Here is a 57,671-nt window from a genome sequence, read left to right as displayed (position 1 = left end):
CGGTGCCGCCAGCGGCCCGAACGTCTGCCGGAGATCGGCCACCGACCCCTCGCCGAGAATCCAGGCCAGCGGCGCGTAGTGGACCCGCACCCCGTGCGGCGGGCGCAGCAGCGGGCGCCGGGCCGCGTCCGCCGGCCACTCGACGCCGCCCGTCGCCGTACGGGCGGGGACCGTCCAGTAGTCACCGGAGCGGTAGGTCCCTCCCGGCTCGAAGTACACGAACACGCCGTCCTCCAGGGGCAGCCAGGCCCCCTCCTCGATCCGCAGCGCACCGTCGCGCACCTTCGCGGGCCCCTTGGTCCGGCGGGTCGAGGGGCGGTGGTCCCAGCGCCGCAGATACGGGTTCAGCTCGGGGCGCCGCCCCACGAAGGGCTCGGGCTCACCGGAGAGCCGTACCCGGCGCCCCGGCAGATCGAGCTCCTCCACCCGCAGCAGCGGCAGGGGTTCACGGCGGCTGGTGTACGCGGTGTCGACGAACTCCACCTGGTCGCCCACGTTCAGGTCGAGCTTGTCGTCGTTTCCGAGGGAGGCCAGCTCCACCCAGGTGCCGTCCAGTTCCTCGACCGGGAAGGTCACCGAGCCGTTCTCCCTGGACCACTTGAACGTGGCGTCCTTCGCCGCACCGCCCTGGTGGACCTCCACCCGGTACAGCTGGTTCTCCGGCCCCCGGTAGCGGGCGTCCGGCCTGACCAGGCACGGGTCCTCGTCCGCCCGGTCCGGCCGTTCACTGCGGGCCGCCAGCCGGGCGGTCGGGTCCTGCGCCGCAGCCCAGGCGTCGAACGCCGCCCGCACCTCGTCCTTCGTCGCCCCGTCCGCGAGCTCCAGCTCCGTACCGGGCAGCGGCACGACCTGCCACACCACCTTCACCCGGGCCGCCGTGTCGGGCATCGCCGTACCCAGCGCCACCTCGCGCAGCAGCGGGTCCTCGGCGGCGGTGACCGCACGCTCCCACACCTTCAGGCAGGCCAGGTACGGGAACTGGGTGGGCAGCCGGTCGCCGGGCCGCTCCGGGTCCCGGTAGCCGTCCGGCTGGTCCCAGTAGGTCCAGGTCGCGGGGGCGGCGGCCGGAGCCTCGTCGTCCGGCGCGGCGGCTCCGGCCTCGGCCGGGACGCCCGGCTCCGGCCTGGTCGCGTCCAGCAGGATGCCGTCCACGTAATAGCGGCCGCCGCCCAGGGAGAGGTCGTCCAGCTCCCGGCTGCCGCCCAGGAACGTCACCTCGAAGCCGGTCGCGCCGCGCGGGCCGCCGTGCTGCCCGATCAGATCGGCGGCGGTGGTACGGGCCCGGTGGAGCTGGATCGCGGCCTGCTCGTTGGCGTCCGCGTCCAGTTGGACGCGGCCCTGCTGGGCGAGCACCGCCGAGTAGTGCCGGTCCGGGCGGAAGGTGTCGCGGGAGAGATCTGCGTGCATGGGAAGGGGTCCCCCTCGGAGGTTCGGCGGTCTGAAGAAGTCAGGTGGGGCGAACGGGCCGGGTGGCCGTCGCGGTGGTCGGACCGGGCGGCCGGGCCGGCCGGTGCGCCCGGCCGCCCGGCGCCGGGTCAGGTGACGGGAAAGATCCCGGCGTCCGTACCGGCCGGGGTGTACTCGGCGAGCCGCGCCCGCAGGCTGTCCTCGCGCTGCGGTTCGTACAGGTCGTGGAAGACGCCCATCTCCGAGCCGTCGTCGGCACCCCGGCGGATCTGCCACGGACCGCCGTCCGCGAGCCGCCCGTACGCGGGGGTGCCGTACCGCTCGCCGCTCAGCAGCGGACGCACCTCCTCCGCACGGTCGGCACCCACCAGGTCGGGCTGGCAGCGGTGCCGGCGCGGGGTGCGGGAGCCGGGCGGCACGTACGAGAACCGCAGACAGCCGATGCCCCGCCGCACCACCCGTAGCCGCCCGGTGAAGACGCTGTTCTCGGCGATCTCCACGGCGTGCGTGTGCACCTCGCCGATGACCGTCGTGCGGTGGGCGTGCAGTACGGCGTGGGCGTGACGGCAGTCCGGGGCGGACAGGGCCGCCCGGTCGTGACCGGTGGCGTCCAGGACGCTGTCGCGGAGGTGGATGGCCGGCGGGTCGTGGCTGACCTCGTCGCCGATCACCTCGATCGTGCCGATGATGCTGTGGTCCACCGAGACGCACGCGGTGGTCCGGTCCAGGACGAGGCTCGGCTCCTCCGGGGAGTGCGGGTCGCACTCCGGCTCCAGCGACCAGCCGGGCACCAGGGTGCAGTGCCGCAGCACGACCGCGCCGACGGGACCGCTGACATGGAGCCCGCGCCCGGTGACCAGCAGCCCGTCCAGCACGATGCGCGGCGCGTCCCCGTGGCCATGGGAGCCGGTGGGACCGTCGTCCTCCCGGGCCCGGATGTTGAGGGCGTCGGGCCGGTTGCTGTACCAGTCGAGCAGCCGGATCACCGGGCGGCAGCCCTCGGCGGCCCGCAGCTCCAGCCGGTCGCCGCGGTCGAGATCGAAGTCCAGCTGCTCCTGATAGGCGCCGCTGTGCGTGATCTCGATGATGCCCTCGGCCCCGCGGTGGCCCGCCGACCGGTCCGCGCGCCACTGCTCGTACGCGTCCATGATCCGCTGGAACGCCTGGCCCGGACCCACCCGGTAGATCCTGGCGGTGGGCGGGGTGACCCGCTCGCGCGGGTACTCGCCACCGCCGATGTCGTCACCCGCGGCGTAGTGGTAGGTGACCCAGACCCCCTGCCGGGGTGCCGAGCGGGACCCGAAGGCGATCCGCCCCAGCACCGGGTCGACGGCCACCGAGCCGAGCCTGGGCCGGTAGCGCCAGTCCGACAGGTCCGCCACGACGATGTCCGACATCGGCACCGGCTCGTCCTGCCCGTCCCGCCAGACGGTGAAGCTCTTGCCGGGCCCGTAGTGGTCCGCGAGCCGGTCGGAGAGCTGACGCCGCCTGATGAACGCGGGCACGTTGTCGATCGTCGCGAGATGCGTGGCCGAGGGCTCCGGCACCGGACGCGTCACCAGCGGGCTGTCGTTGCCCAGGATCGAGAACGTGTACAGGCTGCGGGCCCGGTCGACGCAGTACGCCGGTGCCCGGGTCACGTGGTACGGCTTGAGCCGCCACACGTACAGCCCGATCCCGGCGGGGGAGTGACCGCCGCTCCGGCGCGCCGAACCCGCCCTGCGTACGTCGGCCGACCTGGCCATCTCGTCGAACGGGCCGCCCGCCAGGTCCAGTTGGCCACCCCGGCGGACATCGGCCAGCCGGCCCCGGGACAGCCTGCGTACATCGGCGGACGGCGCCCCCGTCCCGTACAGCTTCACCGGCTGCTGCTGGGAGACCAGCCGGGAGAGCTCCACCGCCCTGGACGGCCACCCGGCCACCTCCTGCGCCAGCTCCTCCAGCAGTGCGAGGGTGCCCTTGCGGCGGCGGTTGGCGACCGTCGAGGCGACATCGCGGCGCGGCGCGAGCGCCTCGGCGAGCCGGGTACGGGCCTCGCCGTCGCCCGGTCCGCCCCGCGCGCCGCCGAGCCCGGCGGCCTGGACCCGCTCGTAGCCGGGCAGCGGCCGGTAGCCCACCAGGTCGCCGAGGTACGGCAGCACCCAGGGCGCGGCCGTCTCCACGAAGAGGTCCTCATAGCTCTGCTCGACCCCGTCGCGCACCCGGTCCGCCTGCTCGGCGATCACCGCGAGCAGTGCGCGCAGCGGCTCACCGCCCTCGGCGTCCCGCAGCCGGTGCCACTGCGGGAGCAGCTCCGCGAGTCCGTCCGGTTCCCTGCTCATGCGGCGCTCCCTTCCTGGGTGTTCATGCGGTGACCTCCGTCAGGATCAGCGTGTCCGGGACGTCCGGTGACAGCAGGACCAGCTGCGCGGGCCGGATGCCGCGGAAGACGAACACCGCGCGGCCCTTCGCGAGCGGCCGGGTGTCGGTGATGTCCGGGTTGAGGCGGAGCAGTTCATCGAGGCCGATGCCGTACCGGGCGGCGACGGAGGTGAGCGTCTCGCCCTCCGGCGCGGTGACCCGGTGCACGTCCTCGTCGTAGGCCGCGAGCCGCGCCGCGACCGTGCGCCGCGGCTCGGCCAGGGACTCGGTGAGCGCGGGCAGGTCCTCGGGGGTGAAGGACGCGGGCACCCCGCCGAAGACGTCCACGTCCACATGGCCGACGCCGGGCACCGAGTGGGCCGTGGCCAGCACGTCCGACAGATGCGCGGGGCTGCCCAGCTCGCGCCGGGCGGGGCCGAACCGGGCCAGCAGGGCCTGGCGCAGCCGGGGTTCGACCAGCTGCCAGCTGTGGTCGCGGGCCACCTTCACCTTCGCCGCGAGGAGCAGCAGGACCGGTTCGCGCACCTGTACCCGCACCGGCAGCCGGGAGTCGCCGTACCGGGCGAGCGAGGAGCGCAGCGCGGTGAGCACGTCGGAGTCCTCGGCGACCGGGATGTCCGCCACCCCGGCGACCGTCACGTGCAGCAGCCGCCGCCTGCCGTCGAAGACCTCGCGCGCCGCCGCCCGGCCGATCCCGGCCCGGGAGCGGGCGAAGTCCTCGTAGTCGGCGACCGACACCAGCCGGTCCAGCGCCGACACGGCGAGCGGGACCGTGGACCGGGTCAGGGCGGGGCCGTCCGCGTCCGCGCCGCCCGTCGCGGGCTGCGGATTGGTGACCCCGGTGACGCCCAGCGGCCGGGTGACCGCCTGGGTGATCCGGTCCGCCCGGACGTTGGCGGCCCGGCCGGTCCCGAAGCGGTAGCGGGCCCGGACGTTCTCGTGGCCGGTGGGCAGCCGGGCCCCGTGCACCCCGTCGCCGAAGGTCACCGTCGTCCGGCCGCCCGACACCCCGCCGACGTAGACGCGCTCGCGCGGTCCCCGCCCGGCGAGGCTGTCCACCTCGTGCCACAGCAGCCCGTCCACCCGCACTTCGAGGGCCGGGACGGCCCCCAGCGGATTGTCGGCGGGCAGCCAGGTCAGCGGCGACTGCCACAGCGCGAACGTCTGGTTGGCCCGGTCCGCGTCCCCGCTGCCGATCGGCTCCTCCCGGCTCTCGCCATGGGTGGCCGCCACCACATTGCCCCGGACGCGCACGGTGGCGCGCCGGTAGCGGTGGACCAGATCCGTCGTCAGCGTCAGCCGGGTGTGCACATGGTCGCCGGGCACCAGCGGGTCCAGCACCTGCTCGGCCTCCGCGACCGTCACCAGTTCGGTGCCGGGCACGGCGGGTACGTCCGTGCGCTCCCCGGACACGATCAGCTGCCGCCCCGGACGCAGTCCGTCGTACAGCTCGGCCAGCTCCAGCTCGTTGCCGTGCACGTCCTCGCCGAGCGGTTCCTCGGCGAGCCGCAGTGGCTGACCGCCCGCGTGCACGGCCGTGTCGCGGATCGTGGACAGCAGCACATCGTGCTCGTCGAGCCAGGGATCGGCCAGCGTCAGCTCCGTACCGCGGCCCGTGATGCCGAAGTCGGTGTACACGGCGGTGCGTACGGCGGTGACCCGGGTGGTCACGGACCGGAGGTCCGGGTCGCCCGGGATGCCGTCCGGCCCCTCGGCCCCCTTGCGGGGGCGCTCGATCGCGATCCAGCTGCCGACCGTGACCGAGTCCTGGACCGAGTCGAGGGAGATCACCCGCCGGTTCGCGGGCTCCGGCACCGAAGCGATGCCGATCACCACGTTGGCCGGTTCGCTGCCCACCGTGTAGCGGACGGTCAGTTCATAGCCGTCGTGCCGGACCTGCTCATGGTCACCGGGCGCCAGACGCCACTCCCTGGGCTCGCCGTTGTGCACGACGACATGGACCCGGCCGTCCTCACCGGGACGGGACACGAACAGCGTCCGCTCGGGCAGCCCCTCGTGCAGCCGGGCGGTGACGCCCGGCTCCTGCGAGTCGGCGGGCCGCCGCTGGAGCCAGCTCAGATCGTGGTCCTGAGCGGCCCGTGCCGTCACCGTGACCCGGCCGGGGCCGAGCTCGAACGTCGTCTCGGCCTGGAGGTTCTCCGACTGCTGGACCGACGAACCGGTCTCCGTGTACTGGAACTCCGCCCGCACCGGGACCCGGCCCGCCGTGTCGAACACGACCCGCATCGTCGTCAGGGCCGAGCCGGTCAGCGGCCAGTCGGCCTGCCTGATCACCCGCCCCCGCGCGTCCTGCACCGGCCGCAGCGGCGCCATCGCCCCGAACGGGGACGTCGTCACCCGCAGCGCCTGCACCTCGTGGAGCAGCGCGGGCGCGGTCGGCGCGGACTGCCGCCACGCCGGATACATCCCGTCGGCGATCCGCGGGTCGAGCGCCGCCAGCAGCCGCGCCCCCAGGTCCGGGCCGGGCGCGGCCAGCCGGTCCGCGCCGGAGCCCGGGGACCCGGCCCGCCCGGCAGCGCGGGAACCGGCGTGCGAACCGGCGTGCGAACCGGGGCGTACGACTCCGTCGCGCAGCGCCGGAAGCACCGCACCGAGCGCCCGCAGCGCCGCCGGAGCGGCCGGGAGCGCGCGGCGGAGCGCCTCGGGCGCGGGCCGCGACGGTTCCAGGTCGGCCGCCTGCGCGATCACTTCGCCGACCATCGCCTCCAACTGCTCGAACCAGGCGGCGACGTCCTCGTGCGCACGGGCCACGGCCTGCGCCTCGGCCAGCCGCTCGTGCGGCCCGGCCAGCCGCGCCGCGAGACGTGCGGGTGAGGCGATGGTGTCCAGGTCCGCCCGCAGCGGGGCCAGTACCTGGGCGTCGAACTCCTCGATGTACCGGCTGACCGGGCGCGGATTGGGGTTGTCGGGCGTGGGCTCGCCGTCCTCGACCGCCCGCTCGTCCTCCGTGATCCACTCCCGGAGCAGGTCCACCAGTTCGGCGAGGGTCGGCGGGGCGGACTGCTGGAGCCCGATCCCCGTCACGTCCTCCTCGCGGTCGACCCGGAGCCGGGCGACGGTCCGGATCAGCCGCTTCCCCGGCTCCTGCCCGTCCGGGCCGCCCTGCTGTCCCTTGAAGACGAACAGCAGCCGGTCACCGGCCGTCAGCCCCGTCGTCGTACCCGCGACCTGGATCTCGGAACGCCCGGTCAGATCCTCCTCGGTCAGCAGCGAGGGCCTGCGCCGGCGCACCGCCAGCTCGTTCCACGACGCGCGGGCCGTGAGATCGGCGGAGGTCTCGAAGACCTGCGACTCGTCCTCGGACGTGAGCGGAACGCTGTTGCTGCGCGCCCCGCGCGGGATCACCACCTCCACGTCCGCGTCCCGCGGATCACGGTCCAGGGTGTACGCGAGATGGGTGTCGGCGGCGATCCCCGGCCGCGGCCGGTGCCCCACCAGCCGGCCGAGCAGCGCCAGCGAGCGGTACTCGTTCGCGGTGCGCAGATACGCCTCGTCCACGATCCGCTCGGAGTGGAAGGTGAGCAGATCACCGACGACGGCCCAGGAGTCCAGGAGCCCGACCGCCGGATCGTCCGGGGTCCGGACCGTCAGCCCCCGCAGCGCCGGATAGGCGGGGGAGGCCAGGCGGTCCTTCATGGCCGCCAGGAACGAGCCGTACTCCCCGACCCGGTAGTCCAGGGCCGTGCGCCCCGGCGGGTTGTACAGGGGCGCGGGCGCCCGGCGCTCGTCATGTCCGCCGCAGCCGCAGCCGCAGTCGTGCGCGCCGCTCATCGGGTACCTCCGGCGAGCTCGATGGTCAGCCGGCCGTTCTCGGGCCGGTCGGGGTCGTTGTCGCACCGTGCGACCTCCAGCGGGCCGAGCCGCAGCACGCCCGCCTCCAGGGCCGGATCGTCGTCCCGGCCGTACTCCGCGTCGCCGCCGCCGGAGATGGTGTCGCCGCCCCCGCGGAGGAGGCCGCCACCGCGCCCGGCGCCGTCGTCGCGGTCGGTCCCGTCGTCGAAGAGCCGCCGCAGCCGGGTCACCGTCACGCTCTCCACGCCCTGCACGGCGGCCGTCGCGGCCACCAGGGCGCTCAGCCGCACCGGCTCACCGAACACCAGCGCGTCGGGGTGGAAGAACCCGGGCCGCCCGCCCGGCAACCGCCCGCTGCCCAGCAGCCGGTACAGCTCCGCCAGGATCTGCCCGTGCTGATGACCGGGCGCCGCACACACCGACAGAGCGATGTCCAGCGGTACGTTCCTGGCCGGGCCGACCACCAGGTCATGGCCGATACGCCGGTAGCTCTCCAGCTCGTACGCCACCGCGTCGAGCAGCTCGGGCGCCGGCTCCCCGGCCCCCAGCGCGTCGACGGCGACATGCGCCTCCTGCACACTGCCCGTCCAGCGGATCTCCGCCGCCGCGCGCTGCACCCCCGGCAGCGCGGACGCCAGCGCCGCGTAGTCCTCGGCGGTCACCGCCCGCTGCCGGGTGCGCTTCAGGTCGAGCGGAGCCAACTGACGTACCTGCTCCAGCGGTTCGGGCTCCGTACCTCCCACGGCGGGCAGCGGATTGCGCACCCCCGCCACCGGCATCGCCTCCCCGGAGTCCTCGGCCTCCGGACCGCGGTGCAGCACCAGATGGTTCACGGCCTCCGCACCGACATTGCCCGCCGTACCGCCGCCGAGCCGGTAGTGCAGTTCGAGCCGGGTGCCGGGGCCCGGCCGGGCACCATGACGGCCGTCGCCGAAGCGCAGCGCGATCCGCCCGTCGTCCTCCAGCTCACCGACCAGATGCCGGTCCCGGTGCCCGCTGGACAGCAGATCCCGGCGCGCCGTCCACACCGTTTCACCGTCCACCGCCGTCACCGAGGGCAGCGCGGCCCGCGGATCCTGGACCAGGGCCGCCGCGGGACCCCGCAGCACGGGCGCGTCCGGACGCAGCCCGGCCGCATGGCCGGGCCCCCAACTCCTGGCGATCTCCCAGGCGATGCCCGCGTCCAGCACCGAACCCGCCCGTGCCCGCGCCGTCAGCACATCGAGCCTGCGCAGCTTCGGTGCCAGCAGCCGAGGACTGCGGTGCAGCAGCTCCCGCAGCGCCCGTACCGGATGGAGGTGCAGCTCCAGATGTTCCAGCACCCGCAGCCCGAAGAGCACGGTCAGCTCATCGATCTCCGCCTCCGCCAGCCCGTCGTGGTCACGGGCGCTGCGCCACAGCTCCACCAGCCGCTCCCGCACCCGTCCGGGCACGGCGGCCAGCCGGTCGGCCTGCCCGGCCGACACATGCTCCGGCAGCGGGAACGGTGCCGCCTGGACGACGGGGGAGCGCTGGAGCACCGGCCGGAACCGGGGCCGGACACCGGGATAGACGGTCTGCGCCAGCAGCGTCGCCAGCGCCTCCGCCTGCTCGTACGCCGTGCCCGGTACGACCTTCTCGCGCCGCCGCCCGGCCAGCTCCAGACCGATCCCGGCGCGCGTCACCTCCGCCTCACCGGCCAGCGCGGACAGCTCACGCACCTGGTCGGCGGTCAACAGCCGTCCGTGCCGGGTCTGTTCCAGGCGTGCCACGACGAGCCGAGCCGTCGCGTTGCCCGCGTCGGTGTCCCCGCAGTCGAAGCCCGAGGGTTCGCAGGAACCGAGCACGGCGGGCTCCGGCGGCACGGTCACCGTCTCCGGCGGCGCCCCCGCGAACGTCAGTGACCTGCCGTGGTCGACCAGGACCACATTGCCCCGCGCCACGCTCACATCCGCCACCGGCTCACAGCCCGGCCCGCCCCGGGTCGACAGACACACCGGGAACGCCAGCGCGTCCTCGCGCGCCCAGGTGACCTCCAGCACGGGCTGCCCGGAGAGCCGGTCCACGCCCGGCGTGAGCGAGGTCAGCCGTACGGCCTGCCGGTGCGCCGGGTCCGCGTCACCGGGCGTACCCGAACGCGCCCCGCGCACCTCCTCGAAGACCAGCAGATCGCCCGGCGCCAGGGCCAGCGCCCGCACCGTGCACTTCTTGTCGGCCCACTCGTCGCGCAGCGTCGCCGACACCGCGCCCTTCGGCAGGGCGCACACCTCGTCGCCCCACGTCCAGAACCGGACGGTGTTGTGCGCGGGCCGCAGCTCGGCCGGCTCCCCGGCCACCACCGGCTCGAAGACCTCCACCGAACCGCGCTCCGCCAGCACCGCCAGATCGCGGTCCTCGATGACGGTGCCCATCTCGGGCCGGTCGCGCGGCCCCAGCGTACGGACATCGACGGCGGCGAACCGGAACGTCCCCGGCCGCAGCGTCATCCGCTTCGTCACCTCGACGGTGACCAGCGTCCGGGCATTGCACCCGTCGTGCATCGGATAGTCGATCAGCCGTACGTGACGCCGCACCGACACCCGCCTGCGGGCGGTGTCCAGATACGCCTCGGTGGCCACCGCGTCCTGCTGATAGCTGATCCGGTCCGCCGCGTGCGCCAGCAGCTCGACGAGCGTGACACCGAGATCGGCCGGGTTGCGCTCCACCCACCCGGGCGTGGTCAGCGCCAGCCGGTCCAGGACGAGCCGGCGCACCGACTCGTAGTCGCGCGCCGTGTAGTCGATGACGGGCGCTTCGGTCCGGGGAGCGGGGTCGGCGCCCGCCGCCCCGTCCACGCGGTCGAAGGGCGTCGGGCAGTCCGGCCGGAAGGTGAACTCCGCCCCGAAGTACCGCTGGTCGAACCCGGGGAACGGCTCCGTACCCGGCCGCCCGTACGGATCGGTGTCCACCACCGACAGCCGGTAGCGCGAGGTGTCCCCGGTCCGGTCGACCGTCACGAGCAGCCGGTCGTCCAGCTCCGGGTCCTCCTCGCGCTCCACGGCCACCTCGACCGCCTCGATCCCGGTGATCCGGCGGCCGCCGTCGATCCGGATGTTCTCCGGGCACAGCCCGTGCGGCGCCTTGCCGAGAAACGTCACCGTCAGCGTCAGCCCGTCGTCACCGGCCTCCACCGCGTCCACGCCGCCGAGCCGCGCCGCACGCACCTTGCCGCGCCTGCCGTCGGTGCGGCAGACCAACTCCCTGCTCGGGTTGCTCATGCGGGCCCGCTCCCTTCGAACACCTCGTCGCGCCGGCTCCCGGTGGAGCGCACCACATAGCGCAGATACACCCGGACCACGTTCTCCTCGCTCACCACGTCCAGGGACTCCACCTCGATCAGCTCGCCCAGCCAGCGCTGCAACGAGGCCTGCACCGACAGCTCCAGGGCCGAAGCCAGCTCGGGACTGTTCGGTGTGAAGACCAGGTCCAGCAGCCCGCAGCCGAAGTCCGGCCGCATCACCCGCTCGCCCGGACTGGTGAACAGCAACTGCTCGACCAGATCGCGCACATGGTCGTCGTACGGGGCATGCGCACTGCGCCCACGCCGGTCGACGCGGAACGGGAACGCGATGTCGTCGCGTACGGTCCTCGCCCTCATGCGCAGCTCACCCCCCGCGGTGCGGCCGCGACGGACGGCGGCCCCTGCGGCACGAGTGCCGCGCCGAAGCACTGCGCCGCACTCGTGTGCAGCAGCACGGGCATGCCGTCGACGAGGACACCGCCCGGCTGCGGGCTCCACCGGACGGTGGTGCACGGATGCGGCACCCCGTCGACGGTGTGCGGGCATCCGTGCACGGCGAAGACATCGGCGGCCGTGTGGACGGGCAGCCCGTCCAGCCGCACGGCGGCGGGCTGCCCGGCGGTGGCGGATGCCCGGCCGCCGTGCGGGCAGCTGAGCGTGGCGGCGGCGCTGACGATGGTCCCTGAGCGTGTGGACAAGAGTCCTCTCCCCGTCATTCCTTCTCGTTGCGATCGGCTACGGCTACGGCTGCGGCTACGGCGGTAGGTACGCGGCTACGGTGGTAGCTACGCGGCTACGGCTTCTTGGGCACGACCAGCCGGCCGTCGTTGATGTTGACCTCGCCACCGGTCAGTACGACCGAGGCACCCTGCCCGTTGGCGATCGTCACGCCCTTCTCGTCGAGCTGGATGTACGCCCCGCTCGCCGCCTGGAGCCGGATGCCCTGGCCCCCGTCCGGCACATCGCCCATCACGAACTTGTGCTGGTCGGAGGTCTGGATCACCACGTTCTGGTGAGCGGCGGAACCGGTCAGCGCGTCGGGCGGCAACTCCTGGCTGTCCCCGTACCAGCACCCGGTCCAGATGGGGAAGCTGACCTCGCCCTGCTCGAACTCCACCCACACCCCGGCCCCGACGGCGGGCACCACGTACTGCCCCGACTGCGGCCCGGTGAACGGCAGACAGGGCATGGCCCACGTGGACGTCTCGTTGCCCAGGACGTCCGGCACCTTGACCGTGACCCGCCCGATCCTCAGCGGATCGTCATTGCTCACCACCCGCCCCCGGAACTTGCCGAGAAACCGGTTGTTCGGTCCTGCAGCCATGCGAAGCTCTCCTGGTCCATTTCCGCTGTAGCGGGCTCTGCTGCCTCTGCTGCCCTAGGGCCGTACGGTGTCGCTGCGGGCGATCAGGCCCTCGCGCGACAGCGTGAAGTTCTGCTGGTACGAACCGGGCCTGATGTTGTGCGTGACGGATTTGACGAAGTAGTCGCCGTCGTACGTCACCCCGGCGCCACGCACCCCGACCAGCTCGCGCGGACGCAGGATGTACCCGTGCCGGTTCACGTCCAGGGACCCGGAACCGGAGATGGCGTCCGCCGACAGCGCGGCCCGCGCCAGCAGTTCGGCCTGCGCCTGCCCCGACTCCCGCTTCGCCGTACCCGACAGCGTGCGGCGCTTCAACGCGGGCGTGGCGCGGAGGCCCAGCGGCGGGCGCAGCGGCCCGATGTCGGGCTGCGGCAGCAGCCGGCTGTCCCGGGTGGCCGGGTCCTGCACCCGGGCCTGCGGCTCCTCGCGGGCCGTCCCGTCGTACGCGAACGTCAGCTGGTCCACCGTCGAGTTGACGTCCATGTTCACGTTGAGCGCGTGCTGCCGCTGCCCGAGCCGGGCCTCCGGGCCCCACACGGCGACCGAGCGGCCGGGGCGCGGCCCCGGTTCCAGGTAGAAGGTGTACCCGTTGGCCCGCGCGAGCTCGTTCACGTAACTCAGATCGGTGCCCGACTGGTAGTCGACCCGGAGCCGCTCGTGCGGGGGCTGCTCGATCTTCTCCTGGAAGACATGGGGCTCGATGCCGTAGTCGGCGTACCGGGACAGGATGCGCGCGACGCGCCCCGAGGGCCGCAGATTGGGATAGCGGTCGGTGCGCTCCTCCAGGTCCATCAGGAGGGTCAGATCCTCACCGGTCAGGGTGAGGGTGGAGTGCCCCGGCTGATTGCTGGCGCCGACCTCCTGCCGCACGATCAGCCCGTCGAGCAGCACCCAGGCGGTGCCCTTCACGCTCACACTGAGAATCACCCGGGTCTTCGGATCGAAGAACCCCTCGGGCAGCAGCTGTCGGGACAGCGCACCTTGCTTGGTCAGGTCGAACGCCAGCTGGAACCCGCTGCGTTCACCGGCCGTCGCGGTGATCTGCGCCGACAGCAACGCCTCGGTGACCTCCGGCGGAACGGGCCGGGTCAGCCGCGGCCCCGCCTCCAGCGTGATGTGGATGGGCCCGCCCCCCACGGGCTGATCAGACATACCGCGCCCCCGCCCCCGCTCCCGGGAAGCCCCCCGCGTGCGGGACCGCGATGACCCGCCCCGCCTCCTCGGTCAGCTCGTACGGATCCAGTACGGGATTGGCGTCGGCGATCTGCCACCACTGCCCTGGGTCCCCGAGGTAGTGCTGCGCCAGCAGATCGGGCCGCTCCCCGCCGCTGACGGTGTGCGGCGCGGTCTCGTCGTCCACGGCGTCGCTCAGCGGAGGCAGCAACCGGCGCTTGGTGTACCGCACTTCGGTCCCGTCGGCCATCCGGTGCACCCCGATCTCGGCGTCGTGGTACCGGCTGGAGCGCGGATAGGGGTGGGCACCGGGAATGGCGTCCAGCGCGTTCTCGTACGGCTCGATGTCGGCCATGGCCTCGACTCAGCCCCTCCCCATGACGGTGTTGCCCCCGGCCAGCCCCAACGAGGCGAGCCCCCCACTGCGCGCGGCCCTGGCGAGCCGCTCCTTCTGCGCGAGATGCGCCATGTACAGATCGGCCCCGCGGTGCCCGGCCGGCAGATCGCTGACGCTGAGCACCTTCATACCGATGCTGAGGCTCGCCCGGATCGGATTGAGGTTCACGTCGAACGCGGACTCGTTGATGGCCAGTTCGGTGATCCGCACGGGCATCACGCGCTTGCTGCCCCAGGTGAAGAGGGTCAGCGGCATCTCGATCGGGCTGATCTCGATGGTCCCCTTCTTGGACAGCCGGCTCGCCTCCCGGAGCTGCGCGGTGGTGGGATGCACGAGCATTTCGAGGGTGGCCAGCTCCGGATGGATGCCATCGGGGGCGGCCACCTCGAACTGATCGGTGGCATCGATCTCGGCGGTGAACTTCCAGGTCTCCTGAGCGGGCCCCTTGAGCCGAAGGGCCTCATTCCGGTCCCCGGACCCACTCCCGCCGCCGCCGGAGTCCCCACTACCGCCGGCCGACTGGGGCGCGAGGGAGCGTTCGAGGGTGTCGGGGTTGAACTGCAGGACGATGATGCGCTGGGGGGTGCCGCGCTCGGGGTCGACGACGACTATGCCGGAGCGGATGGGTTTGGGGATGTCTGCGTAGCGGGTCACTGTTCGCTTCCCGTCCTATTGCCGGATCCAGTGTGCGCGGCCCGATCACGGATAATTTTGAGCACCTCTCCTGACTCGAATCGAACCAATTCATCTAGATCGTGGTCGTGTACGTACTGAACGAGCGGTTCGATCTGCTCCCATTCGATGGTGGATGCGACCACCAGGGCGACTCGTCGGACTATCGGGGTCGGGTCATTCACGGCCCAGCGCAGGAGGGAGAAAAGTTTGTGGTCAAATTGTTCTTGGCATTGAATGCTGAGCAGCCTGACCGCATCCATGAGGGCATCTCCGTCACGGGTACTGCTGAAAAGATCGACCATGGAGGTAGGGGTGTGGAATTCGATGATGTTGCTCAGGGTTTCTGCCGTGTGCAGGCGCGAGGGCCCCGTGATCGCAATATAATCCACCTGGAGCAGATGGTCTTCGATCCAGTGGATTGCTGATTCTTGATCATTGGAGAGCCAAATGATTTCGAAAGGCACGCCGTCGGGTTCGCCTTTTGTCCGCTCGACTACTCTGTGTACAGTCCAATCCAGCCCGGCGGCAATCCGCTCCATTTCCTCTCTATTAAAGGGCGTCTTGGGTACGAGATGAACACGCTCGTTCAATTTCCTGATCCTTCTTGTTTCGAGATCACTCTGGAATCCACAGACCTTCACGGTTTTGTTCCCAGCCGGGGCCTGGGGCGACGGGGGAGGAAATACCCCCATCGGGTGAGATATTGGGAACGGAATTCTTCAGGACCCAGTTCGGGAACTCGTCGATGAGCTGCTGCTTCCCCAAGTAGATGTTCTCCGACTTGTACTGTGCGAAGCTGTGAATCAGAAGACTGGTCATGCGTGTCCGCATTTTTGGAACCGCGGCATTTATTTTCCTGCCGTGGCTCGTCAGTCCCGGATCTCTTTTCTTTGAGTGATCCTTTGCGATCTGGTCGGGATCGTACATGTAATCAGCGGATTTAGGGGCATCCTTGGGTGCCATGTAGTTCATGTCATTTACTACGTTGTCCCAGGTGACGCCCGGAATCGTGGAGGCCTTCCAGGCCATTACGCCTGTGAGTGATGCAGTTGTGTGTCTGCCTCCTTCCACTACCCCCATGAGCCGTGCGGCGCCTGTGATAGTTTTGAGCGCTTCGGGATTCTGCTGGAAGAATTTGTCCGAAGGGATTTTCCTCTGCAGGATCTCGAAATAAGCCCTCTGGATCTGCTCTCTTGCTACTGCGTGTTTTTGAGTGATACTGAGAGTCGTACCCTGCATGCTCTCGACTATGAGGTTCTCGACCTTTTGAAGTTTTTGGGGGATGGCTTCTCGAGGATTACTTCCGAGTTTTGCCGGTTTCTGATGGTAATGCCCGCTACCTAGGCCGGTCTGTACCTGGACGTTGGCCGGGTTGGGCTTACCGCTGGCCCCCCTGTGTAGTTCCCCGACAATTGCTTCCATGCGGGAACGGGCGGCCATGTCGATGGTTTCGTAGCCGATGGGGCGGGCGCCTGTCCGCATTGCGGCTGATTCGACAATCGGGGCGCCTGCCGGACGCGGCGGGACGGAGGCGGCGGCCTTACGCTCCATATTTTCTATCTCTTTTTTCGACTTTCCTTCGGCATCCCCTTGCTTATGCGCGGCCTGGCGTGCCGCGTTCCGGGAATTCTGTACCTTTTCCTGATCCTTGTTGACGGCTGCCGCCAGTTGACCGATTCGATGGTCAGCGGCGACTTTGTTGGCCTGATCTCCGATGGCTCTGGCGAAATCTGGTTCGTTCCCTTCAATAATGCTTTGGGCCTCCTCAAGATTGTTGCGTGCGTCCCCTCTAGGGTTGAGGGTGGCAGTTACTTTTTCCTGTTTTCCTGTTTTCTGTTGATCGAGAGAAGTGAGTCGGTACCAGGAGCGCAACGCCCCAAGAAGCGCCCTAAGGGGGATCCCCCCGATGCCACGTCGAGTAACCGCCGTCAGCTTGGGGCGAAGGCGAGTGATGATCTTCTGGAGCCGGTCCTCCTTGGACTCCTTCGAATCCTCGTCCTTCTTGCGCTGATCCTTCTTTTCCTGCTTCTCCTTGGCCGGGTCCTTGTCCTTCGGCTTTCCGTCCTTGTCCCGGTCCTTGTGCTTGTCGTCCCTCGGCTTCTTCGGGTTCTTGGTGTCGTCCTTGTCCTTGGGCCTCTTGCCGTCCCCGTCCTTGTCCTTCGGCTTGGTGGTCTTGCCCGGGGTGTCCTTGTCGCCGGGCTTGTCCTTGGGCTTGGTGGGGTCCTGGTCCTTCGGTTTGGCCGGGGTGTCCTTGTCGTCCTTCGGCTTGGTGGAGTCCTTGCTGTCGTCCTTGGGCTTGCCCGGAGTGCCGTCCTTCGGCTTCGTGTCCGGCTCGGTCTTCGGCTTTGCCGGGGGCTCGGCTTTCGGCTTGGGCTTCGGGGACGGGGTGGGGCGGGTGTCCGGCTTGTTGTCGTCCTTGTCCTTCGGCTGACCGTTCTTGTCCTTGGACGTGGACGTCGGCGTCGTCGTGGGCTTCTTGCCGTCTCCGGGGCCCGTCTTCGGCTTGCCGTTCGGGCCCGGCGCCGTGGACTTCGGGGGCGTGGTGGTCTTCGGGTCCTGGCCCTTCTTGTCGTCGCCCTTGCCCTTGTCGCCGTTGCTTCCCTTGTCGTCCGAGCCGGCCGCACCCGGGCCCTTGTCGTTGCCCTTGTCGCCGCCCTTGCCGAGCCTCGCCGCGACGCCCTTGAGGCGGGTGCCGACCTTGGAGACGTACTTGCCGATGCCCGTCATCAGCGCCTGGTACAGGACTTCCAGCAGGGCGACGACGCCCGCCGCGACCGCCTTGGCGAAGAGGATTCCGGCGCCCCCGGCGCGTACGGACTTCAGCCAGTCCAGCACCATGCCCAGCGCGCTCAGGATCGCGCTCAGTGCGCCCCAGGCCGTGCGGATGGCGTCGATGACGGCCATCACCCAGCCCGCGCCCGGGATCAGCTTGGCGACGATCTTCGTCATGACGAGTTCGCCGATGATCAGGGGGAGTTGGGGGACTACGGCGTCCCAGGCCTCCTTGACGATCTCTTCCATCTTGATGCCGCCCTTGAGCAGCTTGTCCAAGATGGCCTTCGGGACCCCGATGATTTCCTGGATCTTGTCGTTGAACCACTGCTTGACCGCGGCCTTGACCTCGCGGAAGAGGTGGTTCTTCGCCCCGTCCACCGCGGAGTTCTTCGCGCCGCCCAGCCAGCCGCCGGGGTCGGAGAGGAAGTCGACCGCGATGAGCATCCAGTCGCCGAGCGCGCTGAGCAGCTTCGAGGCGAAGTCCAGGACGGCCTTCACCGCGTCCACGACCGCCTTGACCACGGCATCGAGCATCTTCTTCAGGAAGTCCAGGATGCTGCTCAGCAGCTTGCCGATGGCGTCCAGCAGATCCGTGATGATCTGCTTCAGCATCGTCGCGAGCTTGTTGACCAGGGCGATCGCAGCCTCGATCAGGCCCGTGATGAACTTCCTGATGCTGTTGGCCAGTTCGATGATGGCCCGCACCATGGCCTTCGCGAACTCGATCAGATCGTTGATCAGGTTCTTGATCGCCTCGACGATGAACTTGCGTGCCTCGTTGATCCAGCGCTCGACGGTCTCCTTGAAGTTCTTGATGAAGCCGACGACCGCGTCCCGCGCCGCCTTGATGACGCGGACGATCGCGTTCTTGATGTCGATGACTTTTTGCTTGATCCAGTCGAACGCCTTGCTGACCCAGTTGCCCGACTGTTCGACGCTGTTGTCGCGCTCCTTCTCCGCGTCCTTCTCGGCCTTGGTGTTCTCGTCCCGGATCTTCTTGTCGCCGTCCTCCTTCTCCTTGGTGACGTCCTCGTCGGTCTTCTTCTCCTTGTCCTCGACGTCCGTGCGGACCTTCTCGTGCCGCTCGGTCTTCTTCGTGCCCAGGTTCTTGAGCTCGGCGTCCTGCTCCTTGCGCCAGTCGGCACGTTCGGCGTCGACATCGGCAAGAGCCTTCTCGCGTTCGCCCGCCTGACCGGCGGTGTTGGTCGCGACCTCGGCGTCGACCTTCGCCTTGTGCTTCTGCTGGGAGTCGCGGAAGTCCTTGTCCTTGGTCTGGCGGCCCTCGGACATTCCCTTCTGGCCGTCGCTGAAAGCGGCCTGGAACTCCGGCCCCTTCTCGTGCTCCGCCACCTCGGAGGCCGCCTCGGGCGGTACGGCTCCGGTTCCCGCGCCGCCGTCCGGCGCGGCTCCCTTGCCGCCCTGGCCGCCCGGGACCTTCGCGGTCATCTGCTCTTTGGGAGCATTGGGGTAGACCTGGTTCTCGCCCATCGGGCGACCGGCGTCGTCCTTGCCCGTCGTGACTGTTTCCTGGCCCTTGGTGTCGACGGCTGTGCCCTGCTCGCCCGCCGTCTGCTCGGCGGCGCCCTGCATCTCCACGCCCGGCGCGTTGCCCGCCTGGGCCTTCTTCAGCGCCTCGTCCTTTGTCGGCAGACCGGCGAACTTGGCGGCCAGTTCCTGCGGGTCCACCACGGGCTTGTCGGCGCCGAAGGCGCTCGCGATCCCGTTCACGATCTTGCCGCCGATGAAGCCGAGGGCCATCTTGAACGTGTCCCAGCCGCCCGGCTCCTCGGCCTTCTCCGCCTCGATCTGGCCCTCGGGTTCCTTCTCGCCCTCGACCTCGGCCTTCTCGTCCTTCGGCGCCTCGGACTTCGCCGCCGGATCCTGGGAGTACTGGGCCGCCTCGGCCGCCTTCGGCTTGCCCTGGAGCGTCTGGGGCGCCCCGGCCGGACGCTGCATCGAGGGCGGCGCGGCAGCGAGGCTCTTGTGCTCGTCGCCGACCGTGCGGTCCACGGAACCGCTGACCCCGCTCATCGCCTGGAGCGCCTTGTGCGGCTTGAGCTTCGAGGCGGTGGACAGACCGGCCTCCGGGGCCACCCCGGAGAGGTTCGGCGCGGCTCCCGAGTCCTTCTTGCCCTTGCCCTTGCCCGGGGCGGACGCCTTGGCGCCCCCGCCCCCGCCCCCGCCACCCCCGCCTCCGCCTCCGCCGCCGGGCGAACCCTTCGCGGCCGGTGCCGACTTGGACGCCGTGTTCTTGGGAGCGGCGGTCTTGGCCGAGGTCGGGGCGTCGGCGGGCTTCGTGGGCTCCGGGGCGGCGGGGGTCTTCGGTGCCGGGCTCTCCGTACGGGATACGGGCTCGGGCTGAGACGGGCCGCTGTCCTGTGACGTGCTCGGCGCGCCGCCCGACGTATCCGTGTGGGATCCGCCGGAGACATGGGTGTCCCGTGCGGGGGAGGGGGACTGCGCGTCCGCCGCCGGTTCGCTCCGGGCCGCCGGAGCGGCGTCGGTTTTCTTCTGCTCCTCCTTCGCGGCCGGCTCCGGTGCCGCCGCGGCGCCCGCCACCGCCTGGGGCGAGGCCTTCTCCTGGGCGCCGCTCTGCTTCTCGCCCCCGGCCGGAGTGCCCTTCTCCTCCTTGGCCGCCGCCTCCTTGGCATCGCTCCCGGACTCCGTCCCGCCCGGCGCTTCCTGCACGGTCGTCTGCGCGGCGACCGGCCCGGCCTTCGGGTCGTCACCGCTCTTCGGGTCCTTCGACGTCGTCCCCGGCAGCGGCCCGGCGGCCTGCTCCAGCGCGAGTCCCCCGAGCTGCCCGTCGGCCGGCCCGGCCCCGTCCGCCTCGGCCGAGGGCTCCGTACCGTCGGACGGACCGGTGCCGTCCTCCTCCGGTACGGCCTCCGCCGCCGCGTCCTCGGCGTCCTCCGCCTCCCGCTCGGCCCGCACCTGCTCGGCCTTGGTCACCGGGGGCGCGGGGAAGGACGGAGCGGCCGAGCCGGCGGACGAGGACGGGTCCAGCTTGTCCGCGGTCGGTACGGCGGACACATCGAGGTCCTGCGCCGGAAGGAAGTCCTCCGGCTGGAGCTTGACGTCCCACGCGCTGTCCTGGCCGCCGCCGACCTCGACCTCCGACCCGCCGCCGGAGCCGAACGGGTCCTCGTCGGACTTCTCCTCCGGACCGTCGAGATCCTGGTTGCGTACGCCGTCGAGTGTGCTGAACGCACCCGGCAGCTGGGTGTCCTTGCCGGTCACGGACGCCGGGCCCGTGGGCTTGTCCGAGCCCTGCTTGTCCTCCGGCTTCAGCTGCTGGCCCGCCACGAGCGACTCGGTCGCGCCCGGCCGGTTCTTGGCGGCGGACTCCTCCTTGCTCGCCGCCGGGGCGCCCTGCTGTTCCCGGCCCTCCTGGCCCGCCTGGCCTTCCTGCCCCGCCCGGCCGCCCGCGGCCTTCTCGGAGGACCGCGTGCCACCGCCCGCCGACGAAGCGGAGGAGGACGAGGACGGGGCTTCCTGCTGCGGCGCCGGGGCCGGGGCCGGGGCCGCTGCCTCCGCCTGCCCGCCCGCCGGTGCCTCCGGGGCCGTACCGACGCCGGTGTTCCCGGGAGCCGTGATGCCCGTACCGGCCCCCGTACCGGCCCCCGATCCAGGTTCCTGGTCCTGCCCGCCGTGCTGGGGCCTGCCCGTGTTCTCCGGCGTACTGCCGGGGGCGCCCTGCTCCTGCTCCTGCTCCTTCTCCGGACCGGGCGCCGCCGCGGGCTCCTCGGCCTCCGCCCGCTCCTCCTCGTCCTCCCGCCGCGCGATCTCGCGCTCGTACCACAGCTCCTGGGCCGGATCGCTCTCGACGGCGGGGGCTTCGAGGGAGTCGCGCTCCAGATCGTCGTAGGCCTCGACCTCGTCGACCAGGTCGAGCACCCGCTCGTGCTCCGAGCTCAGCAGCCTGGTCTCCAGCCGCTCCAGGACGGTGTCCTGCAACTCCTCGGGAAGCCTGGCGAGTTGCGTACGGGTGCGCTTGGAGCGGTCCTCCGGGTCACCGCGCAGCGAGCGTACGACGGAGTTCGCCAGCCGCTCCACGAGCGTCGCCGGGTCGATCTGCTCCAGCCGGTTCCGGTCCGCGTCCACGGTCGCGTACCGCAGCCAGCCGGGCGTCGCCTGCCCCTTCCCGACCTGGGCCGCGCTCTCCCCGAACCCGGTCGCCGCCTGCCCATCGGCGCGAACCGACTCCTGCGCCGCCGACTCCGCCTCCCGCTCCATCGCCTGCTGCGGCAGGCTCACCGCACCCGGGGCACGCCCGGCGCGCAGGGTGCCGAGACCGTGCGGGTTCTGCACCGTGTGCAGCAACTCGTGGGCCAGCAGGCGCTGTCCGTCGACCGTGCCCGGACGGTAGGTCCCCTCACGGAAGAAGATGTCCTGGCCGACCGCGACCGCGTCCGCGCCGAGCATCTCGGTGAGCGCGCCCGCGTCCGGATCGGTGTGCAGCCGCACCCGGCCGAAGTCGTGGCCGAGCTGCTCCTCCAGCTCCCGCCGCACGCTCAGGTCGAGCGGCTGGCCCGCACCGCTGACGATGTTCTTCGGCTCCGGAGCGTGCGACGCCGCACGCTCCTTGCGCTTGCGCCGCTTGGGGGACTGGTCCGTACGCGACTCCTGCGAGTGGGACGTACTCATCGCGACGCCTCACCCCCGCCCGAGAGCCCTGTGTGCACCGCGCGGGCCAGCTCCTGCCCCAGCCGCCGGGCGGAGACCGTCGCGGGCAGCGGGGGCAGCCCCGCCAGGGACTCCAGCGCCTGCCCGCCGTCGGCGGCCAGCGGTACTCCCCGTTCCCGTACGAGCCTGCCCAACTCCGCCTGGAACGCCTCCGACACCCGCTCCGGGTCCACCCGGCCGAACCCGTCGAGGACCAGCTCGCCGATGTCGACCCGTACCGTTCCCTGACGCGGCTCCTGCTGCGGTTCCTGACGCGGTGGCGGATGCGGCTCGTCGCGTCGCTGCTCGTTCAGACCCATCCGTGCACCTCCGAGGGCGTCAGGGAACGGTCGAGCTTGAGGTACTCGGTACGGGCGGCCTCCAGCATGTGGCGCATCTGGAGCCGGTCGCCCTCCTCCGCCGCCAGGAACGCACCCGACAGCGCGATGTTGCGGATGGAGCCGCCCGCCACGGTCAGCCGGGCCAGCAGTTCCGGCTCGACGCCCTTCATCGGCGCCCGCGCGGGCAGCACCCGGCGCCAGATCTCGGCCCGCTCGCTCTCACCCGGGAACGGGAAGTCGACGACGAAGCGGATGCGGCGCATGAACGCCGTGTCCAGCGCCTGCTTCATGTTCGTCGTGAGGATCGCGAGCCCCCGGTACGCCTCCATCCGCATCAGCAGATAGCTGACTTCGAGGTTCGCGTAGCGGTCGTGGCTGTCCTTGACCTCGCTGCGCTTGCCGAACAGCGCGTCCGCCTCGTCGAACAGCAGCAGCGCCCCGCCCTGCTCGGCGGCGTCGAACACCTTGCGGAGGTTCTTCTCGGTCTCGCCGATGTATTTGCTGACCACCTGCGACAGATCGATGATGAACAGGTCCAGGCCCAGCTCCCGCGCCATCACCTCGGCGGCCAGCGTCTTGCCCGTACCGGAGCCGCCCGCGAACAGTGCGGTGACCCCGAGACCCCGGCGGAGGGTCTCGGCGAAGCCCCACTCCTGGTACACGGTGGGCCGCTGCCGCACATGCGCGACGATCTCCCGCAGCACCTTCAACTGCCGGTCCGCCAGCACCAGATCGCCCCAGCCCGCGTGCGGCTCGATCCGCCGGCCCAGCTCGTCCATGCCCATCCGGGCCTCGGCGAGCCCCGCCTGCCAGGCCAGTCCGGTCGCGTCGAGCGTGTCCTCGCCGGGCAGATCCCGGGCCACCGCCGCGCCCGCCGAGCGGACCAGGTGGGGCGGCAGCGAGAACTGGGCCACGAGGTCGCGCAGATCGCCGGGCGACACCTCCGGTACGCCGGCGAACGCGTCCGTCCACACCCCGAACTGCTCGTCCGCGTCCAGCGGCGGAACGGTGACCCGCTCCCCGCGCGGGCGCTCCGTCCGCCGGGGGTCGGGACTGGAAACCACCAGCGGTACGGCGGCGCACTCCACGAACGCGTCGGTGGCGGCGGCCTGTTCACGGTCCAGGTCGCCGACCTCCACCAGCAGCGCTGCGGGCAGCAGGATCGCCTCGCGCTGCCACAGCCGGGCCAGCAGGTCCCGCGCGCCCGGAGCGGACGGAACATCGGCGGCCGACATCTCGTACAGCCCGAGCCCCGAGCGGCGGGCCGCCATCGCCGCGATGTCCGCCCGCGTCCGCGGATCGCCGCCGACCAGCTCGACCCGGAGCGGCGCCCCGCGCCCCGCCCCCGCCCAGCCCGCCGCGACCCGGCTCGCCGCCAGGTCGTACGAGGCGGGCAGCAGGTCCGGCACGGTGGTCCGGCGCAGCAGCCCGTGCAACCGGGCGTCCAGGTAGGGCGAACCGGCCAGGAAGTGCAGGATCCGCTCGTCCAGCCGGAGCCGGGACGTGGTCAGCCGCGACTCGTCGTCCAGCTCGACGATCCGCCAGCGGCGCAGCGGGGCGACGGGGGTGAGGGCGCTCCAGTGCGGATCGCCCAGCGCGGCGAGGGCGAGCGAGAACGTGGGGAACGCGCGCTCCGGGTCCCCGCAGGCCGCGGCGCAGCGGGCGGCCGTGGTGGGCTCCAGCTCGGCCGCCGCGGTCAGCAGGACGATCTCGCGCTCGAACGGGCTGAGGCCGAAGCAGGCGACGAGGGCGTCGAGGGCGGCGGGGCCGGTGCCGCCGGGGGGCGTGGCCACGAGGCCGGCGGTGCTGGAGGCCGTGCCCGGGACCGCGCCGGTGTCCGGGACCGCGCCGGTGTCCGGGTCCGGGTCCGGGGTGGAGGTCGCGTCCGGGCGGCGGGTGGTGCGGGTGCGGGCGCGCCCGGCGTGCGCGTCCATCCGGGCGAGGACGGCGTGAACGGCCGCCGAGAGCGCACGCCCCTGCGCCACCGCGTCCCGGCCGCTGTCCCCGCTCCCGCCGGAGCCCGCGCCCGCGCCCGCGCTCGCATCCGCGCCCGCGCTCGCATCCGCGCCCGAGGCCCTGCCCGTGTCAGCGCCGGTGTCCGTGGTGCCGCCTGTGCCTCGGCCTGTGCCTCGGCCTGTGCCCGCGCTCGTGCCTGCGGCTGCGGCCTCGGTCCGGCCGTTGCTGTCGTCCGTCCCCATGTCCTCACCCCCCATGTCCTCACCCCCCGTGTTCCGCACGCGGCTCAGCTCTTGTCGTCCGGCGTCGGTGCGTCGCTCCCGGCGGCCTTACGGGGACGGGGCGCGGCCGCCCGCCGGGCGGGGGCCTTCGTGGCCTTGGCGGGGGTCTTCGCCGGCGCCTCGGCCGGCGTTCCGGCGGGCGACCTGGCGGCGGTCCGCGCGGCTGCGGGCGCGCTCTGCGCGGGCGGGGAGGCCGTCCCCGCGTCCGTACCGGCCGCCGTGTCCCCCGCGTCCGGGGTCTCCGCCGCGGGCGGCACCGGCGCCCCGGGGGCACCGAACGGCAGCACCCGTACCGTGCGTTCCTCCACAGGCTTCGCCGGGACCGGCTTCTCCCGGCCCTCGATCACGACCAGCGACGCCTGGTAGGCCACCGACAGGGTGTACGGGGTCTGGTGCAGCATTCCCCAGAGCTTGGACGTCTCGTCGACATCCATGACCGTCGGTGTGAAGCGCACCTTCTGTATCGAGGCGGCCAGATCGCTGCCCGACAGATACGGGCGCTCCGCGGCGAGCTCGATCAACTCCTTGGGCAGCACCGGGATCTCGTGCAGGGTGCGGATCACGCAGCCCAGCAGCCGCTGGCCGACGAGTTCCGCCTCCTCCCCGTACGCGCTGATGACGTAGTGCAGATCCAGCGGTGCCGCCGCGCGGTTGCGCAGGGTGCCGTCCGAGGCGCGTGTCGGCAGGTCGTTGTTGCGCATCGCGGCGTTCGGGGTCACCTGGTAGAGGAAGACCGTGATGGTCGGTTCGCCCGGCGGCTCCGACGGCGGCTTGCGGGTCTCCACCTTGACCGCGATGTCCATCTCCGGCCCCAGGTTGCTCTCGATCAGCAGGGCGAGCGCCTGGGTGACCGTGGCGACGGCGAGTGCGTTGCTCATGTCGTCAATCCCTCTTCCCGCCGCGCGAGAGGTAGTCGTCCAGAGTCAGTACGGGGGCCGGCCGCCCGGCCGGCTGCGCGGGGCGCCCGCCCGGTGAGCCGTTCGTCCCGGCCGTCGGCGCCGCGCTGACCTCCAGCCGGCCGATCTGCACATGGACGACGCGGTCGGCCGGGCGCGGCGCGCGCCGTCCCACCGAGCCGAGCGCACCGCGCGCGGCGGCGGTGTCGGAGCCGCGTGGCGCGGTGGGCACGGCCGTACGGGCGAAGCCGGCGGACGGCCGGGCCGGTGCGGCTGCCACCGCCGGAGCGGTGGGCGGGGCGTCCGGCGCGGAGGGGCCGCCCCGCCGAGCCGCCCGCGTGCCCTCCGCCGTACCGGGCCGCAGCGCGGGCGCCGGAGCCGCCGAGGGGCGTAGCAGGGGGGTGGGTGCCGGTGCCGGGTACGGGGCCGGCGGGCCGTCCCCGGCGGGCTGTGGGGCCTGTTCGGTGCGCACCACGGTGTGCCGTTCGGTGTGGGTCTCCCGCCCCGGCCGCGTCATCAGGGGCAGGGCGGGGCGGGAGGGCTGGAGGGCGGAGGGGAGCAGCGCGGCCGGTTCGTCCGGCTCGGGCGGCCCCTGCCGCAGGGCCTCGGCACGCTCGAACGGGCCGGGCAGCCGTGGACGTACGCGCACCCGCGCACCGGAGCCGCCGGAGCTGTCAGGGCCGCTGGAGCCGCCGGAGCCGCCGGAGCCGCCGGAGCTGTCGGCCGCCGGCGCGTACCGGGCGAGGAGCCGGTCGAAGTAGTCAGGCATCGGTGCACAGCTCCAGGTAGTAGCGGCGCCGAAGGGGACTGAGCGCCAGGATTTCCGGCTCGCTCCACCCGTAGGCGGTGGCGAGCAGATGGACGTCCAGGAGCAAATCCCTTGCCCAGTTGTCCAGTTCGGTCCACAAGTAGAAGGAGATGTCCAGCTCGGCGACGGTCGACGCGCCGCATTCCGGGCACACCACGTTCAGCGTCACCTCGGCCGTCGGGTCCGCCTCCGCGGCCTTTTCCGCGATGAGCTGTTCCACCCGTTCGGGGAGCAGCTCGGCCAGTTGCTCCGCGGAGACGGGCTCCCCGTCGCGCAGGGCCCGCAGCGTGCAGCCCGTCAACAGCCGGCGCCGTGCGTCGGACGGCGAACCGTGCGAACCGTGCGAACCGTGCGGGCCGTGCGGGCCGGGGGTGCCGGTCGTCCCGGCACCCCCGGCCGCCGCGAGGTCGGCGACGGTCGGCAGCCGGAACTCGACCACCCACCCGTCCTCCGCCACCCTCAGCGGCCGGTCCGGGACCGTCCCGCGCGCGCCCAGAGCACCCGCGTCGAGGTCGAACTCCATCGCCTCGTCGCAGGACCCGCACTCGATGCGTACCTGCATCAGCTCGCCGAACAGCGAGCGGCGCAGCGCGAACAGGTCCGCCTCCCGCTCACCGACCGGCACCGACAGCAACGCGTCCGTACCGGTCCCCGGGCGGGCCGCCCGGTGCAGCAGCAGCGACCTGTCCGCCGCACCCAGGGCGAGCCCGCTCTCCCACGCGGCCAGCAGCTCGGCGGGTCCCACCGGACCCGTACCGGGGGTCATGTCCGGACCCCGGCCGGGCTACGACGAGGAGCCATCGTCTTTCCTCCGTGCACGCGCGAGGCTCAGGCAGGGTGGGTGAACGACGGCTCGGCCGGTTCCGGAACCTCGTAGTCCCGCTCCCAGCCCTCGCACTCCAGCTTCACGCTCTGGATGGCGACCGCGTTGGCGTTCGCGTCGAGCTCGCCCATGACCTGGTACTCGCTCACCCACGCCCGGTAGAGCTTGTGCGAGACCGCGACCTGCCCGGCCTCGTTGAGGACCTGGATGATGATGTCCTTGCGGAAGTCGCGCAGCGACACCTCGGAGCCGAGCCCGGCGCCGACCTGCCAGACCTTGTTGGCCCAGCGGTCGAACTCCGGGTCGTGGGTCACACCGCGTTCCAGCGTGACCCCCTCGAACTCGGAGCGGCCCGGCGACTTCCTCGGCGAACTGGGGTCGCCGCCGTGCCGGTGCTTGACCACTTCCGTGGTCCGCTTCAACGGACTGATCTTGCTGATGCCCGCGACCGTTCGACCGTCCCACAGAACCAGGAACTTGAAATTCTTGTAGGGGTCAAAGCGATGGGCGTTTACCTGGAACTCAGCCATCGGTTTCCTTCGTGTTCCTTTACCTCGGGTCCTTGGATTACGAGAGGTCGAACTGACCGGCCATCTGCTGGATCTTGACGATCACGAACTCGGCGGGCCTGACCGGTGCGATGCCGATCACCACATTCACCACACCGCGCTCGACGTCGGCATCGGTGGTGGTGTCCTTGTCGCACTTCACGAAGTACGCCTCACGGGGTGTGCCGCCCTTGAACGCGCCCTGGCGGAACAGATCATTCAGATAGGCCGAGGCATTCAGCCGGATCTGCTGCCACAGCTGTTCGTCGTTCGGCTCGAAGACCACCCACTGAAGTCCCCGGTACAGGCTCTCCTCGATATGCAGGGCGAGCCGGCGCACCGGAACGTACTTCCACTCGCTCTCCAGCGCGTCCGCGCCCTGGAGCGTCCGGGCGCCCCAGACGAGCGGCCCCACCACCGGGAAGGTCCGCAGGCAGTTGACGCCCAGCGGGTTGAGCAGCGCGTTGTCCCGGTCGGTCAGCCTGACCGTCAGGGAACGCACTCCGGCCAGCCGCGCGTCGGTGCCCGCCGGGGCCTTCCAGACGCCGCGCTCCCCGTCCGTACGGGCGATGACACCGGCCACCGCGCCCGAGGGCGGGAACGAGCGGAGCCGCCCGGTCAGCGGGTCGGTGAGCTGGAGGTGCGGGAAGTACAGGCCGGAGTGGTCGCTGCGTACCGCGTCGAACGCGCCGATCCCGGCCCGCGCCGCGTCGACGCTTCCCCAGGTCGACGGCGAGTCGACCAGCAGGAAGATCCGGCGTTCGCGGCAGAGCTGTTCGGCGGCGGACAGCACGGTCGCCATGTCGTCGACGGACTCGTACGCCGAGAGCTCGGGCAGCGCCAGCAGGTTGACGTCGTCCACGTCGCGCAGCGCGTGCACCCCGGTCTTGCGGGCCTCGCTGCCGATGAGGTCGAGCGGTCCGGGGGCGTCGCCGTCCTTGCCGCCCGCCAGCGGGAAGACGGGCGGGTTCACCGAGGCTTCGAGGCCGAGGTCGTTGGCGCACTCGCCGACGAACCGCACGATGTCGTCCGGGTCGACGGACCCGGCGACCACCTGGAGGCGGCGGCCGAAGGCGATGACCTCCGCGCCGGCGAAGGCGTGCTTGCCGGGGGCGTCGGGCAGGGCCCGCAGCTTGCGCTCCAGGAGCAGGGCAAGCTCGGGGACCGTCTGCGGCGGTTCGCCGTCCCGGTCGGGTTCGAAGAGCGTGAACTCCCGCTCCACATCGCCGATCTTCACCTTCAGCTCGACGTTCAGGCCGGGCAGGTTCGCGGCGAACGGCTTGGAGACGGTGCCGGACGGGTCGGGCCGGTCCTCGTCCAGAACCTTCACCCGGACGAGCGAGGAGCCCGCTCCCACGACCGTTTCGACGAAGCGGCCGTGACCGGGGTGCATCGACAGGCCGGTGAAGGATTCCCGGGCACCGCCGCGGGCGTCCAGGACATGCAGGTTGAAGGTCTTGTCGGGGGTGGACGTGTCATGGTCGACGGCCACCCGCAGCCCCGAGCCCCACACGCCCGGTTCCTTCGCGTGGACCTCCAGCACGGGGCACGCGCTGCGGCCCTCGGTGGACTCCAGGGTGACGCAGGCCTCTTCACCGGTGCCGGCCTTGGCCACCCGGACGATGACCGCGACCGTCCCGCCGTTGCCGAAGAACTGGTGCACGGCGTAGCCGACCGCGCTCCGCGACGTGAGTCCGCCGAAACGCCGCTCGAAGTCGGCGAAACTGGTGATGCGCACCGGTTGGTTGAGCGGTCCTCGGCGGGTGTGCCCCACGAAAGCGGTCACCGATGTGGTGACCGAGGCGATGGTCCGAACGCTGCTGGGAAGTTCTTCGATGTATACGCCGGGATAGCCCATGTGCGTCGGCATTCCCCCTCCATTCCCTTCGCGCACCAAGAGATGAGGAGAGGAGGTGAAGGAATTGCCCGCTGATCATGTGGTCACGGACATACGATCTTCGCTGCTTCCCCCGCCGCACACCCCGTGCGATCTATGTCTCGCAGGGCCAATTCGCATGCACATGCGCTTGTGGCTCCTGATGCATGAGTGCCTCTGCGAGTTTCGTTCTTGTATCAAGAGATGGTCAAGGCGGTAATCCGGTCATCCGGCGAAAAGCGCCCGTGAATATCTGACAGGGCCTGTTCTGCGTGGTCAGCCGGATATGGGAGATCGAACATGAAGGCGGATTCACCGGTACTTCACGTTCCATGCCGCACGGGGGAGTGATTTCAGCCGTTCATCAGGCCCTCCGGCGCGCCGACTTGTGTCTTGTTCCGGCGGGAATGCTCTGGTTTCCGGCGGGTCTGCGGGGGCATGCGGGCCGACCGCGGACCGGTCAACGGGGCCTGACCGGCCAACGGGACCCGACCTGCCAACGGGGCCTGACCGGCCAACGGATCGCCGGAAAAAGGAGGTTCGGACCGGTCAGCCGGCCGTCGCCCCGGCCACCTGGGTGTCCAGGGCGGCGCGGAGCCAGTCCTCCGACGCGCCGAACGTCGGCTCCGGTGAGCTGGACAGCTGGGCGGTCAGTTCCCAGTAACGGCCGATCCGGGGGTCCGAGGTCCGGGCCAGCACGCCGCTGAGCCGGTGGCGGAAACCGGGGGTGTCCCGCAGACCGCGGAGGCGGGCGAACGCGGCGACGAAGCTGTCGAGAGCCTCGCCCTCGCGCGGGGGCCGCCCCGCCCGCAGGTCGGGGGAGGCGATCGCGAACGCCTCACGGAGACCGTCGTAGAGCATGTCCGGCCGGCAGCCCTCGCCCAGCAGCAGGTACTCGGGCCGGCAGACGCTGATGTCGCCACCGATGCCGGAGCCGACGTCGGAGGCGAGCGCGTGGAGCCGGGCGAAGGCCAGCACCTGGGCCGGGGTCGGATCCGCCGGAGGCTGCGGAACCGCGGCCTCGATGATCCACGACTTCTGCGCCGCCGGAAGCCGTACGGGCAGGACGCGACGCCAGAAACGCGCCAGTGACGTGGTGTCGGGCGGGGTGGTCATCGCGCCGATCAGAAGCAGCCGCCCGGCCCGTTCCCCCGGCGGGCAGTCCTGGAGCAGCTGGAGCGCGGCCTCCCGCCAGCGCATCGCGGTCATGCGCGTTCCGAGGTCCTTGAGCCGGTCCGCGATGACGTCCTCCAGCGCGTCCTCCAGCGCGTCGTCCCGGTCCAGCACCCGGCCCACGTCCGGCACCGGCAGGTCCAGGGTGCGGAGCGACCGGATCAGCCGGAGGCGGTCGAGGGCCTCGGGGCCGTAACGGCGATGACCCCCGGTGCTGCGCGCCGCCTCGGGCAGCAGACCGCGGTCCGAGTAGAAGCGGACGGTCTTGACCGTGACGCCCGCCCGCGCCGCCAGCTCTCCGATGCTCCATGTGCCGTCGGGGGGTGCGTCGTTCCACATGCCGTCGGGGCACACGTCTTGAACCTCCCTCAGGGGGAGTTCCTACGTTACGCGGGAGCACGAGCGGCCCGGGAGGGCGGCCGTGCGGACCACGGCGGGAGAGGGAGGCGTACATGACGGCGTTCGTGCTGGTGGCGGGCAGCCACACCGGTGGCTGGATCTGGCGGGAAGTGGCGGCCGGGCTGAGGGAGTCGGGGGCCGGGGTCCACCCGGCGACGCTCACCGGGCTGGGGGACCGGCGCCACCTGGGCGGTCCCGACACCGACCTGGAGACGCACATCGAGGACCTGGTCCGGCTGATCGACCATGTGGACGAGCCGGAGGTGGTGCTCGTCGGCCACGGATACGGCATCCATCCGGCTCTGGGCGCCGCCGACCGCCGCCCGGAGCGGATCGCGCGGATCGTGTACCTGGACGTGGGCCTGGCCCAGAACGGTGACGCGGCGCTCGAACTGGTCCCGGACCCTTCCGTACGCGAACGGCTCCAGGGCGGCCCGCAGGCCTCGGGCGAACCGGCCACGGCGCACCAGGCGCACACGGCGTCCACCGCCCACACCGGGAGCACTGCCCACACCGGAAGCACCGGAAGCACCGGAAGCACCGAGCGCACCGGCCCGCTCCCGCCGCCGGCTCCCGGTGAGTGGACGCGCTGGGGCAGTACCGCGGGCCTGACCGCGGACGCGCTGGCACGGCTGGACCGTCTGGCCGCACCCCAGCCCGTGCGCACCCTCACCCAGCCGCTCCGGCTGTCGGGGGCGGCCTCCGGGCTGCCGATGTCCGGTGTCCTGTGCACGGCCAACGGGTCGAGCATCGCCATCGTGGAGAGGATGGTGGGGCTCGGGGTTCCGCAGTTCCAGGCGCTCGTCGACCCGGAGGCGAGCTTCTTCGAACTCGACACCGGACACTGGCCGATGCTCTCGGCCCCGGACGAGCTGACCGGCGTCCTGCTGGCGGCGGCCGAGGGCAAGGGACACCGGATCGCCCCGGAGGTGGGTGAACAGCCCGCACATCTGCGGCCCTTCCTCCTGGACCTGCCGGAGCGGCGCAGGGAGCGCGTGGGCCGGGTCGACCTGTATCCGCCGGACGCGGACGGGCCCCGTCCGGCGGTGGTCCTCGTCCACGGCGGCCCGGTTCCGGCCGGGGGGCTGCCGACACCACGCGACTGGCCGGGCCTGGTCGGCTACGCCTCGTACGCGGCGGACCTGGGCGCGGTCGGTGTGACGCTCGACCACCGGCTGCACGGACTCGGTGACTTCGCGCGCGCCGCCCAGGACGTGGCCGACGCGGTCGAACTCGTACGGTCCGATCCGCGTGTCGACGGGCAGCGGATCGCCCTGTGGTTCTGCTCGGTCGGCGGACTGCTGTCGGCCGACTGGCTGGCGGCGCCCCCGCCGTGGCTGCGGTGTGTGGCGGCCACCTATCCCGCGCTCGCGCCGCTGCCCAACTGGGGGACCGTGGAGCCCCGGTTCCGGCCGGCGGACGCGGTGAGCGGGGCGGGGAGCCTGCCGGTCGTCCTGACCCGGGTGGGCCTGGAGTCGCCGGAGATCGCGGTGACGGTCCAGGAGTTCCTCGACTCCGCCGAGAAGGCCGAAGCGGCGGTCGAGGTGATCGACATTCCGCACGCCCACCACGGGTTCGAGACGGTCGACCACACCGACGAGGCGCGGCGGGCGGTGGAGCGGGCGATGGCGTCGGTGCTGGCGCACCTGCGGAGCTGAGACCCGCGCCCGGGGGGCCCGGGACCTGAGGTCCCAGTCCTCCCGGGCCCCTGGACGATCAGGCCTCGGACAGGGCCGTCCACCGGATCCGGGTGGCGCACAGGGCCACGAGGAGGGCCGCGGCGGCCACGGCGCCCATGCCCCACACCAGGCTGCTGGCGCTCGCTATGAAGCCGATCGCCGCCGGGCCGGCCAGCAGGCCGGTCGTGCCCATGGCGGCGACCAGGGCCAGGGCGTCCGGGCCCGTCCTGGCGGCGGCCACATAGATGCACGGGGTGACGGCGGCGATGCCCAGCCCGACACAGGCGAACCCGATCAGCGTCGGCACCACGCCACCGACCAGCAGGGCGAGCGCCAGCCCGGCACCGGCCAGCACACTGCCCAACCGGACGATGCGGCTGTCGCCCCAGCGGGTACGCCAGCCGTCGGCGAAGACCCGGGCCAGCACCATCATGACCGAGACCACGGCGATGCCCATGGGCGCCATCTCGGCCGAGGCGTTGACGACGTCCTTCAGATAGAGCGCCGACCAGTCATTCATGGCGCCCTCGGTCACGGTGCCGAACGCCATCGCGCACCCCATCCACAAGGTCGCACGAGCCGGCATGGTCAGCTTCCGGCGGTCCTTCTTCTTCGCGGGCTCCTGCTGGTCCGCCGTCAGCAGGCCGGGCCAGGAGTATCCGGCCAGGAGCAGCAGGATGACGGTGGCCACGCCGAAGTGCGCCGCCAGGTCCGGGGTCCACAGATGCATCCCGGAGGCGAGGAGCGCCGCCAGCAGCGACCCGGCGCTGAACGTCGCGTGCAGTCGGGACATGGTGGTGCGCCGGTGCTCGACTTCGAGTGCGGCGCCCTGCGCGTTCATCGCGACGTTCAGACAGCCGACGGCGACGCCGTCCAGACAGATGATCAGCAGGGCGACCGGATAGGTGGGCGCGGCGGCCAGGGCCAGCAGGAGAACGCCCAGGCAGAGGGACGACACCAGCGCCAGCCGCCGCGAGCCCATGCGCCGCATGAGTACGGTCACGAGGGGGAACGACGCCGCCGCGCCCGCGCCGCAGGCCATCAGCAGCAGGCCCAGCTCCGCCTCGCTCAGGCCGAGTTCCGTCTTGAGCGTGGGGAGCCGGGCCGCCCAGGTGGCGTACTGGAACCCCAGCAGACAGAACAACGCTGCGATCGCCAACTGTGCGCGGCGGAACGGATCGCGAACGCGAAACATGTGAATCAACCTACTTCGTCGTGCGGCGGAGACCCGGGAAAGGGATCAGGGAAGGACGCCGAACTCCCGGCTCGGCCGACCTGAACCGCCCTGGACATGTATACGGCGGTGGCGCCGTAGCTCCGGGGCAGCGGAATATGGGGGTGGGCGAGAAATCCGTTGGCCGCCCAGAAGGTCTCGTTGTCCCCGACGGAAATCAGCGAGATATGTTCGTACGTCCTCGCTCCGGCCGTCACCGTGAGGTGGTGGAGCAGTCTCCTCGCCAGCCCCCGGCCACGGAATTCCTTGTCGATGACGATGTCGTGCAGATGCAGGTTGCGCGAGTGGAAGACGACTTCCTCGCCGCGTGTCAGTTCCGGATACTGGAATCTCGGATAGGGCAGGGCCAGTACATATCCGGTGATCCGCCCGCCGTGGTCCAGCACGAAGCAGGTGGCCGGCGAGGCCTGTGCCCGGGACTCCAGTGCCGCACGACCCTCGGACAGCGAACTGTCGGTGTAGGCACGGGATTCCAGGGCGACGATGCCGTCCCAGTCGCTGTCGGCGATATGCCGTACGCGCATGTCGTGGATCATCTAATGGGGACCCTTCCGGCCGGGGCGCCCGCTGGACGCCCAGGAGTACGGGAGCGGGCGGAACCCGTTGAAACCCCGCGTCATATAGCTGGTCGCATAGGCGCCGCAGGAGAGAATCCAGACCGGATCGCCCGACGCGAGCTCTTCGGGCACACGAACGGGACTGTCCGTCTGTACGTAGGCGTCGTCGCTGTCGCACGTGGGGCCCGCGATGACAGCGGGCACGTGTTCCGCTCCGTCGTGGGACGGGAACACCAGCCTGTACTGCAACGCGTCCATCTCGTAGAGCCCGTTGAACTTTCCGCAGCTCAGATACAGCCAGTGCTGCCGTTCACCGTCCAGCTGCTGCCGCGTGGACATCCGGGACACATGAGCCCGGATGGCTCCGTGATCGGCCACCAGATGCCGTCCCGGCTCCATGACGAATTCCAGGGCGGATTCCGACACGGCCCGGAGGTGCTCCATGCCCTCCCGGATCACGGCGAATATCTTGTCCAGCGGCGGATCGAGAGGAATTCCTCGCATGTCCCGGTAGCCGAGTGCGGGAAGGCCGCCGCCGAGATTGATGTGGTCCGGAAGGATTCCCCGCCGGTTCAGTGCCGTGAGCACGTCGGCGAGGCTTTCGAAGGCGCTCTGCCAGGCTTCGGTCGTCATCTGCTGCGAACCGACGTGTACGGACAGGCCCGCCGGGGTCAGACCGGTGTCCCGCGCCTTCTCCATCACCCGTACCGCGTCCGCGCCCGAGCAGCCGAACTTCTTGCTGAGGCCCCACAGGGCCCCGTCCCCGCTGGTGGCGAGCCTGCAGAACACCCGGGCGCCCGGCGCGTGGACGCCGATCGCCGTCACGTCCTCCAGGCTGTCCGTCGCGAAGTCCCGGATGCCGAGCCGGTAGGCGTCGGCGATGTTGTGGTCGGACTTGATGGTGTTGCCGTAATGAATGGTGTCGAGCGGTACACCGGTTCCGATCGCCTGTGCGATCTCTTCCGGACTTGCCGCGTCGAAGCCGGATCCCCTGCCCGCCAGGGCCGCCAGCACCTCGTCCACGGGGCAGGCCTTCATGGCGAAGCGGACGGAGATGCCGGGCAACTCCCGTATCAGCGCGTCATATTGTCCCTCGATCCCGGCGAGATCGAAGATGATCTGGTCATCGGTGGCGGCGGCCAGTGCGGCGCGCATCCGGGGGGTCGTCGCTATCCCGGTGGTCGCGTGCATGAGTAAATTGCCCATGGCCCGTCTACCGGACCGTCCGGTCGAGGCCGATGGACCGGCTCGCGCGTATCAGTGGCTGCCATGTCTCGGTCAGCAGGGCGAAGTCGTCGATATCGGCCTGGGCCTCGTCGAGCAGACGCGGACCGTGCAGGGCCAGGACGTCCGCGAACTCCGCGTATCTGCCGCCGAGCTTCCGGTAGGAACGGTCGAGGCTGTGCAGCCGCTCCACGTTCTCGTCCCTGGCCGACCGGGTGCTGTCCCTGATGAATTCGGTGATCGTGGCCACGCGGAGATGGTCCCGGTCGTCGAGCAGGGAATCTCCGGCCGCCGCCATCCGGTCGTAGATGACATTGAAGTAGAGCATCGACAGAAAGAACTTCGTGAACCGCAACTGGTAGGCCAGGAAACCGGAATCGGTCCTGCGCTCGGCGGTGTAGAAATTCACGATGTTGCGGTTGTGGAGGACGCCGGGCAGCCGGGCGTCGTGGACCACATGCATGAGGAAGTAGTCGCTGCCGATGGTGTTGGTGGCGGGCGGCAGCGGCATCCGCTCGTACACCTCGTGGTGGAAACTGATGTTGCACATGTCCACCCGCATGGGATCGACCGTGGTCAGGGTCGAGTGGTCCCGGACGAACTCCTCCGTGCCGGCGCCCCGGAAGGACTCGTCGACCAGGTGCCGCTTCTCCTCGTCCGACCACCGGGCAGGCGCCCACAGGCTGACGACGTCGTGATAGACGTCGCGGTCGAGCTGCTGGATCTCGCTGATGTCCACGGACAGTTCACCCACGAAGGAACTGCCCACCATGGATACCGTCCGGTGGGCCTGCGACGGCTCCAGCTCGGCCTCGGAGACCCCGGCGACCGCGTCGCCCGCACGCAGGCCGAGGGACAGGATCTCGTGGTGAATGGGAAATACCGGCTCGCCGTTCAGGACCTGATAGCTGCTGTCGGAATCCCTGCGGTGAATCGACTCGCAGCCGAGCGCGGCGGCGATCAGGAACGCGCGATTGGTGCAGGCGCCGTAGGAGACTTCGGCCGGAAGCATCAGATCGAGGAGCCGGTGGGGCTTGGTGACCTCGGCGCGCTCGATCACGCGCCGCAGGAAGTCCCGCTGTTCGGATTCGCCGAGATGGTGCACGACCACGTTCGGCGTGCCGGGCAGAGCGGCGACGGCCTCGGCGTGTTCGGCGAGTGTGTGCTCGTCGGAGGAGTCGAGGATCAGCAGATGCACCTCGACGTCGAAGTGCTCGGCCGCGTGCGCGGCTTCGGCGCCGACCGCCGAAATCGTCGGTGAGCACGGCCTGTTGGTGGGAAGGGTCAGGCAGACTTTACGCACGTCGGCTCTCCCGTCGACCGCTCGGCTTCGGCGATGACCTCGGCCACGGCGGCCGTGGCTTCGGCTTCGGCTTCGGCTCCGGAATCCGCTCCGGAATCCGCTCCGGAATCCGCTCCGGAATCCGCTCCGGAATCCGCTCCGGATTTCGTCCCGTGCCAGGATTCGAGCCCCAGGAGTCTCGCGCCGAGATCGTTCAGGGTGGCGGTGTCGTACCTGAGGGATTCGTGCTTCGTCGCGTCCCCGACCAGCGTCTTGTTCCAGTCCGGCGTGCTGAGGTGGCGCCAGGAGTCGACCCGGGACCGGGTCAGCTCCTCGTCCGACTCCAGGGCGGGCATCATGGAGAGGTACTGAACCGCCCGCACCCCCCGCTCCGAGGTGTTGCGGGCCACCCCGTGCGCGAGCAGGCCGTTCCAGATCAGCAGGTCGCCGGCCTTGAGCGCGGGCCGGACCACGGGAAACTCCGCCCGGTCGGCATCCGGCCTGATGGGGTCCCGGTCCTCCGGCTGCACGGCCTTCCACTGGTCGAACCGGCGGAACAGCTCGGGCGAGCACTGGAATCCGCCCTCGTCCGGCTGGGTGTCCTTCAGCGCGATGATTCCCTGGACCCGCTGCGGCAGCACACCGAGCGTGGTGTCGACGTCCCAGTGGAGTTCGATGTCGAACCCCTTGTCCGTCGGCGCGATGTGCGCACGGTCACGGTCCTTGATGTTCGGCGGGTTGAGATTGAGCCGGTCCAGGGTCACCCACAGCTCTTCGCAGTCCCAGACGTCGACGAACGCGTCGTACACGCGCTGGTTCTGGCGGCTGTCCCAGATCAGCTGGTGGTGGTAGGCCTCGACGAATCCGTAGATGTGCAGCTCCCGGTCCAGATCCGAACGGAACTCCCGGTCGGAGTACCAGGTCTCCGGCCGGTCCGGGTCGAGCCCCTGGAAGTCCCAGGTGAAGTCCAGCAGTCGCTTCGCCGCGGCGGCGGGAATGGCCTGCTCCACGACGACGTATCCGTACGTCTGCCAGAAGGCGAAGTCCTCCTCCGACAGAACGCGGAGCTCCCGGGACTTGCGGAGCTCCCGCAGCGGGGTACGGGCGAGATACGTCTCGGTGTCCGTACTGAAGTACGGGATGTCCGATGCGGCTCGATGCAGATAGGGGTCGGGCGTCGGCATGCAATCACTCCAGGACTCGGAAGTGCTGTGGATGAGCGGACCCGCCGGTCTCCGGCGGCTCGCGCCGACGGCGCGTGGCATCGCTGGAATCGGCGCGGAGAACCGCTCCCACAGGTGGGAAGACGGCTATGCGGAGAACGGGCTGAGTGGGAGATACGGCTTCAGTGGGAACGGCTTCCCGTGACCGCTTCAGGGCGCAGTGAACTCACGGCCGGCTGCCGTTGATTCACTCGCTGCGGGTGGGTTCAGCTGTCGGGCCGGAATGCTGTCCGGCGGGTCCTCTTCCTCGGACCGTCCCGGTGGGCGGGACGGGGAAATTCGCCGTCCGAGGACGAGAGCCATGTGGTGGTGCTGCGGTGCGGTGCGGGAGTGGTACGTCGTGAGGACGGACCGGTTCTTCCCCCTCCTGTGCTTGGTGCCCAGCACAGGCCGCGGTACGGGAAACGGACACGCTTCGTCGACGTCTTCGTCGGCAGGCGTGGCCAACTCACACTGCTGGCCTGCTGGTTTGCTCGTACGGCAGAGGCCCGGACAGCGGCCGTCGCCCCGCCGAACCTGTGCTCCACTAAGTTGGACTAGACCAACTTCCGGTGTCAACCCCATCGTTGCGAAGAGGTGATGGCGTGTCGGCGACGGGGCGGAAAAGTGGCCGTACGGGGTCCGGAATTCGACGTTGCGGTACGGGAGTTCTTGACCTGGTCTTTGATGTCGGTGCTGTCCAACGGGGGGCTTCGGAGATTACCGCCGGTACAACTGAACCGGAAATGCCGGCAGTTATGGAGGGGGAATTCGCTACCGTGGGTACTGATGAATTTCCGGGTCGCTCCCCGCGGTGTGGTTCGACCTCGGGAAAGGGGAGCGGGCGGAAATTCCGGAGCGGCCCTGGCCGGGCAGCGGAAAGCCCGGCTGCCCCCCTGTGGGGCGGCCGGGCTTCGGGTGGGAACGGAGAGCAGCCTTGAGGCGCTCAGCCGATCGGGAGGGACTTGAAGGCGCGCGCCTGTTCGGTGACCGCGCGTTCGGTGGGGAGGCGCTCCATGGACGAGGCGCCGAAGAAACCGGCGATGCCCGATGTGTGCTCCAGGACGTAGCGGGCGTCCTCGGGTTCGGCGATCGGCCCGCCGTGGCAGAGCACGATGATGTCCGGATTGACGCGCTTGGCGGCGTCGTGCATCTCCTGCACGGCCGTGGCCGCCTGGTCGAGCGTGAGGGCGGTGGTGGCCCCGATGGCGCCCTTGGTGGTGAGCCCGACGTGGGGTACGAGCACATCCGCGCCGGCCGCGGCCATGGCGGCGGCCTGGTCGGGGTCGAAGACGTAGGGGGCGGTCAGCAGTTCCCGCTCATGGGCCTGGCGGATCATGTCGATCTCCAGGCCGAAGCCCATGCCCGTCTCCTCCAGGTTCTCCCGGAACGTGCCGTCGTACAGCCCGACCGTGGGGAAGTTCTGTACGCCGGTGAAGCCGACGGCCTTCAACTGGTCGAGGAAGTTGCCCATGATCCGGAAGGGGTCGGTGCCGCACACCCCGGCGAGCACCGGCACCTCCCGTACGACGGGAAGCACCTCCCCGGCCATCTCCAGCACGATGGCGTTGGCGTCGCCGTAGGGCAGGAGACCCGCCAGGGAGCCGCGACCGGCCATCCGGTAGCGGCCGGAGTTGTAGATGATCAGCAGGTCGACACCGCCGGCCTCCGCGCACTTGGCGGTCAGGCCGGTCCCGGCGCCTGCGCCGATGACGGGCTTCTTGGCGCTGACCTGGGCGGTCAGACGGCTCAGGGCTTGCTTGCGGTCCACGAGGGGGCTCCTGTTCGGTGTCTGCGGTGTCTGCGGTTTCTGGGTGTCTTGGGCGTCTTCCGCGATGTGCGCGATGTGCGCGGTGTGCGCGGCGCGCTCGCGGTCTCAGGCGTCCGCGGCCGGGCGGTCGACGGTGGTGATCAGCCGGTGGAGGTGGTCGGCGGCGGCAACGGCGAAGGCCGGGTCGTTCAGATGGGCGTCGATCTCGTGGAGTTCGACGGTGCTGCCCTCCAGCGCCGACCGCAGGGAGGTCAGCGCGGCCTCGTCGGCGGCGGGGTCGTGGAAGGGCCCGCCGGGCGCGTCCACGGCGGAGACGCCGCCCAGCGGCCAGAGGACCGCGGCGGGTCCGTCCGCCGCGGCCAGCTTGTGCCCGATGGAGGTGCCGAGCAGCGCCATCTCGTCGGCCGTGGTGCGCATCAGGGTGACCGTCGGGTTGTGCACGAGCAGACGGCGCCCGGCGAAGCGCTCAGGGACCGTCTCCCGGGCCCCGAAGTTGACCATGTCCAACGCTCCCGGGGCCACCACCTGGGGAATCCCGGCCCGGCCCGCGGCGGTGAGCCGGCCGGGCCCGGCGCTCAGCACCCCGCCGACCAGTTCGTCCGCGAGTTCGGTGGTGGTCAGATCCAGGACCCCGGCCAGGAAGCCGCCCGCGGCGAGCTTCTCCAGGGCCTGCCCGCCCGCACCGGTGGCATGGAAGACCAGGACCTCGTAACCGAGTTCGTCCAGCCGGCGTCGGGCGGCATCGACGGCCGGTGTGGTGACCCCGAACATGCTGGCCCCGATCAGCGCGCGGCCCTCGGCACGCGGACGGGTCAGGCTCCGCTCGTGGTGGGCGGCCATCCCGGCGGCGGCGGCCACCGCGTTCCCCAGGATCAGGGACGACACGGAGTTGATGCCCGCCACATCGACCACGCTGTACATCATGGTGATGTCGCTGCTGCCCACGTACGGGGACACATCCCCGCCGGCCATGGTCGACACCAGCAGCTTCGGCACACCGACGGGCAGCGCCCGCATGGCCCGCGCGGCGATGAACGAGCCACCGCTGCCGGCCACCGCCAGCACCGCGTGCAGCCGGCCCTCCCGGTGCAGATCGCCGACGACCAGCTCGACCCCTTCGGCCATGGCCGACACCGCCGCGCCGCGGTCCCCGGCGGCCCGCAGCGCCGCCAGGTCGTGCCCGGCGCGGCGGGCGACGGCGGCGGCTTCGACATCACCGGCGGGGGTCCCGTCCGGCAGCGGCATCACCCCGGCATCGACGGTCACCACATCGCATCCGGACGCCCGCAGCCGCGTCGCGAGCCACGCGTACTCCGTCCCCTTGGTGTCCAGGGTCCCGACCAGCACGACGGTCGCCATGTTCTTTCTCCTTCGAACGAACGGTCCCTCGATCCTGCGCGCGGCACCCGTGGGCGGCACACACCACTTGAGGGCAAGTGGCCTGAGGAGCGGGATGATGGGCGTATGGACCGGATTCCTCCCACCCGCCTGTCGCGTCTGCTCACCGGTTGGTCCAAAGGAGGTACGGGGGCGCTGCCGCGGTTGCTGGCCGACGCGCTGCGCGAACTGGCGCAGCGCGGGGACATCGCCCCCGGTACCGTGCTGCCCTCGCAGCGCGCCCTGGCGGCGGCGATCGGCGTCAGCCGCAGTACGGTGACGGCCGCCTACGGGATGCTGGAGGCCGAGGGCCGGCTGGAGAGCCGGCACGGCAGCGGGTCGCGGCTACGGGCGTCGGGGGCGGTGGGCGAACCGGCGACCGAAGGGCGCCTGGCCAGTTTCGGGACCAGGGACAGCGGCATCGACCTGTCCAGCGGGGCGCTGGACGGCCTGCCCGCGGTCGCGGCGGCGGTCGGCGCCCTGTCCGCCCAGGACCTCGGCCCCGCGCTGGCCGGTGACGGCTACCTTCCGTACGGGCTGCCGGAGCTGCGGGAGGCGATCGCCGGGTACCACCGCGCCGCCGGCCTGCCCACCTCCCCGGACCAGATCCTGGTCACCGCCGGGTCCCAGCAGGCCGTCTGGCTGATCACCCAGGGGCTGGTCGAGCCCGGGGACACGGTGGTCGTCGAGGACCCGACGTACCGCGGGGCGCTGGAGGCGCTGCGGTCCCGGGGCGCCCGCCTCGTCCCGCTCCCGGCCGCGTCCCCGCACGGCGACGGCCCGGCGGCGCTGGCCCGGCTGGCCGGCCGTGTCCGGCCGCGCCTGGTCTATCTGCAGCCGTCCGTGCACAACCCCACGGGCCGGGGGATGGACGAGCACACCCGGCTGCGCTGGGCGGCGGCGCTGGCCGAACACGGGGTGTACACGGTGGAGGACAACGCGTACGCGGAACTGACCCTGCGCCACGACGACGCCCCCGTCTCCCTCGCCCCGCGGCTGCCGGCCGACGCCACGGCGACGATCGGCACCCTGTCCAAGCTGTTCTGGGGCGGCCTGCGGGTGGGCTGGATCCGTGCCTCCGCCACCGTCGTCCACCGGCTGGCGGACATCAAGAAGTCCGTCGACCTGTCCTGCCCGGTGGTGGACCAGATGCTCGCCGTGCGCCTGCTCCGGCAGCTGCCCGAGGCCCGCGCCCACCGCCGCTCCCAGCTGCGCGACCGACTCGCGGAGACCGAACGCCTGCTCCTCGCCCACGCCCCCGGCTGGCGCTGGGAACGCCCGGCGGGCGGTTCCGCCCTCTGGGTGGAGATCCCGGGCGCGGACGCCGAGGCCACCGCCCAACTCGCCCGCCGCGCGGGTGTCCTCATCGTCCCCGGCCCGGCCTTCTCCGCGGTCGACGGCTTCCGCCACCATCTGCGCCTCCCGTTCGCCGACGGACACGGCAGCCTGGAGAAGGCCCTTCCGGTACTGGCCGAATGCGCGGAGCGGAGCGCGGGGCCGCGCTGACGTACGGAGCGGAGGGCGGGCCGTCGCCGACGTACGGGAGGGGACTGACAGGTTTCCTTGACGTCGCCACTACGGTGCGCTCGTTAGCGTGCCCCTGACGGCGAAAAGGCCCTCCGGGACGGAGGGCCTCATGGTGATGCGGGCAAATGCGCCCCCGGCAGGACTCGAACCTGCGGCCAAGCGCTTAGAAGGTGTGCGAGGTTTAGCGATGTGCTCACCTGCGTTTATGCAGGTCGCCTCAGACCACACTAAAGAAAGGCGCTTGGCCTGAGATTCTTTGGACTTTGACGCGATCCGAGCGGCTGAACGTAGCCCGCCCCGGTCGCCACTGTACGGGCGTCCGGGGCGGTCAGGGTGCGGCTCCGTGCTTTGGACGGAACGGGCCTCGCGCGTGAGGGACCTACCGCACCCGCATGGGGGCACCGGTTAACCATGGCTAACCGGTGCGTGAGGGTGATCCCCTGATCGTTGCATATGCCAAACACAGCGCAAAATTCGAACCTCGGTTCGAATGTTGAGCGGATCGCCCGGCGGGACGTCGGGGGAGCGTCGACCGCCGGGCGACCCTGTCATCGGGAGCGCGCGAGTTCGCGCTGCAGGTCGACGCGCGTGCAGCCGTGCAGGGAGCGCACGAGCTGCCCGGCGAGTACCCACCGTGCGGCCGCCGTGCCGTAGGCGACGACTTCCTTATTCGCGGTGCGCACCGGGTGCCCGAACGCCGACGACGACCAGATGCGCCCGTACACCGCGCACACCTCGCTGTTGCGGACGCGTAGGGCGACGCTGCTGTCGACGAGGTGCGGGCACTGCTCGACCGCCTTGCCCGCGCACGGCAGGCACAGCGGCGGGTGCGTCGTCATCAGGTTCTCGGGCCACCCGTTCCAATCGCCCCGGTTGTCCTCGACCACAAACAGCACGCCGCCGTTCCGGTCGCGATCAGCCGGCCGCCCGCACACCTGACACATGAGGTACTGCATCGCCACGCGCTGTCGCTCCGGGTGAACCTCGCCGTACCGCGGGCGGCCGGCGCCCTGCGCGAGGGCGCGGCCGTTCCACAGCACGCCGAATTGGTCGCGGTCCTCGGGCGCCTCGTCGACGAACGCGATACCGCCCCGCCCCGAGTACACAACCCTGCGCGTGTGCCGCTGCTCGCCGCTCCATGCCGCGATGAACGGGACGACGTCCGGCCGGGCCGGCGCCGCCTTCACGAGGCACCCCCGACGGCGCGACCCACGCGGGCGAGAGCGAAGAACAGGCGGCCGGCCTCGCGGGCGTGATTCCGGTACTCGTCGACCTCGGCGACCGTGGCGACTTGCGACAGCTCGTCGATCCCGACCGCGAGCAGCGCGGCGCCGCTCTGTTCGAGCCCGCGCACCCATCTGGGGTGCTGCACCTTGAGCGCGTAGCCGGTCCCAGGGAACCACAGCAGCGCCACGCCGCCGCGCAGGGTCAGCCGCACGCCGATGTCGGGTACCGGCTCGCCGGTCGGGACGGCGCCGAGCGACTGCGCCACCTGCCGCATGCTGGCCTCGACGGCAGCCGGGTCGACGTCGTCGAACTGCGGCGCCGAGTAGTTCAGCATCAGGCAGGGGATCGGCTCGCCGGCGGCGGTCTGTTCGAGCCACGTGCGCACGTTGACCGACATGAGCGTCGAGAGGGGCACAGCCTCGGCGACCGCGGCCTCGGCGGTCATCGTGTGCCGTCCATGGCCATGCTCGCGCTCGCGGACGCGTACGCCTCGTACAGCGCCATGCCGTCCGTGAGCGTCGTGCCCGGCGGCACGATCCACGAGCGGGCGTTCAGCGTGTGCGGGGCGACAACGGCGGGCGGCGGTACGGTCAGCAGCTCGCCCTCGGCGACGACGGTCGCGCCGTCCTGGTCCCACGCGGCGACCGAGCCGAGCGGCACGAGCACCTCGACGTACGCCTCGGTGTGCAGCACGGGCCCGACGTCGACGCCCGCAGTGCGCAGCGCCGTGACCGTACGCCACCCGTGCGACCGGTCCATGCGGACGACGTCCCATGCCTTGCCCGCGGGCAGTTCGGCGAGCTGCCCCTGATCCCACTTTGCGAGGGTCCGCGACACGCTCGCGCCGCTGTCCCTGATCCAGTCTACGGACACGAATCCGTCGAACCCGCCGGCCGCCTCGGCGAGGTTCGCTCGGCGGATGTGGTCCTGTGTGGTGCGTCCTGTCGGTGCGCTCTGCGGCAGCGCGTCATTCGTCATCACGTCACTCGCTCCGCTCGGGAGTAGTCGGGGGAATCGACTCGACGAGCAGTCGCCCGAGTTCGGCGTGCAGCATTTCGGCGTCGGCGTTCGTCAGCACGAGGTCGCCCTCGCCGACTCGGTCGCCGTCCTTGCCCACGGTGAGCGGGATCGCGATACGTCCGGCCGACGTACGCCGTAACGATCCGATGCGGTCGATGCGTACTCCCTGCGAGGGGTTCGCGGTCACGCCGACACTCCCTCGCCGAACTCGCTGAGTCGTCGTCATGACACGGACCGTAGAAGGGAAATGACGAGGCGACCCGGAAGAAAATTCCGGGTCGCCTTGTGTTCCGGGTGCATCAACTCCGGGCGGCCGAGCGCCCGTTCGAGCTACGCGAGCACGCCGACGTGCTCGGCGATGCGGTGCACGTCGCCGCGCATCTGCGGGCGCGGCCGCTTCAAGAGCGCCTGCACAGCCTCGCGCACGAGCGGAAAGTACCTGATCTCTTCCGGCGACGCTTCCATGATCTGTTTGAGCATGTAGAGCGTGCCGAAGTCGTCGCCGGTCAGCCGGTGCGAGTGCATGACCTCGACGAGGTACCGCGTCGTCCGTTCGAGCGGCAGCACGCCGCCGGGCTCGGGCACCTCGACGTCGTCGGCGAGGCGCAGCGCCTCGGCCGCGTCGCCTTCCTCGGCGGCGAGGTGCACGCCGTGCATGGCGACGTTGGTCGGGCCGAACGAGGTGTGAAAGTCGTTCCGGTCGACACCGAGCCGCCGCGCGACAGTGCTCGCCTGCGACAGCAGATCCCATGCCGTCGGCGCCTTGCTGTCCCGAATGGCGGCGATGACCGCGGCGAGGTGCAGCGCGCCGTACGCCGACAGGTGCTCGGGGGTGGCGTCGTCGCCCGGCCGGCAGTGCTCGATCGTCGTGCGCGCGAGGTCGAGCGAGTCGGCGACCTCGCCGCTCGACGTGAGGATGCCGCAGACGTTCCATGCCGAGGCGGCGATTAGGGCGGGGTCGCCCGTGCTGTCGGCGATCTGCATCGCCCGGTCGGCGGCGCGCAGCGACAGCTTGCGCTCGCCGACGCGCCGCAAGAACACTTGGTGCAGGTGCAGCAGCGAGACGAGCGCGCGGGTCGCGTCGAGTTCGGCCTCGCCGCTCGTGGCGCGCAGCGTGGCGTACGCCTCGGCGAGCAGTCCGGGCAGCATGCCGCCGACGGGCGCGTACCGCTCGGTCTCGGTCTCGTAGATGCCCCACGCCTCGACGACTCGCTCGGCGAGCTGCGGCGCGGTGTACGGGTCGCCGGGCAGCCCGAGCCCGAGGTGCGACGGCGGGGTGTTCAGCGCGCGCCGGATCGCGGGCACCGAGGGGTGCTCGGGTCCGCCGACGAGGCTTAGGTCGATCGCCGATCCGACGAGGTCGGCGACGTTGTCGAGGTTCAGCTCGCGGGCGATCCGGATGAGCATGGACAGGGAGTCGATACGGATGATGTTCCGCTCGACCTTGCTGAGCCAATCCTCGGACCGACCGACGAGACCGGCGAGGGCGGACTGCGGCTTGCCGACCTTGAGGCGGTAGTACCTGATCCGCTCCCCGGTCGTCATGACAGATGGATTGATCATGGATTCCCCTTGCTGGGCGTAGAGCACTCGCCAACCAGCGTACGACCGTGACGGGTTGATGCGCTTGGGTCATACTGGGAATCGCCCCTTCGGGGAGCACTCACCCGGCCCTCGCCGTGCACCGCGGCGGGGGCCGACAAACGCACAAAAGCGCCCCTGCCCGGCCGTTAGGCCAGACAGGGGCGCAGTGCTGTCATGCGGTGCGGCGGCGCTCGGCAGGCAGCCCGAGCAGCGTCGACGACGGGCTCGGCGACGGGTCGCTCGGCTGCGGGGCGCCGTCGCGTCTGCAGACGAGGGCGTCGGGATCCCATGACGGCGCCTGCAGGCTGTACCCGTCCGGGCACGTCTGCCCGTCGCGTCCGTCGGTTCCGTCCTCGCCGTCCTCGCCGTTCTGCCCGTCTTGCCCGGCCGGTCCGTCGGGACCGGGTGGGCCGGCGGGTCCAGTAGGACCGACCGGCCCCTGCGGACCGGTGACCGTGTCGCCGGGATCGCCCTGCGGTCCGGTTGCTCCGGGCGCCGGGGTGATCGTGGGCGCGGCCTTGCCGGGCTCGCCCTGCGGTCCGCGAGGACCGGCCGGACCGGGGATCGGTACCGGCACCTCGGCCCGCCGCGGTAGATCCTCGACCGCCCGAGCCGGGTCCGGCGCGGCTGGCGTCTTTCCCTCGGCCTTGATCTGCTCGCGCAGCACCCGCACGTCGCCGGCGAGCGTCGTCACCGCGTCGCCGCGCAGGTTCGCCTCGGCGATCGCCTCCCTACGGGCGGACGACTCGGCGTCGATGCGGAGCCACACGAGGACAACCGCACCCGACAGCACGAGCAGTACGGCGGCGACCGCGAGCGACCGCCAACGCTGCGCGAGGATCGGCTGAGCATGACGTCGCGTCACGTGGGTTGCCCTCCAAGCTCGACGATCCGGTCGCGTAGCTGTCTGTTCTCGCTCGTGAGCGCCGTGATCTGCCCCTGCAGCGCTGCTTTGTCGGCGCGCTCACTGGCGAGTTCGGCGTACGCCGCGGCGAGCTTCACATCGTTCTCGGAGATCTGCCGCGCGAGCTTGTCTCGCTCTTCCTGCAGGTTGTCGACGAGCGTCGAGTACCCGCCGAGCACGGCGCCGGACTGCGAGGCAGCGTTCGCCCCGCGGTGTCCGATCAGTGCAGCGGCGGCCGCCGCGAGCCCGACGACGATCACGCCGACCGCGCTGAGCGTCGCAGCGTCCACGCGCTACCTCCGGGTTGTGCAGTGGGGTGTGACCGGGGCCGTAAGGCCGGTGTCACCCGCTCGTCGAGTCGCCGCCGAGGTACCGCGCGCCGTCGACCGGTTCGAGCGCCTCGAACTTGGGATAGGCCGGCGGCCGCGCCCACCCGAGGAACACACCCGCGAGGTTCTGCAGGAACGTGCCCGACAGCCGCTCGCCGAGCAGTTCGAGCAGCCTGAACACGAGGTAGTACGCGATGCCGGCCGCGACGGTCACGGCGGCCGTGACGGTCGTCGAGTCGATGTCGAACCCGGCGCGTGCGACCAGGGCGAGCAGCAGCCCGACGAGGTACGGCACGGCGGTTCTCATGAACGAGACGAACAGGCCGGTAGACATGCCGGCCCCCTTTCAGTGGTGGGTGAGTGGTCGGCGGTTCCCGCCGTCCGGGGATGTTCAGGCGACGACGTCGAACCCGTGCGCCTTGCCGAGCCGCTTGAGCGACGTCACGCCGGGGATGCCGTCGGCGTCCTTGCCGCTGTAGCCGTATCGGTGCTGCAGCAGCGCGTACGCGCTGTGCGTGGCTGTGCCGGCGTGCCCGTCGGCGTACTGCTTCGCGAGCAGCCTCTCGGCAACGAGGGCATCCTCGACGACCTCGACGAGCGCGTACGAGACCGGTGTTCCTGCCCTCGGCGGGTCCGCCTTGAACGCCTTGACCAGCTTCGCGAGGGACACCTGCGGGCGCTTCGAGCCCGAGCTGCCGCTCGCGTTCGCGGGCGCCGCCTTGTACTTGGGCCGGCCGTACCCGGCGATGTCCGCCTCGGTGCGCACGCGGCGGGCGCAGATGTTCGCGGTGTTGCCCTCGATCGTGTAGACGAGGCTGCCCGACACCGAGGTCACGATGCCGACGTGATCGATCTTCCCGATCTCGTTCGTGCCCGACCAGTCGAAGAACACGATGTCACCGCGCTTGATCCCCTTCGTACCGGCGTGCCACTGACCGGCCGCCTTGAAGCGGGCGGCGTGCGCCACGGTGTACGCGTAGTCGGTGCCGAAGCACACCGACTCGTACTCGCCCGCCTCGACGGCGGCGCGGGTGATCGTGGCGTTGCACCATGGGAAGTTGTAGGCGTACGCCGAGCCGTTGCGCTCGCGGTACCACGTCTGTATCGCGTTCGGCTCGCGGGTGCCGATCCACCGCTCGACCGCCTTGATCATGCTGTCAACGCTCATGCGGACGCGCCCCCCTTCGCGGTGTCGCCGTCGGTGGGCGCGTCCTGGTCGGCGACGTCCTCGGCCGGCTCGTCGGCTGCCTCGTCGACGCCGGTCTCGGGCCCGGTGTAGAACCCGGCCATGTCCGGGGCGCCGTGCACCTGCGCGAGCAGCGCGGCCTCGTCGTCGACGGTCGGCCCGTTCCCGGTGCGCACGAGGTGCAGCGCCTGTTCGTCCTGGTCGCCGAGCCGCTCGGGGATCGGCCTTTCTGTGTCACCCATGGGTGAGCCCCTTTCCGGGCATGAAAAGAGCCCCTGCCGTGTCGGCGAGGGGCGAGCGTGAGGTGCGGCGGCGTCGGGTTACGCGGGCTCGAACAGCACCCACGCCACGACGGACGTTTCGGTGTTGCTGCTCGACGTGATCGTGAAACCGACGCCGGGGTTCTTCGTGACCGACAGGTGCCCGAGGGCGCCGCCTGCCGCCTGCCGGAACGGCAGGACGCGGGTGTTCGCGGTGATCGAGGTGTTCGCCACGGTGACCGCGCCTGCGGCGAGCGTGGCGACGTTCATGCGGGCGTTCGCGCCCTCCTTGATCGCCACGCCGCCGCCGGCCGAGCCGAGGTTCAACGCCTTCGCGGTACCGTCCCAGATGTTCCACTGTCCGCCGGACTGCCCGGACGACGCAGCGAGGTACCCGCCGACGTTCAGGTTCCCGGCGACGTCGGTCGGGCCGGCGAACGCGTCGACCGGCGTCGCCGTCGGGCCGGTCCGCTCGGCGATGTTGAGCCCGCGGCGCAGCGTGCCGTTCCCGCCGCCGTCCGACCATCCCGTCGTGTTCGCGTGCAGGAACCCGGACGCGACGGACACGTACGCCGAATCCTCGACGCGCACCCCGTACTGCGGTGAGGCTGCCTGCGTACCGTCGTCGTCGACTCCGGGGTAACACGTGATCATGCCGACGATCACGGGCACCTCGGCGCCGTCGACCTTGAGCCCGGCGTACCCGCCGCCGCCTGCGCCGTTGTTGCGGCCGTCGCGGCGAGTCAACAGGTTCTCGATCTGCAGCGGCGGGTTCCCGACCGCGTCGACCAACACCCCGTTCTGTCCGTTGCGGTCCGTCGAGCAGCCCGACAGCAGCATCCCGCCCGAGCCGGTGCCGGTCGCCCAATCGCCGGTCAGGTGATAGCCGTTGCTCACGTTCCACTCGGCGCGACAGCCGATCGCGTGCGAGTTCGCCGCGTTGTCGATCTCGAACCCGTTCGCCCCGTTGCCGATCGCCTGACAGTCGATCAAGGTGAGGTCGGTCATCACCTGCATGGCGAACCCGTGCCACCCGCAGTTGTCGATCATGACCCGGTGACAGCGCCAACTGTACGGATGGAACCCGGCGTTGTACTCGGTGTGCACGCCGGCGCCGGAGACCCGCCGAACGGTGACGTCACGCAACCCCACGTTCTGGATGTTGCCCGCGGCCCGGATGCCGTCGAGGCCCGGTGCCACCACGCCCGATCCGTCGATCATCAAGTTCAAGATCCGGTGCTCGGCGCTGATCGTCGAATACCCGCCCGTCGCGGCGTCGACGAGCGAGATCACTGCGTTGCCCTCGAACGACGGCAGGGGCTTGATGTAGCACGGCGGGTCGGTCAGACCGGGCACAGTCATGAGGTTCGTGTGCGTGCCCTGCAGGGTGACCGCGGGCGGGATCGTGAGCGGCTCACTCGTCCGGTAGGCGCCGGCCGGCAGGTACACGATGCCGCCCATCGGCGCCGCGGCGAGCGCTGCCTGAATCGCGGCGGTGTCGTCCGCGGCGTTGTCGCCGATCGCGCCGAAGTCGCGGACGTTCAGCCAGTCCCGGACCGAGCCGGCCGCCGCCTCGGCGGTGCCGACGTTGTGCGCCTCGATCCACGCGCGCGAGCTGCCGCCTGCGTCGGCCCACATGCCCTCGACGCCGTCGGGCCCGAAGAACCGAGGCAGGAACCCGTACTCGTCGGTCGTGACCGTCGTGATCGGCGTGCTGCCTGCGTCGAGCAGATCGGCGTACGGCGTGCCGCCGGTCGACTGGTCGTAGAAGGTGACGACCGAGCCGGCGGCGACACCCCACAGACCGTCGGACGGGCGCACGACAAAGTCGCCGATGCCTGCGCCGAACTCGTGGCGAGCCATGATCAGTCCACCACCCAACTAATGCCGGATCCGGGGAGCACGTATTCACCCTTCGCGATGCTTGGATGCTGCGACAGCCACACTTGACCGGGGCGGTCCGTGGCAGCCGAGTAGATGGTCAGTCGGCTGATCTCGACGCCGGTCGTGTAGCAAATGGCGTACTGGTCGCGGTTGGGGTGCCGGTAGGCGGCCGGGATCAGCACGGGCAGTCGGGACTCGTCGCCGCCCGCGAGGGTGCCGGCCGCGCGCTGGAAGCTGCCGAGGCGCAAGTGCACGTTGCCGTTGCGCTTCTGCAGCACGCTCTCGGTGCCGATGGTCCACGCGGACAGCGGGGAATTGACGCCGATCACGCCCGAGTCGTCGAACAAGCCGGCCCAAGAGTCGCCGGTCCACACCCGCACGCGCCCGGTGTTCGTCTCGAAACACATCTCGCCGGGCGCCGGGTTCGGGTTGCGGGTCGTCGAGGTGCACGGCCGGATGCGGACACCGACGTACAGCTCGTTGCGGGCGACAGTGACCGAGTTCGCCCCGGACACGAGGTTGACGTTCGCGAGTGGCACCTCGTACAGGCCCGTGTCGCCCGTGTTCTGCGTGAGGGCGGGGGCGCCGCCGCCGGGGGCGCCCGCCTTGACGACGGCGCGCACGGTCCAGTCGGACCGGTCCAGCCGCAGCACGACCCGGTCGACTCTCGTCGATCCGCTGCTGTTCGCGGTGACCGGCAGGTTCAGCGTTGACGTGCCGGACGTCCACGCGTGCCCGCGCACCGAGGCGTAGACGTTGGCGCGCAGGTTCACAGACAGGCCGGTACCGGGGGTCACGACGGCGGCGTCGCCGGGTTCGCCGTACACGCCGTCGCCGCTGAATCGGGCGGCGATCTTCTCGTACTCGGTGTCAGTGACCGCCCTGTCGTTGTGGGCCGGACTCGGCCATGAGTCTTGAGCCACGCGGAAGCCTCCTTATCGGGTTTCGAGCCGGCCGAGTCGGCGGCCGAGCGTGCGCAGGGCTTTGACCATCGCGGGATCGGTCGTCGCTTCCGGCGAGCCGATAAGCGTCGTGACGTACTCGCCCGAGTTGGGGGTCGCCTGCAGGTGGATGGAGCGCACAAGGTTCGCGATCTCGACGCCGTACGGAAGAGCGACGGTGACCCTGTCGCCGAGATCGAAGTCGCGGCCGGCCTTGAGATCCTCGGTGTCAACGGTGACCGTGGCGAGTTCGACCGGGGCGGCGCCGCCGGCGATCTCTTCCTTACCGGCCTGCGTCAGTTCGCCGTTCGTGTCGTTCTCCGCCGAGCCGTCGACGTACTTCTCTACGCGCCACCAGGACGCAGCCGCCGCAGCGTCGGCGGCCTGTACGTACACGCGCCCCGTCGTGCCGGTCTCCGGTTCTGTACCGGCGATCAGCGCGTGCGTGACGTCCGGCGCGGACTGCTTCACTTGGATCGAGCGCAGGTTGCCCAGACCGATACTGAACCGCGCCGTCGCCGTCAGATCGCGCGGCTGATAGCAGCCGAACAGAATCTGCGTCGCCGACTGCCGCGTGCGAAACCCGATCGCGCCGCCGTCGACGGCGATGCGCCTGCAGGTGTCGAGCAGCGCCTCGAACCGCGTCTTGACGGTCGTCGAGGTGCCCACGCCGGCGACGCTGTCGAGCGCGAAGTTCGCGATGCGCCGCTCGGCGCGGGCGCCCGGCCCGCAGTTCTCATTGACCAGGGCCCGAATGATCGTCTCGGCGTTCGTACTGGCGATCTGCCGGTACGTGTTCGCGAGCTGCGCCGTCCACGCGTTCGCCGGGGTTGGCCACGTGATGTAACCGGCCACGATGGCGAGGTCATCGGAGAAACTGACAGTGACCCGCCCCGATCCTGGCGACTCGGTGACCGACCACGAGAAATCGGCCGGGATCTCAAGCGGGCCGGCCATCCACACCGCGCCGTCCCGGATGAGCACGAGCCGGTTGCCGGGCTGCAGTTGCGCCATGACGTCCGGCCGCGCGGGCAAGTCGACGCTGCCCGAGCCGGGCTCGTTGAACTTCTTCGTCGCGTCGAGGTTCGTCCAGCCGTCGAGCGGGTCGCCCTGCACGTCGAGGTTCTTGTCGGTGATGAGCAGTTGCACGGCCACCGGTTCCGCCGCTCCCTTCGGTTCAGGCTGTCTCGTACCTCGGGTTGAACCGCAGATCGACGGCGCTGCCGGGGCCCGAGCCGTTCAACAGGAACGTGACCGGGTTCTTGCCGGGGGCGAGCCCCCACAGAACGGCGCTCGGCCAGTCGAGCGCGCCGACCCAGTTCGAACCGTCCTGGTAGCGCACGGTCGGCGGGTCCGTGGAGATCGTGACTTGCTGGCCGGCGAGTAGGTTGCCGTGCCCGACCGCCGTCGGGTCGACCGAGAACGACTCGCCGGTGCCCTCGTGCGTGAACGTGATCAGGCTCGCGGGACCGGTGACGGTCCACTTCGGCCACACGATCACGTCGCCGGGGTTCGTGACCTCGGTCGCGCCGAGCACCTGCGACGACGAGATCGTCGGGTATGGCGTGAAGAACGAACTCAGGCTGCCGGTTTCCCGGTGCACGGCGACCTCGACCGGGTCGACCCAGTACGGGTCTTCACACCACAGCGAGATCGCTGCGGCGTCCGAGACGATCCCGGACCCCTTCGAGCCGCGACCCTCGAACCCCTCGCGGTAGTAGACCGCGATCCGCCGCCGCGTGCCGTCCGGCCGGGCGATCTCCAACCATCCGGGCGTGCGCGTGCCGTCCGGCCCTTCGCGCAGGGTGCGCGTGAACGCGGTTGCGAGCGCCCGCCATCGACCGATGAACTCGACGTGCGTCTCGCCGTAGACGTACAGCGGCCACACGATCGCCCTCGGCTGCGCACTGGCGTACCGCAGCCGTGCGCCGCCCCGCGGGTGCGCGTCGGTGGTCAATTCGTACGGCGTCGCGCCGAGCCCGGACACGCCGTCGGCGAGCGTGAACCATCCGGCCGCCTCGTCGTTCAGCGGCCATACCTTGCCAGTCGGGTCGGTGTACGTGGCTGTCGCGAACCCGATCTCGGGCAGGGGGACCGGCGTACTGCCGCCCCCGCCCGTATCGGGCGGGGTGACTACCGGTGCGGTGATCAGCGGCATTTACCGTGGCCTCCCCACCCGAGCGAGCGCATCCTGTCGCCGCTGCAGCAGCTCCAGATCGCGCACGGTCATGTCGAGCGTGCGCGGATAGATGTTGTACGTGTGGCCCGCGTCGACGGTCGGCTGCCCGCCGCCGGACGGCAGCGCCGCCCGTACCGCCGCGGCGGCCGGTACCGGCTGCTGCAGGCTCCGGGCCATGGTCCGCACCATCGCGGCGCCGACCGCGCCGATCGACGAGTCGTGATCGAGCACGGTCTGCCCGCCGCCGAACTGCAGCAGCTCGGGCCCGTTCTCGCCGACCCATGCGACCTCGCCCGGCCGGGGCCGACCGCCGCCTGCGTACCCGCCTGCACGGTTGTACGCCGAGGCGAGCGAGCCGTACCTCGACAGCGCGTACCGCATCGAGGCGTACACGTTGGCGAGCGGATCCCACACGCCGCGGCCGCGCAGCTTCCCGGCGTACGCGTTGAACGTCGGGTCGATGACCTGCATCAGACCCTTCGAGGGCACGCCGTTCTTGGCATTGATGTCCCAATTGTTGATCGCGCGCGGGTTACCGCCGCTCTCTTGGTTCATCCGGCGCAGGGTGATCCCGAGCAGGCTCGACGGTTGCCCGACGAGCTTGAGCGCCTGCAGCACGACCGACGACCAGCGCTTGACGCCCGAGCCGCCGATGTCTCCCGACGAGCCGCCGAACATGCTCGTCGCGGCGTTGACGACCTTGTCTTTCAGGCTCGACAGCATCTTGATCGGCACCTTGCCGATCATCTGCGCGACCCTGCTCTGCCCGATCTTCGCGATCTTGTCGCGGATGAACTTGGTTGCCTTCTCCCACAGCTTGCCGGGGTTCGACAGGAAGTCGACGCCGTCCATCACGACGCCGCCGACCTTCTTCGCCTTGTCGACCGTCCAGTCGACCGCCGACCCGCCCCAACCCTTGAGCGTGTCGACGACGCCGCCGCCGGCGAACTTCTGTACCGGCAGCTCGCCGGTTTGGTTGATGTAGTTCAGGGCGCCGAACCCGATCTTGCGGGCGGACGACCGCTTGACGACGAACTCGTCGGCCATCATCAGCGCCGGGATCGAGTCCCTACCGGGAACGCCGCCGTGAGTGCGGCCGCCCTCGGCGAGCAGCTTCGGAGCGGCCGGCAGCTTGCCGAGACCGACAAAACCGGCGACCTTATCCCAGACCGCTTTAATGCCCTTCGTATACACCCATTCAATTACAAAGTTGACGGGTGTTTTCGTGAGCGACTTGATCTTGCCGAACGCCGTGCCGATCGCGTCCTTAGCCTTGCCGAACGCGTCGCCGACCAGCCGTACGGCGCTCTTGATCCTGTCGAACTGCGGCTTGAGCGCGTTGTTATACAGCCACGAGGCGACCGAACTGATCCCCTCGAACGCCGGCTTGATCGCGTTCTTCCACAGCCACGTGCCGACCGAACCGACCGCGCGCAGTCCTGTCTTGACGTACTCGAAATAGACCTTGACGCCGCTCCACCACCACGAGGCGAGCGTCACGATCCCGCGGAACGCCGGCGCGATCGCCTTGTTCCACAGCCACGAGGCGGCGGCGCCGAGGGCGGACAGACCGGCCTTGACGAACCCGAAATAGACCTTGACGCCGGCCCACCACCACGAGGCGAGCGCGACGATCCCTCGGAACGCCGGGCCGATCGCGTTGTTCCACAGCCACCCGGCGATCGCGCCGAGCGCCTTGAACGCGATCACGAGCGGCGCAATCACGATGACGGCGAGGACGGTGAACAGCACCTTGCCCGCGGTCGCGATCGCCGAGAAAACCGGCGACAGGACCGTCGACCACAGCCACACCGCGGCCGTGCCGATCGCCTGCAGTCCGATCTTGAGGTACTCGAACCCTGGCTTGAGTGCCCCGTTCCACAGCAGATCCCAGCCGGCTTTTATCCCGGCCCACGCCGCCTGTACCGCGGTCCGGAACCAAGTCACCTTGTTGTACGCGACGATCGCGGCGGCGACGAGTGCCAGGATCCCGACGACGATCAGACCGACGGGGTTCGCCGACATGACCGCGTTCAAGATGCCCTGCGCCACGGCCCACCCGCGGGTGACCGCGGTCACCGCGAGGATCACGCCGCGATAGATCGAGAACGCGGCAGTCATGCCCCACGTGGCGATCGTCGAGGCGCCGGCCACGACGGCGACGCCGCCGATCGCGACGCCGAGCGGGATGAGCCACGCGCCGTATTCCTTGACCCACTGCACGCCGCCGGCGAACGCGTCGCCGACACCCTTCGCGGCGGGCACGAGGACGCTCACGAGGGCGCCGCCGACCTTCTGTGCGGGCGGCAGCACGTACGTGTTCAGGAACTGCCCGAACGTCTTGAGCGCGGGCAGCGCGTACTTGTCCGCGAAGTTGGCGAGCCCCTGCAGCGCCTGCCGCTTGAACACCTCGATCTGATTCGCGGCGGTGTTGTGCAGGGTCTTGCCCATCTTGTCGGCCGCGCCGCCGACCTTGCCGAGCCCGTCGGCCGCCTTGCTCGGGTCGAGCGCGAACAACGCCTGCCCGAGATCCTCGCTCTGCGTTCCGAAGAGCGCGACCGCCGCCTGCGACTGCAGAACCGGATCCTTGATCCCGCGCAGCCGGTCGAGGGTGAGGTCGAGCACGCCGTTCGCGGACTTGCCACCCTTGGCGAACTTCGCCGCCATGTCGTCGGCGTTGAGCCCGAGCATCTTGAACCCGGCCGCCGACGTCTTGCTGCCGTCGACCGCCCGGATCGAGAACTCTTTGATGCTGTCGGCGACGAGGTCGCCGTCGCGGGCACCCGCCTGCAACCCCTGATTGATCAGACCGATCGCGGTCGAGCCCGACAGACCAGCCTTGCGCCATTGCGTCGAGTACTCGTTGACCGTGTCGATCAGGTCGCCGGCCTTATCGGCGCCTGACTGGAACCCGGCCGTGAGCAGATCGAATCCGGCTTTACCGTCCTTGACGAGCCCGGTCCGGATGAGCTGCCCGACCGCCTTTGTCGACTCGCCGACATCGGCGTCGAACGTCTCGGCGAGGTTCAGCGCCGCCTTGCTGAGCCCGGCGATTTCCTTCTTCGGGGCGTTGATCGAGGCGACGCCGTTCTGCGCGAGCGCCTTGAGCGAGTCGTTTACCTGGTCGATCGACTCGCCGTACCCCTTGGAGTAGACCGAGCCCGCGATCTTCCCGGCGCGCGCCGACTCCTTCTCGGTGAGCCCGAGCTGCGCGCCCAACTTCGCGTTGCTCTTGTCCTGCTCGACCGCCTCGGCGAACCCGGCGGCGAACAGCACGCCCGCCCCGGCGGCGACGCCGACGACGCCCTTCTT

At 70.8% G+C, this 57,671-nt stretch carries 44 protein-coding genes (1 of these 44 running past the window's edge); 2 read left to right on the top strand and 42 right to left on the bottom strand.

The features are described 5' to 3' along the window. The 20 genes from OHA98_RS32675 to OHA98_RS32580 form a co-directional block, all read right to left on the bottom strand. Positions 1-1,407, bottom strand: the 5' portion of a protein-coding gene (locus OHA98_RS32675; RefSeq protein WP_266931093.1) for a DUF6519 domain-containing protein. Its footprint begins 138 nt before the window's first position; only the first 1,407 of its 1,545 coding nucleotides appear in the window; it begins with the start codon at positions 1,405-1,407; its stop codon lies beyond the left edge, outside the window. Between the two features lie 128 nt (positions 1,408-1,535). Beyond that, positions 1,536-3,728 carry a hypothetical protein gene (locus OHA98_RS32670; RefSeq protein WP_266931092.1) on the bottom strand — a complete coding sequence of 731 codons (2,193 nt, stop codon included), beginning with the start codon at positions 3,726-3,728 and terminating at the stop codon, positions 1,536-1,538. Between the two features lie 22 nt (positions 3,729-3,750). After that, positions 3,751-7,560, bottom strand: a complete 3,810-nt coding sequence (locus OHA98_RS32665; RefSeq protein WP_266931091.1) for a putative baseplate assembly protein — start codon at positions 7,558-7,560, stop codon at positions 3,751-3,753. Continuing rightward, the gene (locus tag OHA98_RS32660) at positions 7,557-10,817 is read right to left on the bottom strand and encodes a putative baseplate assembly protein (protein WP_266931090.1); all 3,261 of its coding nucleotides are present in this window, start codon (positions 10,815-10,817) and stop codon (positions 7,557-7,559) included. Before OHA98_RS32660 ends, OHA98_RS32665 begins: the two co-directional genes overlap by 4 nt. After that, positions 10,814-11,197, bottom strand: a complete 384-nt coding sequence (locus tag OHA98_RS32655; RefSeq protein ID WP_266931089.1) for a GPW/gp25 family protein — start codon at positions 11,195-11,197, stop codon at positions 10,814-10,816. Before OHA98_RS32655 ends, OHA98_RS32660 begins: the two co-directional genes overlap by 4 nt. Next, on the bottom strand, positions 11,194-11,538 hold the full coding sequence (locus OHA98_RS32650; protein ID WP_323179679.1) for a hypothetical protein: 345 nt from the start codon (positions 11,536-11,538) through the stop codon (positions 11,194-11,196). The genes OHA98_RS32655 and OHA98_RS32650 overlap by 4 nt, the downstream gene beginning before the upstream one ends. 95 nt (positions 11,539-11,633) lie before the next feature. After that, entirely contained in the window at positions 11,634-12,164 is a 531-nt protein-coding gene (locus OHA98_RS32645; RefSeq protein ID WP_266931085.1) for a phage baseplate assembly protein V, read from the bottom strand. 54 nt (positions 12,165-12,218) lie between these two features. After that, positions 12,219-13,358, bottom strand: a complete 1,140-nt coding sequence (locus OHA98_RS32640; RefSeq protein ID WP_266931083.1) for a hypothetical protein — start codon at positions 13,356-13,358, stop codon at positions 12,219-12,221. Further along, positions 13,351-13,734 carry a hypothetical protein gene (locus OHA98_RS32635; RefSeq protein WP_266931081.1) on the bottom strand — a complete coding sequence of 128 codons (384 nt, stop codon included), beginning with the start codon at positions 13,732-13,734 and terminating at the stop codon, positions 13,351-13,353. The genes OHA98_RS32640 and OHA98_RS32635 overlap by 8 nt, the downstream gene beginning before the upstream one ends. A 9-nt stretch (positions 13,735-13,743) precedes the next feature. After that, entirely contained in the window at positions 13,744-14,430 is a 687-nt protein-coding gene (locus OHA98_RS32630) for a hypothetical protein (RefSeq protein ID WP_266931079.1), read from the bottom strand. Continuing rightward, on the bottom strand, positions 14,427-15,041 hold the full coding sequence (locus OHA98_RS32625; protein WP_266931078.1) for a HEAT repeat domain-containing protein: 615 nt from the start codon (positions 15,039-15,041) through the stop codon (positions 14,427-14,429). Before OHA98_RS32625 ends, OHA98_RS32630 begins: the two co-directional genes overlap by 4 nt. Positions 15,042-15,066: 25 nt before the next feature. Further along, the gene (locus OHA98_RS32620) at positions 15,067-21,873 is read right to left on the bottom strand and encodes a DUF4157 domain-containing protein (protein WP_266931077.1); all 6,807 of its coding nucleotides are present in this window, start codon (positions 21,871-21,873) and stop codon (positions 15,067-15,069) included. Beyond that, positions 21,870-22,211, bottom strand: coding sequence for a hypothetical protein (locus OHA98_RS32615; protein ID WP_266931076.1), 342 nt, complete (start codon positions 22,209-22,211; stop codon positions 21,870-21,872). The genes OHA98_RS32620 and OHA98_RS32615 overlap by 4 nt, the downstream gene beginning before the upstream one ends. Continuing rightward, positions 22,202-24,166: an ATP-binding protein gene (locus OHA98_RS32610; RefSeq protein WP_266932494.1), complete on the bottom strand. Its 1,965-nt coding sequence runs from the start codon at positions 24,164-24,166 to the stop codon at positions 22,202-22,204. The genes OHA98_RS32615 and OHA98_RS32610 overlap by 10 nt, the downstream gene beginning before the upstream one ends. Before the next feature lie 308 nt (positions 24,167-24,474). Beyond that, positions 24,475-25,347 carry a DUF4255 domain-containing protein gene (locus OHA98_RS32605; RefSeq protein WP_266931075.1) on the bottom strand — a complete coding sequence of 291 codons (873 nt, stop codon included), beginning with the start codon at positions 25,345-25,347 and terminating at the stop codon, positions 24,475-24,477. Between the two features lie 4 nt (positions 25,348-25,351). Beyond that, entirely contained in the window at positions 25,352-26,134 is a 783-nt protein-coding gene (locus OHA98_RS32600; RefSeq protein ID WP_266931073.1) for a hypothetical protein, read from the bottom strand. Further along, the gene (locus OHA98_RS32595; protein ID WP_266931072.1) at positions 26,127-26,939 is read right to left on the bottom strand and encodes a hypothetical protein; all 813 of its coding nucleotides are present in this window, start codon (positions 26,937-26,939) and stop codon (positions 26,127-26,129) included. Before OHA98_RS32595 ends, OHA98_RS32600 begins: the two co-directional genes overlap by 8 nt. Before the next feature lie 62 nt (positions 26,940-27,001). Continuing rightward, positions 27,002-27,526: a phage tail protein gene (locus OHA98_RS32590; RefSeq protein WP_266931071.1), complete on the bottom strand. Its 525-nt coding sequence runs from the start codon at positions 27,524-27,526 to the stop codon at positions 27,002-27,004. Between the two features lie 37 nt (positions 27,527-27,563). Next, a complete protein-coding gene (locus tag OHA98_RS32585) occupies positions 27,564-29,414 on the bottom strand; it encodes a phage tail sheath C-terminal domain-containing protein (RefSeq protein ID WP_266931069.1) in 1,851 nt (616 codons plus the stop codon). A gap of 555 nt (positions 29,415-29,969) precedes the next feature. Beyond that, positions 29,970-30,932, bottom strand: a complete 963-nt coding sequence (locus OHA98_RS32580; protein WP_266932493.1) for a MerR family transcriptional regulator — start codon at positions 30,930-30,932, stop codon at positions 29,970-29,972. Between the two features lie 113 nt (positions 30,933-31,045). Between OHA98_RS32580 and OHA98_RS32575 the strand changes: the two genes are divergently transcribed. Continuing rightward, positions 31,046-32,650, top strand: coding sequence for a dienelactone hydrolase family protein (locus OHA98_RS32575; RefSeq protein ID WP_266931068.1), 1,605 nt, complete (start codon positions 31,046-31,048; stop codon positions 32,648-32,650). A gap of 58 nt (positions 32,651-32,708) precedes the next feature. On the opposite strand, the gene OHA98_RS32570 is transcribed toward OHA98_RS32575, so the two are convergent. From OHA98_RS32570 to OHA98_RS32540, 7 genes are all read right to left on the bottom strand, one after another. Continuing rightward, entirely contained in the window at positions 32,709-33,866 is a 1,158-nt protein-coding gene (locus OHA98_RS32570; RefSeq protein WP_266931067.1) for an MFS transporter, read from the bottom strand. Positions 33,867-33,871: 5 nt separating this feature from the next. After that, a complete protein-coding gene (locus tag OHA98_RS32565; protein WP_266931066.1) occupies positions 33,872-34,429 on the bottom strand; it encodes a GNAT family N-acetyltransferase in 558 nt (185 codons plus the stop codon). A gap of 12 nt (positions 34,430-34,441) precedes the next feature. Beyond that, entirely contained in the window at positions 34,442-35,653 is a 1,212-nt protein-coding gene (locus tag OHA98_RS32560; protein ID WP_266931064.1) for a type III PLP-dependent enzyme, read from the bottom strand. Positions 35,654-35,675: 22 nt separating this feature from the next. Further along, positions 35,676-36,989 carry a DUF6271 family protein gene (locus OHA98_RS32555; RefSeq protein WP_266931062.1) on the bottom strand — a complete coding sequence of 438 codons (1,314 nt, stop codon included), beginning with the start codon at positions 36,987-36,989 and terminating at the stop codon, positions 35,676-35,678. Next, positions 36,971-38,152 (bottom strand): phytanoyl-CoA dioxygenase family protein, encoded by a 1,182-nt coding sequence (locus OHA98_RS32550; protein WP_266931061.1) that lies wholly within the window; start codon positions 38,150-38,152, stop codon positions 36,971-36,973. The genes OHA98_RS32555 and OHA98_RS32550 overlap by 19 nt, the downstream gene beginning before the upstream one ends. 964 nt (positions 38,153-39,116) lie before the next feature. After that, the gene (locus OHA98_RS32545; protein ID WP_266931060.1) at positions 39,117-39,941 is read right to left on the bottom strand and encodes a phosphoenolpyruvate hydrolase family protein; all 825 of its coding nucleotides are present in this window, start codon (positions 39,939-39,941) and stop codon (positions 39,117-39,119) included. 105 nt (positions 39,942-40,046) lie between these two features. After that, a complete protein-coding gene (locus OHA98_RS32540; RefSeq protein WP_266931058.1) occupies positions 40,047-41,300 on the bottom strand; it encodes a Tm-1-like ATP-binding domain-containing protein in 1,254 nt (417 codons plus the stop codon). 105 nt (positions 41,301-41,405) lie between these two features. Here OHA98_RS32540 and OHA98_RS32535 point away from each other — a divergent pair, with 105 nt between their 5' ends. Further along, on the top strand, positions 41,406-42,824 hold the full coding sequence (locus tag OHA98_RS32535) for a PLP-dependent aminotransferase family protein (protein WP_266931057.1): 1,419 nt from the start codon (positions 41,406-41,408) through the stop codon (positions 42,822-42,824). 569 nt (positions 42,825-43,393) lie between these two features. Here the strand turns inward: OHA98_RS32535 and OHA98_RS32530 are convergent. From OHA98_RS32530 to OHA98_RS32460, 15 genes are all read right to left on the bottom strand, one after another. Beyond that, positions 43,394-44,032, bottom strand: coding sequence for a hypothetical protein (locus OHA98_RS32530; protein ID WP_266931055.1), 639 nt, complete (start codon positions 44,030-44,032; stop codon positions 43,394-43,396). Next, positions 44,029-44,517: a hypothetical protein gene (locus OHA98_RS32525; RefSeq protein ID WP_266931054.1), complete on the bottom strand. Its 489-nt coding sequence runs from the start codon at positions 44,515-44,517 to the stop codon at positions 44,029-44,031. Before OHA98_RS32525 ends, OHA98_RS32530 begins: the two co-directional genes overlap by 4 nt. Continuing rightward, positions 44,514-45,050 (bottom strand): hypothetical protein, encoded by a 537-nt coding sequence (locus tag OHA98_RS32520; protein WP_266931053.1) that lies wholly within the window; start codon positions 45,048-45,050, stop codon positions 44,514-44,516. The genes OHA98_RS32525 and OHA98_RS32520 overlap by 4 nt, the downstream gene beginning before the upstream one ends. 4 nt (positions 45,051-45,054) lie before the next feature. After that, a complete protein-coding gene (locus tag OHA98_RS32515) occupies positions 45,055-45,279 on the bottom strand; it encodes a hypothetical protein (RefSeq protein WP_266931051.1) in 225 nt (74 codons plus the stop codon). A gap of 143 nt (positions 45,280-45,422) precedes the next feature. Beyond that, positions 45,423-46,655 (bottom strand): helix-turn-helix domain-containing protein, encoded by a 1,233-nt coding sequence (locus OHA98_RS32510; RefSeq protein ID WP_266931049.1) that lies wholly within the window; start codon positions 46,653-46,655, stop codon positions 45,423-45,425. Between the two features lie 193 nt (positions 46,656-46,848). Beyond that, positions 46,849-47,541, bottom strand: a complete 693-nt coding sequence (locus tag OHA98_RS32505) for a collagen-like protein (RefSeq protein WP_266931048.1) — start codon at positions 47,539-47,541, stop codon at positions 46,849-46,851. Further along, the gene (locus OHA98_RS32500) at positions 47,538-47,870 is read right to left on the bottom strand and encodes a hypothetical protein (RefSeq protein WP_266931046.1); all 333 of its coding nucleotides are present in this window, start codon (positions 47,868-47,870) and stop codon (positions 47,538-47,540) included. Before OHA98_RS32500 ends, OHA98_RS32505 begins: the two co-directional genes overlap by 4 nt. Before the next feature lie 52 nt (positions 47,871-47,922). Further along, entirely contained in the window at positions 47,923-48,243 is a 321-nt protein-coding gene (locus OHA98_RS32495; protein ID WP_266931044.1) for a hypothetical protein, read from the bottom strand. A 57-nt stretch (positions 48,244-48,300) separates the two neighbouring features. Then, a complete protein-coding gene (locus OHA98_RS32490) occupies positions 48,301-49,077 on the bottom strand; it encodes a CHAP domain-containing protein (protein ID WP_266931042.1) in 777 nt (258 codons plus the stop codon). Beyond that, positions 49,074-49,337: a hypothetical protein gene (locus tag OHA98_RS32485; protein WP_266931040.1), complete on the bottom strand. Its 264-nt coding sequence runs from the start codon at positions 49,335-49,337 to the stop codon at positions 49,074-49,076. Before OHA98_RS32485 ends, OHA98_RS32490 begins: the two co-directional genes overlap by 4 nt. A gap of 78 nt (positions 49,338-49,415) precedes the next feature. Beyond that, the gene (locus OHA98_RS32480; protein ID WP_266931039.1) at positions 49,416-51,218 is read right to left on the bottom strand and encodes a right-handed parallel beta-helix repeat-containing protein; all 1,803 of its coding nucleotides are present in this window, start codon (positions 51,216-51,218) and stop codon (positions 49,416-49,418) included. 2 nt (positions 51,219-51,220) lie between these two features. After that, positions 51,221-52,162 (bottom strand): hypothetical protein, encoded by a 942-nt coding sequence (locus OHA98_RS32475; RefSeq protein ID WP_266931037.1) that lies wholly within the window; start codon positions 52,160-52,162, stop codon positions 51,221-51,223. Between the two features lie 12 nt (positions 52,163-52,174). Then, on the bottom strand, positions 52,175-53,335 hold the full coding sequence (locus OHA98_RS32470) for a siphovirus ReqiPepy6 Gp37-like family protein (protein WP_266931035.1): 1,161 nt from the start codon (positions 53,333-53,335) through the stop codon (positions 52,175-52,177). 22 nt (positions 53,336-53,357) lie between these two features. After that, the gene (locus OHA98_RS32465) at positions 53,358-54,338 is read right to left on the bottom strand and encodes a phage tail protein (protein WP_266931033.1); all 981 of its coding nucleotides are present in this window, start codon (positions 54,336-54,338) and stop codon (positions 53,358-53,360) included. Further along, positions 54,339-57,671 (bottom strand): phage tail tape measure protein (locus tag OHA98_RS32460; RefSeq protein ID WP_266931031.1); only part of this gene is annotated, 3,333 nt, incomplete at its 5' end.

It is taken from the genome of Streptomyces sp. NBC_00654 (genome assembly GCF_026341775.1).
Lineage (GTDB): Bacteria > Actinomycetota > Actinomycetes > Streptomycetales > Streptomycetaceae > Streptomyces.
Note: the sequence above shows the minus strand (reverse complement) of the source record. Positions and strands in the feature narration are given on the sequence as shown.

Excerpts from the sequence above, each read along its gene's own strand:
- OHA98_RS32485 (WP_266931040.1), bottom strand. The coding sequence starts at position 49,337 with ATGGGTGACACAGAAAGGCCGATCCCCGAGCGGCTCGGCGACCAGGAC.
- OHA98_RS32580 (WP_266932493.1), bottom strand. The coding sequence starts at position 30,932 with ATGTGGAACGACGCACCCCCCGACGGCACATGGAGCATCGGAGAGCTG.
- OHA98_RS32665 (WP_266931091.1), bottom strand. The coding sequence starts at position 7,560 with ATGAGCGGCGCGCACGACTGCGGCTGCGGCTGCGGCGGACATGACGAG.
- OHA98_RS32525 (WP_266931054.1), bottom strand. The coding sequence starts at position 44,517 with ATGACCGCCGAGGCCGCGGTCGCCGAGGCTGTGCCCCTCTCGACGCTC.
- OHA98_RS32550 (WP_266931061.1), bottom strand. The coding sequence starts at position 38,152 with ATGCCGACGCCCGACCCCTATCTGCATCGAGCCGCATCGGACATCCCG.
- OHA98_RS32670 (WP_266931092.1), bottom strand. The coding sequence starts at position 3,728 with ATGAGCAGGGAACCGGACGGACTCGCGGAGCTGCTCCCGCAGTGGCAC.
- OHA98_RS32560 (WP_266931064.1), bottom strand. The coding sequence starts at position 35,653 with ATGCACGCGACCACCGGGATAGCGACGACCCCCCGGATGCGCGCCGCA.
- OHA98_RS32570 (WP_266931067.1), bottom strand. The coding sequence starts at position 33,866 with ATGTTTCGCGTTCGCGATCCGTTCCGCCGCGCACAGTTGGCGATCGCA.
- OHA98_RS32615 (WP_266931076.1), bottom strand. The coding sequence starts at position 22,211 with ATGGGTCTGAACGAGCAGCGACGCGACGAGCCGCATCCGCCACCGCGT.
- OHA98_RS32605 (WP_266931075.1), bottom strand. The coding sequence starts at position 25,347 with ATGAGCAACGCACTCGCCGTCGCCACGGTCACCCAGGCGCTCGCCCTG.
- OHA98_RS32600 (WP_266931073.1), bottom strand. The coding sequence starts at position 26,134 with ATGCCTGACTACTTCGACCGGCTCCTCGCCCGGTACGCGCCGGCGGCC.
- OHA98_RS32585 (WP_266931069.1), bottom strand. The coding sequence starts at position 29,414 with ATGCCGACGCACATGGGCTATCCCGGCGTATACATCGAAGAACTTCCC.
- OHA98_RS32590 (WP_266931071.1), bottom strand. The coding sequence starts at position 27,526 with ATGGCTGAGTTCCAGGTAAACGCCCATCGCTTTGACCCCTACAAGAAT.
- OHA98_RS32535 (WP_266931057.1), top strand. The coding sequence starts at position 41,406 with ATGGACCGGATTCCTCCCACCCGCCTGTCGCGTCTGCTCACCGGTTGG.
- OHA98_RS32610 (WP_266932494.1), bottom strand. The coding sequence starts at position 24,166 with ATGGACGCGCACGCCGGGCGCGCCCGCACCCGCACCACCCGCCGCCCG.
- OHA98_RS32645 (WP_266931085.1), bottom strand. The coding sequence starts at position 12,164 with ATGGCTGCAGGACCGAACAACCGGTTTCTCGGCAAGTTCCGGGGGCGG.
- OHA98_RS32480 (WP_266931039.1), bottom strand. The coding sequence starts at position 51,218 with ATGGCTCGCCACGAGTTCGGCGCAGGCATCGGCGACTTTGTCGTGCGC.
- OHA98_RS32640 (WP_266931083.1), bottom strand. The coding sequence starts at position 13,358 with ATGTCTGATCAGCCCGTGGGGGGCGGGCCCATCCACATCACGCTGGAG.
- OHA98_RS32520 (WP_266931053.1), bottom strand. The coding sequence starts at position 45,050 with ATGACGAATGACGCGCTGCCGCAGAGCGCACCGACAGGACGCACCACA.
- OHA98_RS32490 (WP_266931042.1), bottom strand. The coding sequence starts at position 49,077 with ATGAGCGTTGACAGCATGATCAAGGCGGTCGAGCGGTGGATCGGCACC.
- OHA98_RS32575 (WP_266931068.1), top strand. The coding sequence starts at position 31,046 with ATGACGGCGTTCGTGCTGGTGGCGGGCAGCCACACCGGTGGCTGGATC.
- OHA98_RS32510 (WP_266931049.1), bottom strand. The coding sequence starts at position 46,655 with ATGATCAATCCATCTGTCATGACGACCGGGGAGCGGATCAGGTACTAC.
- OHA98_RS32595 (WP_266931072.1), bottom strand. The coding sequence starts at position 26,939 with ATGACCCCCGGTACGGGTCCGGTGGGACCCGCCGAGCTGCTGGCCGCG.
- OHA98_RS32660 (WP_266931090.1), bottom strand. The coding sequence starts at position 10,817 with ATGAGCAACCCGAGCAGGGAGTTGGTCTGCCGCACCGACGGCAGGCGC.
- OHA98_RS32495 (WP_266931044.1), bottom strand. The coding sequence starts at position 48,243 with ATGTCTACCGGCCTGTTCGTCTCGTTCATGAGAACCGCCGTGCCGTAC.
- OHA98_RS32635 (WP_266931081.1), bottom strand. The coding sequence starts at position 13,734 with ATGGCCGACATCGAGCCGTACGAGAACGCGCTGGACGCCATTCCCGGT.
- OHA98_RS32465 (WP_266931033.1), bottom strand. The coding sequence starts at position 54,338 with ATGCCGCTGATCACCGCACCGGTAGTCACCCCGCCCGATACGGGCGGG.
- OHA98_RS32655 (WP_266931089.1), bottom strand. The coding sequence starts at position 11,197 with ATGAGGGCGAGGACCGTACGCGACGACATCGCGTTCCCGTTCCGCGTC.
- OHA98_RS32565 (WP_266931066.1), bottom strand. The coding sequence starts at position 34,429 with ATGCGCGTACGGCATATCGCCGACAGCGACTGGGACGGCATCGTCGCC.
- OHA98_RS32620 (WP_266931077.1), bottom strand. The coding sequence starts at position 21,873 with ATGAGTACGTCCCACTCGCAGGAGTCGCGTACGGACCAGTCCCCCAAG.
- OHA98_RS32540 (WP_266931058.1), bottom strand. The coding sequence starts at position 41,300 with ATGGCGACCGTCGTGCTGGTCGGGACCCTGGACACCAAGGGGACGGAG.